Origin of the sequence: Bradyrhizobium daqingense, assembly GCF_021044685.1 — a bacterium.
Taxonomy (GTDB): Bacteria; Pseudomonadota; Alphaproteobacteria; order Rhizobiales; family Xanthobacteraceae; genus Bradyrhizobium; species Bradyrhizobium daqingense.
In genome coordinates this window covers 626,325-683,995 of the sequence record NZ_CP088014.1, presented here as the reverse complement: position 1 = coordinate 683,995, position 57,671 = coordinate 626,325, and the positions used below count along the sequence as shown (strand labels likewise).

Annotated in this window: 46 protein-coding genes and 2 pseudogenes (2 of these 48 cut by a window edge); 24 read left to right on the top strand and 24 right to left on the bottom strand. The window is 64.7% G+C overall.

Annotated elements, in window-relative coordinates; translation table 11 throughout:
- The 9 genes from LPJ38_RS03080 to LPJ38_RS03040 form a co-directional block, all read right to left on the bottom strand.
- Positions 1 to 768, bottom strand: the 5' portion of a protein-coding gene (locus tag LPJ38_RS03080; RefSeq protein ID WP_167520597.1) for a bifunctional diguanylate cyclase/phosphodiesterase. It extends 2,343 nt beyond the left edge of the window; only the first 768 of its 3,111 coding nucleotides appear in the window; the start codon lies at positions 766 to 768; the stop codon falls past the left edge of the window.
- Positions 769 to 943: 175 nt separating this feature from the next.
- Positions 944 to 2,029 (bottom strand): branched-chain amino acid ABC transporter permease, encoded by a 1,086-nt coding sequence (locus LPJ38_RS03075; RefSeq protein ID WP_208750580.1) that lies wholly within the window; start codon positions 2,027 to 2,029, stop codon positions 944 to 946.
- Positions 2,026 to 3,036, bottom strand: a complete 1,011-nt coding sequence (locus tag LPJ38_RS03070; protein ID WP_145638353.1) for a branched-chain amino acid ABC transporter permease — start codon at positions 3,034 to 3,036, stop codon at positions 2,026 to 2,028. The genes LPJ38_RS03075 and LPJ38_RS03070 overlap by 4 nt, the downstream gene beginning before the upstream one ends.
- The gene (locus LPJ38_RS03065) at positions 3,033 to 3,755 is read right to left on the bottom strand and encodes a branched-chain amino acid ABC transporter ATP-binding protein (RefSeq protein ID WP_145638356.1); all 723 of its coding nucleotides are present in this window, start codon (positions 3,753 to 3,755) and stop codon (positions 3,033 to 3,035) included. The genes LPJ38_RS03070 and LPJ38_RS03065 overlap by 4 nt, the downstream gene beginning before the upstream one ends.
- Positions 3,752 to 4,516 carry an ABC transporter ATP-binding protein gene (locus LPJ38_RS03060; RefSeq protein WP_145638359.1) on the bottom strand — a complete coding sequence of 255 codons (765 nt, stop codon included), beginning with the start codon at positions 4,514 to 4,516 and terminating at the stop codon, positions 3,752 to 3,754. The genes LPJ38_RS03065 and LPJ38_RS03060 overlap by 4 nt, the downstream gene beginning before the upstream one ends.
- Positions 4,517 to 4,685: 169 nt before the next feature.
- Positions 4,686 to 5,870, bottom strand: coding sequence for a substrate-binding domain-containing protein (locus LPJ38_RS03055; RefSeq protein WP_145638362.1), 1,185 nt, complete (start codon positions 5,868 to 5,870; stop codon positions 4,686 to 4,688).
- A 332-nt stretch (positions 5,871 to 6,202) separates the two neighbouring features.
- Positions 6,203 to 7,639 (bottom strand): sigma-54 interaction domain-containing protein, encoded by a 1,437-nt coding sequence (locus tag LPJ38_RS03050; RefSeq protein WP_145638364.1) that lies wholly within the window; start codon positions 7,637 to 7,639, stop codon positions 6,203 to 6,205.
- A 253-nt stretch (positions 7,640 to 7,892) separates the two neighbouring features.
- Positions 7,893 to 9,629: a putative bifunctional diguanylate cyclase/phosphodiesterase gene (locus tag LPJ38_RS03045; protein WP_167520622.1), complete on the bottom strand. Its 1,737-nt coding sequence runs from the start codon at positions 9,627 to 9,629 to the stop codon at positions 7,893 to 7,895.
- Positions 9,630 to 9,901: 272 nt separating this feature from the next.
- Positions 9,902 to 10,867: a sensor histidine kinase gene (locus LPJ38_RS03040; RefSeq protein WP_145638368.1), complete on the bottom strand. Its 966-nt coding sequence runs from the start codon at positions 10,865 to 10,867 to the stop codon at positions 9,902 to 9,904.
- 180 nt (positions 10,868 to 11,047) lie between these two features.
- On the opposite strand from LPJ38_RS03040, the gene LPJ38_RS03035 reads away from it, so the two are divergent.
- Complete coding sequence (locus LPJ38_RS03035; protein WP_145638369.1) at positions 11,048 to 11,887, top strand: SDR family NAD(P)-dependent oxidoreductase; 840 nt, start codon at positions 11,048 to 11,050, stop codon at positions 11,885 to 11,887.
- 173 nt (positions 11,888 to 12,060) lie between these two features.
- On the opposite strand, the gene LPJ38_RS03030 is transcribed toward LPJ38_RS03035, so the two are convergent.
- Both LPJ38_RS03030 and LPJ38_RS03025 read right to left on the bottom strand, forming a co-directional pair.
- Complete coding sequence (locus tag LPJ38_RS03030; protein WP_145638371.1) at positions 12,061 to 13,437, bottom strand: cytochrome P450; 1,377 nt, start codon at positions 13,435 to 13,437, stop codon at positions 12,061 to 12,063.
- 148 nt (positions 13,438 to 13,585) lie between these two features.
- Entirely contained in the window at positions 13,586 to 14,821 is a 1,236-nt protein-coding gene (locus LPJ38_RS03025) for an LLM class flavin-dependent oxidoreductase (RefSeq protein ID WP_145638373.1), read from the bottom strand.
- 652 nt (positions 14,822 to 15,473) lie between these two features.
- On the opposite strand from LPJ38_RS03025, the gene LPJ38_RS03020 reads away from it, so the two are divergent.
- Positions 15,474 to 16,643 (top strand): extracellular catalytic domain type 1 short-chain-length polyhydroxyalkanoate depolymerase, encoded by a 1,170-nt coding sequence (locus LPJ38_RS03020; protein WP_145638375.1) that lies wholly within the window; start codon positions 15,474 to 15,476, stop codon positions 16,641 to 16,643.
- A 224-nt stretch (positions 16,644 to 16,867) separates the two neighbouring features.
- Here LPJ38_RS03020 and LPJ38_RS03015 read toward each other — a convergent pair whose 3' ends face one another.
- Positions 16,868 to 17,536, bottom strand: a complete 669-nt coding sequence (locus LPJ38_RS03015; protein ID WP_145638377.1) for an MBL fold metallo-hydrolase — start codon at positions 17,534 to 17,536, stop codon at positions 16,868 to 16,870.
- Positions 17,537 to 17,697: 161 nt separating this feature from the next.
- On the opposite strand from LPJ38_RS03015, the gene LPJ38_RS03010 reads away from it, so the two are divergent.
- Positions 17,698 to 19,299: an alpha-amylase family glycosyl hydrolase gene (locus LPJ38_RS03010; protein WP_145638379.1), complete on the top strand. Its 1,602-nt coding sequence runs from the start codon at positions 17,698 to 17,700 to the stop codon at positions 19,297 to 19,299.
- Between the two features lie 168 nt (positions 19,300 to 19,467).
- On the opposite strand, the gene LPJ38_RS03005 is transcribed toward LPJ38_RS03010, so the two are convergent.
- Positions 19,468 to 21,165, bottom strand: coding sequence for an alpha-amylase family protein (locus LPJ38_RS03005; RefSeq protein ID WP_145638381.1), 1,698 nt, complete (start codon positions 21,163 to 21,165; stop codon positions 19,468 to 19,470).
- 286 nt (positions 21,166 to 21,451) lie between these two features.
- On the opposite strand from LPJ38_RS03005, the gene LPJ38_RS03000 reads away from it, so the two are divergent.
- Positions 21,452 to 21,943, top strand: coding sequence for an MmcB family DNA repair protein (locus LPJ38_RS03000; protein ID WP_145638383.1), 492 nt, complete (start codon positions 21,452 to 21,454; stop codon positions 21,941 to 21,943).
- Positions 21,944 to 22,139: 196 nt separating this feature from the next.
- Here LPJ38_RS03000 and LPJ38_RS02995 read toward each other — a convergent pair whose 3' ends face one another.
- Both LPJ38_RS02995 and LPJ38_RS02990 read right to left on the bottom strand, forming a co-directional pair.
- Entirely contained in the window at positions 22,140 to 22,694 is a 555-nt protein-coding gene (locus LPJ38_RS02995; protein WP_167520598.1) for an ActR/PrrA/RegA family redox response regulator transcription factor, read from the bottom strand.
- A gap of 103 nt (positions 22,695 to 22,797) precedes the next feature.
- On the bottom strand, positions 22,798 to 24,120 hold the full coding sequence (locus tag LPJ38_RS02990; RefSeq protein WP_145638674.1) for an ActS/PrrB/RegB family redox-sensitive histidine kinase: 1,323 nt from the start codon (positions 24,118 to 24,120) through the stop codon (positions 22,798 to 22,800).
- A gap of 106 nt (positions 24,121 to 24,226) precedes the next feature.
- Here LPJ38_RS02990 and LPJ38_RS02985 point away from each other — a divergent pair, with 106 nt between their 5' ends.
- The 4 genes from LPJ38_RS02985 to LPJ38_RS02970 all read left to right on the top strand — a co-directional run bounded on the left by LPJ38_RS02985 (position 24,227) and on the right by LPJ38_RS02970 (position 28,645).
- Positions 24,227 to 25,030 (top strand): ABC transporter ATP-binding protein, encoded by an 804-nt coding sequence (locus tag LPJ38_RS02985; protein WP_145638388.1) that lies wholly within the window; start codon positions 24,227 to 24,229, stop codon positions 25,028 to 25,030.
- 289 nt (positions 25,031 to 25,319) lie between these two features.
- Positions 25,320 to 26,138, top strand: a complete 819-nt coding sequence (locus LPJ38_RS02980; RefSeq protein ID WP_145638390.1) for an ABC transporter permease — start codon at positions 25,320 to 25,322, stop codon at positions 26,136 to 26,138.
- A 121-nt stretch (positions 26,139 to 26,259) separates the two neighbouring features.
- On the top strand, positions 26,260 to 27,588 hold the full coding sequence (locus tag LPJ38_RS02975; RefSeq protein WP_145638392.1) for a polyhydroxyalkanoate depolymerase: 1,329 nt from the start codon (positions 26,260 to 26,262) through the stop codon (positions 27,586 to 27,588).
- Between the two features lie 217 nt (positions 27,589 to 27,805).
- The gene (locus LPJ38_RS02970) at positions 27,806 to 28,645 is read left to right on the top strand and encodes a M48 family metallopeptidase (protein WP_145638394.1); all 840 of its coding nucleotides are present in this window, start codon (positions 27,806 to 27,808) and stop codon (positions 28,643 to 28,645) included.
- A 181-nt stretch (positions 28,646 to 28,826) separates the two neighbouring features.
- Here LPJ38_RS02970 and LPJ38_RS02965 read toward each other — a convergent pair whose 3' ends face one another.
- Together LPJ38_RS02965 and LPJ38_RS02960 are read right to left on the bottom strand one after the other, a co-directional pair.
- Entirely contained in the window at positions 28,827 to 29,492 is a 666-nt protein-coding gene (locus tag LPJ38_RS02965) for a hypothetical protein (protein ID WP_145638395.1), read from the bottom strand.
- 406 nt (positions 29,493 to 29,898) lie between these two features.
- Complete coding sequence (locus LPJ38_RS02960; protein WP_145638397.1) at positions 29,899 to 32,109, bottom strand: transglycosylase domain-containing protein; 2,211 nt, start codon at positions 32,107 to 32,109, stop codon at positions 29,899 to 29,901.
- 167 nt (positions 32,110 to 32,276) lie between these two features.
- Between LPJ38_RS02960 and LPJ38_RS02955 the strand changes: the two genes are divergently transcribed.
- Complete coding sequence (locus LPJ38_RS02955) at positions 32,277 to 32,702, top strand: DUF1330 domain-containing protein (protein WP_145638399.1); 426 nt, start codon at positions 32,277 to 32,279, stop codon at positions 32,700 to 32,702.
- Positions 32,703 to 32,880: 178 nt separating this feature from the next.
- Here LPJ38_RS02955 and LPJ38_RS02950 read toward each other — a convergent pair whose 3' ends face one another.
- Together LPJ38_RS02950 and LPJ38_RS02945 are read right to left on the bottom strand one after the other, a co-directional pair.
- Positions 32,881 to 34,104: an ABC transporter substrate-binding protein gene (locus LPJ38_RS02950; protein ID WP_145638401.1), complete on the bottom strand. Its 1,224-nt coding sequence runs from the start codon at positions 34,102 to 34,104 to the stop codon at positions 32,881 to 32,883.
- A gap of 142 nt (positions 34,105 to 34,246) precedes the next feature.
- Positions 34,247 to 34,603: a DUF1304 domain-containing protein gene (locus LPJ38_RS02945; RefSeq protein ID WP_208750584.1), complete on the bottom strand. Its 357-nt coding sequence runs from the start codon at positions 34,601 to 34,603 to the stop codon at positions 34,247 to 34,249.
- A gap of 98 nt (positions 34,604 to 34,701) precedes the next feature.
- Here LPJ38_RS02945 and LPJ38_RS02940 point away from each other — a divergent pair.
- A pseudogene (locus LPJ38_RS02940) lies at positions 34,702 to 35,231 on the top strand (methylated-DNA--[protein]-cysteine S-methyltransferase).
- Between the two features lie 146 nt (positions 35,232 to 35,377).
- Here the strand turns inward: LPJ38_RS02940 and LPJ38_RS02935 are convergent.
- The gene (locus LPJ38_RS02935) at positions 35,378 to 38,167 is read right to left on the bottom strand and encodes a [protein-PII] uridylyltransferase (protein ID WP_145638403.1); all 2,790 of its coding nucleotides are present in this window, start codon (positions 38,165 to 38,167) and stop codon (positions 35,378 to 35,380) included.
- Positions 38,168 to 38,355: 188 nt separating this feature from the next.
- Here LPJ38_RS02935 and LPJ38_RS02930 point away from each other — a divergent pair, with 188 nt between their 5' ends.
- The 5 genes from LPJ38_RS02930 (at position 38,356) to LPJ38_RS02910 (ending at position 42,715) form a co-directional block, all read left to right on the top strand.
- Entirely contained in the window at positions 38,356 to 39,327 is a 972-nt protein-coding gene (locus LPJ38_RS02930; protein WP_167520600.1) for an aliphatic sulfonate ABC transporter substrate-binding protein, read from the top strand.
- Positions 39,328 to 39,540: 213 nt separating this feature from the next.
- Positions 39,541 to 40,386, top strand: a complete 846-nt coding sequence (locus LPJ38_RS02925; protein WP_145638407.1) for an ABC transporter permease — start codon at positions 39,541 to 39,543, stop codon at positions 40,384 to 40,386.
- A gap of 3 nt (positions 40,387 to 40,389) precedes the next feature.
- Positions 40,390 to 41,175, top strand: coding sequence for an ABC transporter ATP-binding protein (locus tag LPJ38_RS02920; RefSeq protein WP_145638409.1), 786 nt, complete (start codon positions 40,390 to 40,392; stop codon positions 41,173 to 41,175).
- 54 nt (positions 41,176 to 41,229) lie between these two features.
- Positions 41,230 to 41,739, top strand: a complete 510-nt coding sequence (locus LPJ38_RS02915) for an OsmC family protein (RefSeq protein ID WP_145638411.1) — start codon at positions 41,230 to 41,232, stop codon at positions 41,737 to 41,739.
- A gap of 178 nt (positions 41,740 to 41,917) precedes the next feature.
- Positions 41,918 to 42,715, top strand: coding sequence for a hypothetical protein (locus LPJ38_RS02910; RefSeq protein WP_145638413.1), 798 nt, complete (start codon positions 41,918 to 41,920; stop codon positions 42,713 to 42,715).
- A 132-nt stretch (positions 42,716 to 42,847) separates the two neighbouring features.
- On the opposite strand, the gene mutS is transcribed toward LPJ38_RS02910, so the two are convergent.
- A complete protein-coding gene (mutS, locus tag LPJ38_RS02905; RefSeq protein WP_145638415.1) occupies positions 42,848 to 45,586 on the bottom strand; it encodes a DNA mismatch repair protein MutS in 2,739 nt (912 codons plus the stop codon).
- Between the two features lie 341 nt (positions 45,587 to 45,927).
- Between mutS and pcaF the strand changes: the two genes are divergently transcribed.
- From pcaF to LPJ38_RS02875, 6 genes and pseudogenes are all read left to right on the top strand, one after another.
- Positions 45,928 to 47,136, top strand: coding sequence for a 3-oxoadipyl-CoA thiolase (gene pcaF, locus LPJ38_RS02900; protein WP_145638417.1), 1,209 nt, complete (start codon positions 45,928 to 45,930; stop codon positions 47,134 to 47,136).
- 119 nt (positions 47,137 to 47,255) lie between these two features.
- Positions 47,256 to 48,149, top strand: a complete 894-nt coding sequence (locus tag LPJ38_RS02895) for a dioxygenase family protein (protein WP_145638678.1) — start codon at positions 47,256 to 47,258, stop codon at positions 48,147 to 48,149.
- 127 nt (positions 48,150 to 48,276) lie between these two features.
- Positions 48,277 to 48,978, top strand: a complete 702-nt coding sequence (gene pcaH / locus LPJ38_RS02890) for a protocatechuate 3,4-dioxygenase subunit beta (protein WP_060737385.1) — start codon at positions 48,277 to 48,279, stop codon at positions 48,976 to 48,978.
- Between the two features lies 1 nt (position 48,979).
- Positions 48,980 to 49,594 (top strand): protocatechuate 3,4-dioxygenase subunit alpha, encoded by a 615-nt coding sequence (pcaG, locus tag LPJ38_RS02885; RefSeq protein WP_404438395.1) that lies wholly within the window; start codon positions 48,980 to 48,982, stop codon positions 49,592 to 49,594.
- A gap of 254 nt (positions 49,595 to 49,848) precedes the next feature.
- Positions 49,849 to 51,536, top strand: a pseudogene (locus tag LPJ38_RS02880) (methyl-accepting chemotaxis protein).
- 46 nt (positions 51,537 to 51,582) lie between these two features.
- On the top strand, positions 51,583 to 52,671 hold the full coding sequence (locus tag LPJ38_RS02875) for a phosphotransferase (RefSeq protein ID WP_145638419.1): 1,089 nt from the start codon (positions 51,583 to 51,585) through the stop codon (positions 52,669 to 52,671).
- 138 nt (positions 52,672 to 52,809) lie between these two features.
- On the opposite strand, the gene LPJ38_RS02870 is transcribed toward LPJ38_RS02875, so the two are convergent.
- Genes LPJ38_RS02870 through LPJ38_RS02860 form a run of 3 tightly spaced genes read right to left on the bottom strand, consistent with a single transcriptional unit; the run spans position 52,810 to position 56,009 of the window.
- Positions 52,810 to 54,366 (bottom strand): MDR family MFS transporter, encoded by a 1,557-nt coding sequence (locus tag LPJ38_RS02870; protein WP_145638421.1) that lies wholly within the window; start codon positions 54,364 to 54,366, stop codon positions 52,810 to 52,812.
- Between the two features lie 4 nt (positions 54,367 to 54,370).
- A complete protein-coding gene (locus LPJ38_RS02865; protein ID WP_145638423.1) occupies positions 54,371 to 55,534 on the bottom strand; it encodes an HlyD family secretion protein in 1,164 nt (387 codons plus the stop codon).
- Positions 55,527 to 56,009 carry a MarR family winged helix-turn-helix transcriptional regulator gene (locus LPJ38_RS02860; RefSeq protein ID WP_145638425.1) on the bottom strand — a complete coding sequence of 161 codons (483 nt, stop codon included), beginning with the start codon at positions 56,007 to 56,009 and terminating at the stop codon, positions 55,527 to 55,529. The genes LPJ38_RS02865 and LPJ38_RS02860 overlap by 8 nt, the downstream gene beginning before the upstream one ends.
- A 157-nt stretch (positions 56,010 to 56,166) precedes the next feature.
- Here LPJ38_RS02860 and LPJ38_RS02855 point away from each other — a divergent pair, with 157 nt between their 5' ends.
- The 3 genes in view from LPJ38_RS02855 to ispG are tightly spaced (at most 35 nt apart) and all read left to right on the top strand, a layout consistent with a single transcriptional unit that may run on beyond the window.
- Entirely contained in the window at positions 56,167 to 56,661 is a 495-nt protein-coding gene (locus LPJ38_RS02855; RefSeq protein WP_008540524.1) for a Fur family transcriptional regulator, read from the top strand.
- A gap of 35 nt (positions 56,662 to 56,696) precedes the next feature.
- Positions 56,697 to 57,650 (top strand): DMT family transporter, encoded by a 954-nt coding sequence (locus LPJ38_RS02850; protein WP_145638682.1) that lies wholly within the window; start codon positions 56,697 to 56,699, stop codon positions 57,648 to 57,650.
- 12 nt (positions 57,651 to 57,662) lie between these two features.
- Positions 57,663 to 57,671: the beginning of a flavodoxin-dependent (E)-4-hydroxy-3-methylbut-2-enyl-diphosphate synthase gene (gene ispG / locus LPJ38_RS02845; RefSeq protein ID WP_145638427.1), read on the top strand. 1,275 nt of this gene lie beyond the right edge of the window; only the first 9 of its 1,284 coding nucleotides appear in the window; it begins with the start codon at positions 57,663 to 57,665; its stop codon lies off the right edge, out of view.

Below are 57,671 nucleotides of genomic sequence, written 5' to 3'. Positions count from 1 at the left end.
CGCATCCTTGAAGCTCCGTCCGATCATCTCTTCGACGTGCGGATAGCGCGCCAGCAACTTGCCCTCGCGATCGAACAGCGAGATCGCCGTGCCTTCCGCGAGCGCGACGGATGCGAAATACTGCTGGTAGCTGTCCGGATCGATCCGCCGGACCATCGCACCGAGAAAGGTGCCGTCGGGACCGTTCAGACGCCGCGCGACCACCGTGGTCCATTTGCCGATGATGAAGCTGCGGACCGATTCCAGGATGACCGGCTCGGACGTCAGATTGGTTTTGAACGACTGGAAATAGGCGCGCGAGGAGACGTTGATCTTGGGCAGCGGCTGGGCGCGCGACCAGTTGATCAGCTCGCCCTCGGCATCGTAGATCGCGATGTCGCCGAGATAGGACACCGAGCTGATCTTGCTGCGCAGCATCTGGTTCGTCGCAGGTGTGGACATGCGCTCGCGGAACATCGCGGGCGAGGCGACGTCGGGCAGGTTCATCTGCCCGATCACATCGGCGGCGACGACATCGGAATCCTGGAATTGCTGATCGAAGTGCCGCGCGATCAGCTGCACGGTGTTTTCGAGCTCGCGCTCGCGGTTCACCAGGGTCCGCTCGCGAAACTCGCCGACGGCCATGGCCGTCACGGCAAAGATGCCCGCGACCAGCAGCACGCCGCACAAGGTCAGCCACAGGACCGGACCACGCCGCATCGCTGCCCTCCAGCCGTTGTTCACGGCTATGGACATTCCGGCTGCGATCCCTGCAAAGACCTGGCGCATTCCCCCTCCCTGGAGGAACAGGAATACACCGCACAAATGGCGCAAACCTTAGGAAAGCCAGTTACCTAAGCATTAATCCGGTTGCGCAATCGCGCGCGCATGCAGCCGGGCGCGAGTCGCGTCACGGTTGGTGTCATGTCCATCGCAAACGCTGCGCTGCATCATGAATCGTTGGTTAATGCGCGGCGCCCGCGCTCTTGTCGCCGCCGGCCTTGCGCAGCCGTCCGACCACGCCGGTGGGGAAGAAATAGACGCTGGCGATGAACAGCAGCCCGAGCCACAGCAGCCAGCGGTCGGGATGCAGCAGCCCCGGCAGCAGCGGCAGCCCGGCGTCCGACGCCGCCGTGGAAGCCACGCCCATCAGCGACTGCAGATAATTCTGGGCGAGGATGAAGATAGTGGCGCCGATGATCGCGCCGTAGATGGTGCCCATGCCGCCGATCACCACCATCAGCAGGATGTCCAGCATGATCGAGAAGCTGAGCGAGGTATCGGGCCCGGCATAGCGTAGCCAAAGCGCGTTCAGGATGCCGGCGCTCGCGGCGACCAATGCGGCGAGGCAGTTGGCGAAGGTCAGGTGGAACACGGTGCGGAAGCCGAGCGCCTCGGCGCGAAAGCGATTCTCGCGGACCGCCTGCAGCACGCGCCCGAACGGCGAGTTCACCACCCGTAGCAGAGCCAGGATCATCAGCGCCGAGATGGCGAGCACCAGGTAGAAGGTCAGGATGCGGCCGTTGATCTCGAAGCCGAACAGATTCTTGGAGATCAGCACGGTCCCGGGCCGCAGCAGCTCGGGCAGCTGGAAGCTGCGTCCGTCCTCGCCGCCGGTCAGCCAGGACAGTTGCGAGGCCAGCACCTGGAAGGCCGAGGCGACCGCGAGCGTGATCATGGCAAAGAAGATCGCTGCGACCCGCAACGAGAACAGCCCGATGGCGAGCGCCAGCAGCGCTGCGAGCGGCAGGCCGATGACGATGCCGGTGGCGACCGCGGCCCAGTTCGGGCCCATCCCGTACAGCGCGATCGCGATGGCGTAGCTGCCGATGCCGTAGAACATGGTGTGGGCGAACGACACCGAGCCGGTGTAGCCGAGCAGCAAATCGTAGGACGCGACCAAGGCGGCGAAGACGCAGATCTTGGCCGCGACGTTCAGCGCCTTGGCGCCCGGAAACAGGAACGGGGTTGCCGCCAGCGCCAGGATGATGAGGACGAGAACGAGCGTCAGGACGCGGCTGCGCGGCGGATCGCCTGAGAGGATCATCATCGGCTGGTCACCGCATAGAGGCCGCGCGGCCGCCACATCAGAATGGCGACCATCAGCAGGATGTTGGAGACGAGGGCGAGCTTCGGCACCAGGAAGCCGCCGTAATTGGCCACCATCGCCACCAGGATGGCGCCGATGAAGCAGCCGCCGATCGATCCGAGGCCGCCGATGATGACGACGATGAAGATCAGCACGGTGAGCTCGTCGCTCATGGACGCGTGCACCTGCTCGCGATAGAGCGCCCACATCACGCCGCCGAGGCCGGCCAGCGCCGATCCTGTCATGAACACGCCGAGGAACAGGCGGCGGATGCGATAGCCGAGCGCCTCCACCATCTCGCGATTCTCGACCCCGGCGCGGATCAGGAGACCGATCTTGCTGCGATTGAGCACGAGCTGGATGGCGATGAAGATGCCGAGGCCGATCAGCATCGCCAGTACCCGGTACTTGGCAATGGCGACGTCGCCGAGGATGAAGGAGCCGCGCAGCGAGGTCGGCAACGGCATCGGGATGATCTGCGGTCCCCACAGCGCATAAAGCGTCTGCTCCGCGACGATCAGGCCGCCGGTCGTCATCAGGATCTGCTTCAAATGCTGGCCATAGACGGGAAGGATCAGAACCCGCTCGACGACGAGGCCGAGCGCGCCCGAGACCGCCATCGACAGCAGCGCCGCCGGCGCCAGCACCGCGAGGTTCATCCAGAGCGAATCGGCCTGAATGGAGGCCGCGAATGGTGCCAGCACCAGGGTCGCGATGTAGGCGCCGACGGCGATGAAGGCGCCGTGGCCGAAATTGAGCACGTCCATCAGGCCGAACACGAGTGTCAGGCCGGACGCCATGATGAAGATCATCATGCCCATGGCGAGGCTCGCCACGGTCAGCGTCAGCCAGGACGAGGTCGAGCCGATCAGCGGAAGCATGAGGAGGGCGAGCGCCACCGGCAGCAGGATCGGCGCGAGGTCGCGCTTCGGCTTCGGCAGCGGATCATTCGCGGCAAGGTCAGTCACTGATGCGTCTCCAGGCTCAGGCCGAGCAGCCGCTCCTGCAGCGGCACGTCGGCGGCGAGCGCCGCCATCTCGCCGCGGTGGACGATGGTGCCGTTGTCCATGACCAGCACGCTGTCGCCGAGCTCGCGGGCGGCGAAGAAGTTCTGCTCGACCATGAGGATGGTCGCACCCTTGCGCTTGATCTCCTTCAGGCATTCGATCAGCGCCATCACGATCGCGGGCGCGAGACCCTTGGTCGGCTCGTCGATCAGGAGCAGCTTGCGCGGCTCGATGATGGCGCGTGCGATCGACAGCATCTGTTTCTGTCCGCCGGAGAGGCTTCCCGCGCGCGACAGCCAGAACCGGCGCAGCGCCGGAAAGAAGCCGAAGATCCAGTCGAGCTGGGTATCGTCGAGCGGCCCGTCGCGCGCCGCCAGCACCAGATTCTCCTTCACCGTGAGATCGGAGAACACCGCCATGCTCTCGGGCACATAGCCGACGCCGAGCCGGGCGATGTCGGGCGTGGCGCGGCTCTCGATGCGCATGCCGGCAAGGCTGATCTCACCGTGCGAGGCCTGCCACAGGCCCATGATGGTGCGCAGCGTCGTGGTCTTGCCGGCGCCGTTGCGGCCGAGCAGCATCGTGACCTGGCCCTGCGGCACCGCGAGGTCGATGCCCTGGAGGATGTGATAGCGGCCGATATGGGTGTGCACGCCGGAGAGTCTGAGGAGATCGGTCATGCTGCACTCTTTGGTGTGACGCCGAGATACGCCTCCTGCACGATCGGCGAGGCGATCACCTCGGCAGGCGGTCCGTCCGCAACCAGCTGCCCGTTATGCAGCACAATGATGCGGTCGGCGAGCGAGCGCACCACGTCCATCTTGTGCTCGACCAGCAGGATGATCTTGCGGCTGTCCTGCTTGAGCTGAGCGATCAGGTTCAGGACGACGGGCACCTCGTCGATGCTCATGCCCGCGGTCGGCTCGTCGAACATGAAGACTTTCGGCTCCAGCGCGATCATCAGCGCCACCTCGAGCTTGCGCTGGTCGCCATGCGACAGCACGGTCGCGGCGACGCCGCGGCGGTTGCCGAGCGCGACCTGGTTGAGGATGGCGTCGGCGCGCGCGATCAGGTCGCGGCGGACCATCCAGGGGCGCAGCATGTCGTAATGCGTGCCGCTCGCGGCCTGCACCGCGAGGCGGACATTCTCCTCCACGGTCAGGTTCGGGAAGAGATTGGTGAGCTGGAACGCGCGTCCGAGTCCCGCACGGGTCCGCATCGGCGCTGAATGCTCAGTGATGTCGGTGCCGTCGAACAGGATGCTGCCGCTCGATGCACGGAGCTGGCCCGAGATCAGATTGAAATAGGTGGTCTTGCCGGCGCCGTTCGGCCCGACGATGGCCGTGAGCTCGCCCGGCCGGAACGTGCAGGTGACGTTGTTGACCGCGACATGGCCGCCGAAGCGGATGGTGAGATCGCGGGTTTCGAGGGTCAGCGGCATGGGAGTCCGGCGAAGGATGGAATGAGAATATATCCGCGGTCGCGCTGCGCTCCCTCCCCCGCTTGCGGGGTAGGGCACGGGAGAGGGTGTCTCCACAATGGGATAATCCCCAAGAGGAGAGAGCCCTCTCCCGGCCTCTCCCGCAAGCGGGAGAGGTGAAGTAAGGAGCCTACCGCTTGTTGCGGACGGGAACGTCCATGTCCTCGATCTTCAGCTCGCGCACCGGGTCGAGCACGGCCCAGGCGACGTTCGGGTCGACCTTGACCTTGAAATGATACATGCTCTGCAGCGCCTGATGGTCCTCTTTGCGGAACACCATCTTGCCCTTGGGCGTGTCGAACTCCAGGCCCTCCATCGCCGCGATCAGCTTCTCGCTGTCGGTCGATTTCGCCTTGGTGACGGCGGCGACGACCGACATCGCGGCGGCGAAACCGCCCGCGGTGAAGAAGTCCGGCGGCGCGTTGAAGCGCTTCTGGTGCTCGGCGACCAGCCAGTCGTTCACCGGGTTCTTCGGGATCTCGTAGAAATAATAGGTCGCGCCTTCCATGCCGGGCAGGCCCTTATAGGCCGCGAGCGCCGGCAGGATGTTGCCGCCGGTCGACAGCTCGATGCCATAGCGCTTCGGATCCATGTCCTGGAGCTTGGCCAGCGGATTGCCGGCGCCGGCCCAGATCACCCAGATCACCTTGCGGCCGGGCTTGTCCTTCAGCGCGTCGAACAGGCGCTGGCCGACCGCGGTGAAGTCGGTGGTCGAGGTCGGGGCATACTCTTCCGCCGCGAGCGTCGCGCCGGTCTTGGCGAGCGCCTCCTTGAAGGCGGCGACGCCGTCGCGGCCGAATGCATAGTCCTGCGCCAGCGTCGCGACGGTGACGCCCTGCTTGCCGATCGCGACCGCGTTGGAGATCGCGTCCTGCGAGGAGTTGCGCGCGGTGCGGAAGATGTAGCGATTCCACTTCTCGCCGGTAATTTGATCCGCGACCGCCGGCTCGACGATCAGGATCTTCTTGTTTTCCTCGGCGACGGGGAGGATGGCGAGCGCCGCGGCCGACGACGTCGTGCCGATCGCGATGTCGGCCTTGTCGTCCTGATAGGCTTCCGCCAGCGCGGCCTTGGCCAGATCCGGCTTGCCCTGATCGTCCTTGGTGATGACCACGATCTTGCGGCCGTCGAGCGTCATGGTTCCCTTGGTCGCGTATTCGAAGCCCATTTTCAGGCCGGTCTCGGTCTGCTTGGCATAGGCCTCGAGCGGGCCGGTCTTGCCGTAGATCAGCGCGACCTTGAGGTCGTCGGCAAGTGCGGAGGTGCCCGCGGCGAGCGCGAGGATGGTTGTTGTTAGGATGAATGATCGACGCACGATGGTCCCTCCCTTAAATGAACTGCCTTGCTCAAAGCGATTTGCACAAGTGTGCAGACATTGCAATTCCACCTTCCGGCGGTGCTTGCATGAGGCTGTATGTGACAGTCTGTTGACGTGTACGTGCCGGATCGTCGCGAGCCGCGTTAACGATCCCGGCCTCGCATCAGCCCATGCCGTTTCCTCTCGGCGGCCCAGAGCAAGCTCCGCGCCAGAGGCGAGTTTTCCGCGGGAGTGGCCGAAAATGCGGCAATTACCGGTGACGGCCTCAGGCGAAGGCGGTCAGCGGGGTGTCAGGAGTCCGAGACTCCAGACATGCGCCGTCTCCAAACTCAGACGGAGGTCGACCCTGCGGCGAGGCCGAACTTGGCGAGCTTCTTGTAAAAGGTCGCGCGCGAGATCCGCAGCATGCGGGCGGCCTCCGTGATCTGTCCGTTGCTGGCGGCAAGCGCCTGTTCGAGCGTGTGCTTCTCGAACTCGGCCTCGGCTTCGGCATAGGGCACGACCGTTCCGGCCGCGCGCTCGGGTGCTGCCGGCCTGATCTCGGCGCCGACGGGAAGGATGCGAACAAAATCGTCGCCGGTCAGCCGCCCGGAATCGCTGAGGATCAGCGCCCGCTCCAGGATGTTGCGGAGCTCGCGGACGTTGCCCGGCCAGTCGTAGCGCGCAAGGGCGGCGAGCGCGCTCGGCGTGATCCTGGTGCTGGCATAGTCGCCGGAGGCACCGATGTCCTCGAGCAGCCGGGCGCAGATGTCGGGGAGGTCATCGAGGCACTGGCGCAGCGGCGGCAGGTCGATCGCGAGCACGTTGAGGCGATAGTAGAGATCGGGGCGGAACGTGCCCTCGCTGACCCGCTTGCGCAAATCCACATTGGTGGCGGCGACGACGCGCACGTCTACCCTGGAGATCTTGTCCGAGCCAAGCGGCTCGATCTCGCGCTCCTGGAGCACGCGCAGCAGCTTGGCCTGCAACTGCAGCGGCATCTCCCCGATCTCGTCGAGGAACAGCGTGCCGCCGTCGGCGATACGGAACTTGCCCTCACGCCCTCTGCGGTCGGCCCCGGTATAGGCGCCCGGCGCGGTACCGAAGAACTCCGACTCGATCAGGGTGTCTGGTATCGCGGCGACATTGACGCTGACGAACGGCTTCTCGGCGCGGGACGAGGCGTTGTGGATCGCCTGCGCCAGCATCTCCTTGCCCGTTCCGGTTTCGCCGGTCAGCAGCACCGTGACGCTCTGCCGCGCGGCGCGGCTGGCCAGCTCCTTGGCCTGCGCGATTCCCGGCGTGGTGCCGACGAAATCGGCGAAGGTGAAGCGCGCGGCGCGGGCGTTGGACAATTGCCGCCGCGCCAGCCGTAAATCGTTCTCGAGCTGCGCGACGCGGGCGAGCAGCGGCTTCAGGCTTTCGAGATGGTCGTAGAGCACGAAGCCGATCGCGCCGATCACCTTGCCGTCCTCGTCCTCGATCGGCATGCGGGTGACGACCAACTGCTCGCCGCCGAGCTCCATGATGTCGAGCAGGATCGGCTCGCCGGTCTCCGCCACCTTCCGCATCAGGCTGTTAGGGATGACCTCCTCGATCGGGCGGCCGATCGCCTCATGGGTCTGCTTGAGGCCGAGCGCCGTGAGATACTTTTCGTTGACGTAGACGACCCGCCCGCCGCGATCGATCGCAATCGCGCCCTCGCAGAGCTTCTCCAGCCGCTCGAACAGCGTCTCCATCGCGCGGGCACGGAGATAAGCGGGATCGCTGATGGAGGAGGCGGGCATGACGTACCTCGCAGGAAGTCCGGCTGCTTCTTAGCAAAAGGGCAGCGATTTCAAAGAGGGAAATGGTCATTGAGCCAGCTCGGCAATTGCTGTCGTCCCCGGGGCGCGAAGCGAACCCGGGACCCATACCCACAGGAAGAAGTTTGGCGAAGACTAGGAGCGGGAGCCTCGCGTCACTGCTCCCTGGGGTTATGGGTCCAGGGCTCGCGCCTCGCGCGCCGCGGGACGACACTGAGATTGTTGCGCCGCCGCCCTACCGCCGATACGCGCTTGCGCGCGAATAGCCCTGGCGGTTCTGCTGCGTGGGGCGGCTTGCGATGCTCGAGCGCGCCTCGCTGGAGGCGGGCGTAGCGAGCTTCAGCTCCTCCAGGAAGACCGGCCGCGAGAAGTAATAGCCCTGCGCGTAGCGGATCTTGGTCGCGGCCTGGAGATAGGCAAGCTCCTCGTAGGACTCAAGGCCCTCGGCAATCACGGTCATGCCGAGCGCTTCGCTCAAGGATTCGATCGCGCGCAAAATGCCCTGGCTGCGCGGGCGCTTATGGATGTCGGTGATGAAGGAGCGGTCGATCTTGATCTCGTCAGCGGTGATGTCGGCGAGCGCCGAGAGCGAGGAATAGCCGGTGCCGAAATCGTCGATCGAGATGCCGACGCCGAGCTTGCGGAACAGCGGCAGGATCTCGTCCCGGAAATGATTCTTGGCGACGAAGGCGTCTTCGGTCACCTCGATCATGAATCGCTTGGGAAAGCCGGTCGCGTTCAGCGCCTGCGCAAAGCTGCGCATGAATTCGGGGTTGCCGACCTGCTTGGCGGCGACGTTGATGCTGATGGTCGCTTCCGCGCCGAAGGTCTCGTTGATCAGGTCGATCGACTTGACGATCTCGGCGAGCACGAGATGGGTCAGCTCGTCGATCAGCCCGAGCTCGCTGGCGAGGTTGATGAACGAGCCGGGCGCCTGGATCACGCCTTCGTCGTCGCGCAGTCGCACCAGGGCCTCGATGCCCTTCACGGCCTGCGTGCGGATGTCGACCTTGGACTGGAACGCGCAGCAGAAGCGCTTTTCCAGTATGGCGAGCCGCAGCGACTGCTCGACCTTCATGCGCGCCAGCGCCTCGCGCTCCATGCTGGCGTCGAAGAAGGCGGCCGACCCCTTGCCGTCGTTCTTGATGCGGTACATCGCGATGTCGGCGTTCTGGCGCAGGGTCTCGAAGCTGCGGCCGTGGTCGGGGTAGAGGCTGATGCCGACGGAGGTGGAGACGAACAATTCCGAATGGTCGATGAAGAACGGCGCGGTCAGCCGCTCCAGTGTCGACTGCATGAATTCGGCGACTTCCTCCTGGCTCTGGATCGGGGCGAGCAGCAGCAGGAATTCGTCGCCCGAGATGCGCGAGAGCATGTCGGAATCGCGCAAGTCGCGTCCGAGCCGCTTCGATAGCTCGACCAGCAGCGCATCGCCGACGGCATGGCCGTAATAGTCGTTGATGTGCTTGAAATTGTCGATGTCGAGAAAGGCCAGCGCGAAGCGCTCGCCGCCGCGATCGCGGGCGAGCAGGCCGTTGGCGCGATGCTCGATCACGCGGCGGGAGGGTAGCCCGGTCAGCTCGTCGAAATAGGCCGAGCGAAACAGCTGGTCCTCGAAGTTCTTCTGCTCGGTGATGTCGGATGACGCCGAGATCAGCAGCTCGCGGCCAGCGAGGCGGATCGGGCGATGGGTCGTGAGCAGCACCTGGCGCGATGCGCCGTCGTGAAGCGCTTCCTCGATGACGACGGCCTGGCCGGCGCTCAGCGCCCGTCGGCAGGCTTCGCGGCGCGGCGCCAGATCGGGAGAGGGGCGGCTGCCGTCGATGCCGAGCTGGGCGGCCGCGGCATCGTTGACCAGCAGAAGCTCGCCATGCGCGTCCTGCACGGTCAGGCCGGCCGGCAGCATTCTAACGATTTCCTTGAGAAATCCGAGTTCGCCTTCGCTCGCGCCGGAATGGTTGTTGTCGTTCATAGAAGACATGAATTTTCTTGTTTCAGCGCGCGTTTGCAATGCACGCGATCTTGCTCGGTTCCCTCTTAAGTTTGGTTAAGGGCTCCGAAGAAATACGGGGGTGTTTTGGCTGAAATTAGCGGCGATGCGACGCGGGCCGCCGATCGTCATTAACAGGGCGTCAATGCGCCCAGTGAAACTACGCGCGGTTCTCTTTCGCTTGTGTCGTCGTCATGGTCGGGACAAGCCCGGGCATGACGACAACTTGCGAGCGTCCGTAAGTGATCGCGCCGCTAACCGTTCGGAGGGATGCGGCATTGCATGATGCAATGCAGGCCGGTGGCCAGATAAGAGACCTCGGTCTTGCCGTCGAAGGCCAAGAGCGCCGACTTCAGCAATTTCGTACCGAAGCCCGGAGCCGAGACCTCGCCGATGCTCGGTCCCTCGGTTTCGTCCCAGGTGATGGTGAGGCGATCGCCGGTGATGGTCCAGGACACCTGCAACAATCCGCGCGGCGAAGAGAACGCGCCATACTTGCCCGCGTTGGTGGCGAGCTCGTGAAACATCAGCGACAGCGTCACCGCGAGCTTCGGCGGCAGGAACAGTCGCTCGCCGTTGAGCGTGAAGCGGACATGGCCATAAGGCCCGAGCTCCGAGATCAGGAGATCGCGGATGTCGCAGCCCGCCTTGTCGATCCGCGAGATCAGATCGTCGGTTGCGGCCAGCGACCGCAGCCTCGGATCGATCCGGGCCCAGACCTGCGGCTGGTCGTGCAGCACCTGATGCAGCACGGCGTGCACCGTCGACAGCTTGTTCTTCAGCCGGTGCTGGAGCTCGTCGACCAGCAGCTTGCGATAGTCTTCCTCCTCGATCAGGCGCTTTGAAATCCGGCGCTGCTCGATCAGCAGCGCGCGATAATGCTCGACGCCCCAGATGGTGAGCGCGCAAACCACCCAATATAGCGTCAGCAGGGCAAACCGTGCGCGATCGGCGAAGGCATCGCCGAAATTGACGATCACGCCGAGCACGCCGCCGACCAGCGCCGTCGCGATACCGATCCTGAAGCCGCCGAAGGCGGCGGCAAAGAACACGGCGGGAAAGTAGGGGGTGAAATAGACGTCGGGCCGCACATGGGCGAGACCCCAGCGCGTCAGTGTCGCGACCAGCAGGCACGCGACCGCGAAGGCGATGCTCAGGCCGAGCGATGGCGGCGCCACACCCTGCCAGCCCTTGCGGAACTCGTCGATCAGCTTCCCCATGCCCAGCCCGGTCGCGATGCCTGTTCGAAAGTCGAGCGATGGGCGTGAATGTTACGCATGCCGGAAGCGCAAGCAACGCTTGCCTTGCCGCGGGCCGGCGGGAATAGTGTCCGTCGCGGCGCCCTCATCTATCAGTGTCCGCCATCTGAAAATCAAATCATTCGAAAACGGGAACATTCCATGGGCAGGCTGGACGGCAAGGTTGCGGTCATCACCGGCGCGACGAGCGGGATTGGGTTGCGTACCGCGGAAGTCTTCGTTGCCGAAGGTGCCAAAATTGTGATCGCGGGTCGCCGCGTCCCGGAAGGCGAGGCGCTGGCAAAGCAGCTCGGAGCCAACTGCATCTTCCGCCAGACCGACGTCACGATCGAAGCACAGATGCAGGCGCTGATCGCGCTTACCGTGGACAAGTTCGGCAGGATCGATTGCCTCTTCAACAATGCCGGCGGCCCGGCGCAGACCGGCGGGATCGAAGGCTTAGAGGTCGAGCGGTTCGACGCGGCAATGGCGACGCTGGTGCGCAGCGTGATGCTCGGCATGAAGCACGCCGCGCCTCACATGAAGAAGCAGGGTTCTGGCAGCATCATCAACAATGGCAGCATTGCCGGCCGTCTCGCCGGGTTCTCGTCCTCGATGGTTTACAGCGCGGCCAAGGCGGCGGTGATCCATCTCACCAAATGCGTGGCGATGGAGCTCGGCGAATCCAATGTGCGCGTCAACGCGATCTCGCCCGGCGCGATCGCGACCGGCATCTTCGGCAAGGCGCTGGGGCTGTCGACCGACGCTGCCGAGAAGACGCCGGCGGTGATGCGCGAAGTCTACAAGACCGCGCAGCCGATCCCGCGCGCCGGTCTTCCCGACGACATCGCGCAGGCCGCGGTCTTCCTGGCCAGCGACGAATCGAGCTTCATCAACGGTCACGACCTCGTCGTCGACGGCGCCATGACCGGTGGCCGCAACTGGAGCCAGCAGCAGCAGGGCTATGTGGCCCTGCGCAAGGCGTTCGATCAGGGGGCGTAGCGGGCAGGTCTCGTGCCCCGGACGCGGTGCGGCGCCATAAGCGCGTTTACGCGCGTCTTCGACACGCTATGGTGCCGCTCCGCAGAGCCGGGGCCCATCCATTCGCGGCTGACGCTGTGGCTTTCCGGGTCCCGGCTCGCGCTACGCGCGTCCGGGACACGAGAGTTAAACGCTTAAACCGCCTTCACCATCACCCGCAGCCCGTCCTTCGGCTTCGGGATCGGCCACATCTGCCAGTCCGGCTTGTAGCTTGGCGCGAGCGATACCTCGATGTTCTGCAGGAAATGCCGCGCAAAGCATTTCGCCTGCATATAGGCGAAGTGCAGGCCGAGACACATATGCGCGCCGCCGCCGAACGGCACGAAGGCGAAACGGTGACGGTTGCGCTGGGCGTCCTCGGTGAAGCGCAGGGGATCGAAGCGATCCGGCTCCGGCCAGATCTCCTTCATGTGATGCGTATAGAGCGGATTGACGCCGACCGCGGTGCCGGCGGGAATCGCAAAACCCTTGAAGCTGAAATCGCGCATCGCGCGGCGCGGCATCGAGGGCACCGGCGGCTTGAGCCGCAGCGCCTCCTTGAACGCCATCTCGGTCAGCGGCATCTTTTCGAGATCATCGAAGCTGCTCGGCGCATCCGGGGCAAGCCCGAGCGCGAGCACCTCCGCCCGCAGCCTGTCCTGCCAGTCCGGATTGGCGGCGAGCTCGCCGATGAAGGACGTCAGCGACGAGGTCAGCGTGTCGTGCGCCGCCATCATCAGGAAGCTCATATGGTCGATGATGTCCTGCTCCGAGAGCAGCGCGCCGTCCTCGTGGGTGGCACGGCAGAGCTGCGAAAACAGATCGTCGCCGCCGCGATTGCCGCGCCGGAGCGGAATCTGCTCGCGGAAATAGGCGACGATTCGCTTGCGGCCCTTCACCCCGCGCGCCATCTGGGTGCCGGGCAGGGGGCGGCGGACCGGCGCGACGGCGGCGGCGACCATGTCGACGAAGGCGCGGTTGATCTCGTCGACCTCCGGCCCGATATCGGCACCGAGGAACGAGGCCGCAGCGAGATCGAGCGTGAGCTGCTTCATCGCCGGATAGAGCAGCATCTCGCCCGGCCTGGTCTTCCATTGCGCAACGCGCGCGGAAATGCCGCGATCGAGATCGGACAGGTAGGATTTCATCGGCCCGGATTTGAACGCGACCGACAGCGCCTTGCGATGCAGCCGGTGCTCGTCGAAATCGAGCAGCATCAGCCCGCGCGGAAACAACAGGCCGAGCACCTTGTTCCAGCCATGCGTCGAGGAGAACAGTTTCTGCTGGTCGAACAGCACGAGCTCATTGGCTTCGGGACCGAGCAGCACGATGTTGGTCTCGCCGAAAATGTGGGTGCGGTAGACCAGACCGTATTTGGCGCCGTTCCTTTCGATATGGCCCTTGGGGTCGGCCAGCACCTGAAACGTCTTGCCGATGATCGGCCAGCCCTCGTCGCCGGGGATGTGGGTCAGCTCGTTGCGTTTGGGCGCGGTGAACTGAAGCGCAGAGGCGGCCACGTTCTGCATCGACATGACGATTGCTCCGGTTGGAGGACGAAGCCAGCATAGCACATCCGCCTACGCCGATGCGGTGAACGTATCGTGCATAGAACCACGGGTCGTCCCGTGCCTGGTGCGCAATTGCCCACCAGGCCGGGACGACGAGATAGAGCTTTGCAGCCTACCGCTTCGCCGCTTCCTTCTGCAGATCCGGCGCATTGACGGCGGGAATGGCGACGCGGCCGGGGCCGGTGACCTTCAGCGCCTCGGCGGCCCTCTCGTTCTCCATGATCTTGGCCATTACCGCCTGGCCCGCGCGCTCGAAGATCGCGCGATTCTCGATCACGAATTTTTGCGACTTGCGCAAGCCGTCGATATAGCCGTTGATCTCCGGCACGACGTAGCGCGCCACCATGTCCCAGCTGCGGCGGGTGTTCTCCGGGTTGGCCCAGTCGTGCACGAAGCCGATGATGGCGCCGACGCCGCCGGACACCTGCATCACGTTCTTGATGGTTTGGACGAGATCGTCGGGTGTACCGATCGTGGACGCAGCGCCTTCGACGAAGGCGGTCTTGTCCACGGCCTCGTCGGGCGAGGAGAACGCGGTGAGGCCCGGCCGCTGCAGCGTGCCGACATTATATTCGTTGTGCCAGCGCATCAGCCCGGCGCCGGCCTCGCGGCGCGCCTGCTCGCGGGTCTCAGCGATGTGGAAGGTCAGCAGCACGCGCCAGTCGGCGCGGCTCACCGTGGTGCCGTGCTTCTTCGCTGCGTCCTCGGCGAACTGCCATTGCTGTTGCAGCGACATCAGACCCTGCGTCGTCATCGAGCCCAGCGAGATGATGCCGATGCCGTATTTGCCGGCCAGCGTCATGCCGGAGGGCGAGATCTGCGAGGCCACCACGAACGGCATCTCCTCCTGCAACGGCAGGATCTGCAGCGCGGCGTCGTTCATGGTGAACCAGTCGCTCTTGGCGGTGACGCGCTCGCCGTTGAACAGGCGGCGGATCACGCCGATGGCTTCGTCCTGGCGGTCGCGCTGCGTCATCGGGTCGATGCCGAGCGTGTGCGCGTCGGAGGCGAGCGCGCCCGGGCCGGAGCCGAAGATGGCGCGGCCGCCGGTCATGTGGTCGAGCTGCACCATGCGCTGGGCGACGTTGAAGGGATGGTGATAGGGCAGCGACACCACGCCGGTGCCGAGCTTGATCCGCTTGGTGCGCTCGCCCGCAGCAGCGAGGAACATCTCGGGCGATGCGATCATCTCCCAGCCGGAGGAATGATGCTCGCCGCACCAGAACTCGTCGTAGCCGAGCGCGTCGAGCTGCTCGACCAGGTCGAGGTCGCGCCGGAACTGGAGCATCGGATGCTCCCCGATCGGGTGATGCGGGGCAAGAAAGGCTCCGAACTTCAGGCGCGCCATGGCGGTTTCTCCGGCTCGATTTTCTGTTTGTTGAGGCGGTGAGGCTACGTGCCCGATGGCGCGAACGCAATCGCGCGATGTCCCGTGTTGCGGAATGCAGGCATGCGGCGTGGCGAGGCGAGGTGCTTCCGCCTTTTCCCTGCTTGCGGCGAGAGGGCGGGGTGAGGAGGAGCCTCAGCGGAGGCGGATGTCGTTCAGTGTCCCGATGGTGCCACGCCGTCATTGCGAGCGCAGCGAAGCAATCCAGGATATCTCCGAGGAGAGACTCTGGATTGCTTCGTCGCAAGGGCTCCTCGCAATGACGTGTCGAGAGGCGTCGCTCAAGTGACATCCGACTCGCGGAGAGGCGAAGAGATCTGCGTTTGAATGAAGAGGCGCACGCGCTGGCGGGAAATGCGGCCGGAATGGCCGCAATCAGCGCGCGCAGCCTTTCCGGTCTCGCTCGCGCTGTTTGTGACATTAATCATGATCCGCGCCGCATTTTCCGGCGCTGCGTCTCCTGCAAGAAGTTGAGGCATTGCAGTTAATCCGTGCGGATTCGCGGGAAATCCCGCGAATTTCATCGGATTGACAGCGCACGGTCTTTTTATTTTGCGCTGCAGCAACTATCTGGTTTGGCTGGACGTTGAACGTCGCCCACCAGGAATTTGCCGTGTCGCTAGCCCGAAATGTCGATCTGTTGAGACGTCTGCCCAAGCTGGACGGTCTGCGCTTTGCCGAGTTCGGCCGCAGCGCGGATTCCTCCAGCCCGCTCCAGGAGGTCACGGATTTCGGTGACAATCCCGGCACCTTGCGCATGTTCGCCTTCGTGCCGGCGCAGCTTCAGAAGCCGCGTGCGCTGGTCGTCGTGCTGCATGGTTGCGGCCAGACCGCGGCCGGTTACGATCTCGGCGCGGGATGGTCGACGCTGGCGCAGCACTACGGCTTCGCGCTGGTGATGCCCGAGCAGCAGCGCAGCAACAACGGCAACACCTGCTTCAACTGGTTCAATCCCGAAGACACGGCGCGGGACTCCGGCGAGGCACGCTCGATCCGCGAGATGATCGCGCACATGGTTCAGGCGCATCGCATCGATGCGAGGCGCATCTTCATCACCGGCCTGTCCGCCGGCGGCGGCATGACGTCGGTGATGCTCGCGACCTATCCGGAGGTGTTTGCGGCCGGCGCGGTGATTGCCGGGCTTCCCTACGGCATCGCCTCGAATCTGCGCGAAGCGCTGGACGGCATGTTCCATTCGCCAACGCGTCCCGCGCGCGAGCTCGGTGATCTCGTGCGCAACGCTTCCGATCATCGCGGCCCCTGGCCGAAGATCTCGGTGTGGCACGGCAGCGCCGACCGCACCGTCAATCCCGGCAATGCCAACGAGATCGTCAAGCAATGGCTCGATCTGCATGGTCTGCCCGAGGTGCCGATGGCAGAGACCAATGTCGACGGCTATCCGCGCCAGGCCTGGTGGAACAAGGACGGCGAGACGCTGGTCGAATCCTATGCCATCACCGACATGGCGCACGGCACGCCGCTTGGCCTTGCCGACAACGACCAGCGTTACGGCATGGAAGGCGCATTCCTGATCGAGGCCGGCATCTCCTCGTCCTACCACATCGCAAAGTTCTTCGGCCTCACCGGCTGGATTCCGGACGCGGCGAAGAAGGCGGAGGCCAAGCCCGCAAAGCCGGCGCTGACGCCCGCGCCGCATCTCGCCCGCTCGATCCGCAACGCCGTCGCCGAACAGCCCGCTGACACCAAGCGCGAGGCCACCCGCAGCTTCGATCTCAGCCAGATCATCACGCGCGCACTGACCGCCGCGGGGTTGATGAAGTAGGGCGGACTCGTAGGATTATTTTACGGTCGTCCCGGACACGCCCCAAGCGCGCGCAGATCCGGGACCCATACTCCCAGCACGCAGTGAGACGCGAAGGCGCAACTCCGAGTCCCTGTAACCACATCTCCCTGTGGTTATGGGTTCCGGATCTGCACGCGCCTAAGGGCGCGCTTGTCCGGGACGACGACGGAATTTGTGGTGGGCGGTCCGGGACGACGACGGAGCTACATTTCCCCCGTGATGAACGGATTGGTCATCCGCTCCTGGCCGATGCTGGAGCCGGCGCCGTGGCCGCAGATGAAGCCGACATCGTCGCCGAGCGGCAGCAGCTTGGTCTTGATCGAGTTGATCAGCGTGGCGTGACTGCCGCCGGGCAGATCGGTGCGGCCGACCGAGCCGGCAAACAGCACGTCGCCGACATGGGCAAAGCGCAGATCCTTGTTGAAGAACACCACGCTGCCTGGCGAATGGCCGGGGCAGTGCAGGATGTCGAAATGCAGGTCGCCGATCGAGACGCGCTCACCCTCGTCGAGCCAGCGATCCGGCGTAAAATTGCGCCCGCCGGTCATGCCGAAGCGCGCGCCGCTCTCGACGACGTTGTCGAGCAGGAATTTGTCCGCCTGATGCGGGCCCTCGATCGGCACTCCCAGCGCATCGCGCAAATCGGCGGCGCCGCCGACATGGTCGATATGGCCGTGGGTCAGCCAGATCTTCTCCACGGTGACGCCGGTCTGCTTGATCGCGTCCAGGATCTTCGGCACGTCGCCGCCGGGGTCGATCACCACGGCCTTCTTGGTCGGCTCGTCCCAGATGATGGTGCAGTTCTGCTCGAACAGCGTCACCGGCACGATGATCGCGCCGGCCTTCGCATTGGTGTCATTTTGCTCGGTCATGGCGCCACAATGCCGATTTTTGCCATGCCGCCAAGCAAAAGATTCGGGCCGCCTCCCGGGAACTACCGTCACACGGCCGTCCCAATTGGCCTGCCAATTTGAACCGGGGCGTCGCTGTCGCGTTCTCCCGCGCGAGGGCGCAGATTGGGTGGTCTTTCGGCATGGCTCACGGCAGCGAGAATTGGTGGCGCAACGGCATCTTCTACCAGATCTATCCGCGCTCGTTTCAGGACTCGAACGGCGACGGCGTCGGCGATCTCGCCGGCATCCTCCAGCGGCTGCCTTATGTCAAATCGCTCGGCGTCGACGCGATCTGGCTGTCGCCGATCTTCCCTTCGCCCATGGCCGATTTCGGCTACGACATCTCCGACTATACCGGTATCGAGCCGCTGTTCGGCACCATGGCGGATTTCGATGCGCTGATCGCGGCGGTCCACGACAATGGGCTGAAGCTGATCCTCGACCTCGTGCCCAATCACACCTCCGACCAGCATCCCTGGTTCGTCGAGAGCCGCGCCTCGCGCGACAATCCCAAGCGCGAGTGGTACATCTGGCGCGATCGGGCGCCTGACGGCGGCGTACCCAACAACTGGCTGTCCGAGTTCGGCGGCAGCGCATGGCAATTCGACGAGACCACGGGCCAATATTACTACCACGCCTTCCTCGCCCAGCAGCCGGACCTCAACTGGCGCAATCCCGACGTCCGCACGGCGATCCTCGACGTGATGCGGTTCTGGCTGGAGAAGGGCGTCGACGGCTTTCGCGTCGACGTGATCTGGCATCTGATCAAGGACGCCGAATTCCGCGACAACCCGCCGAACCCGCATTACGTCGAGGGCCGGCCGCCGAACGAGAAGATCCTCACGCGATATTCCACCGACCAGCCCGAGGTGCACGACGTCATTGCCGAGATGCGGCGCGTAACCGATGGCTTCGGTGCGCGCGTCCTGATCGGCGAGATCTATCTGCCGCTGCATCGGCTGATGGCCTATTACGGCAACGATCTCACCGGCGCGCAGATGCCGTTCAACTTCGCGCTGCTCTCGACCTTCTGGAGCGCGCGCTCGATCGAGAAGATCATCGAGGATTACGAGAAGGCGCTGCCGCGCGGCGCCTGGCCGAACTGGGTGCTCGGCAATCACGATCGCCCGCGGGTCGCAAGCCGCGTCGGTCCCGAGCAGGCCCGCGTCGCCGCCATGCTGCTGCTGACCCTGCGCGGCACGCCGACGCTCTATTACGGCGACGAGATCGGCATGCATCAGGTGACGATCGCGCCGGAGGACGTGCGCGATCCCTTCGAGAAGAACGTACCGGGCATCGGTGTCGGCCGCGACGGCTGCCGCACGCCGATGCAGTGGGATGCGTCCGACTTCGCGGGCTTCTCGACGGTGTGGCCCTGGCTGCCGCTTCCGGAGCATTATGTGCGCGACAACGTCGTCAATCTCGAAGCCGACAGCCGCTCGATCCTCGCGCTTTACAGGCGCCTGATCGACTTGCGGAAGGCTTCGCCGCCGTTGGTCGCCGGCGACTATCACCCGATCTCGGCACAGGGCGATCTCCTGATCTATCGCCGCGAAAGCGGCGGCAGGGCGATGATCGTGGCGCTCAATCTCGGTCCCGATCCGATCGCGGTGACCACCAGCGCCATCCGCTTCGGCAGCGAGATTCTGCTGTCGACGTTTCTGGATCGCGAGGGGGAGAAGGTCGAAGGCGTGCTGGATCTGCGCGGGAACGAAGGGGTGATCGTGGGGTCGCCTGGGTAGCCCTCGCCACGACATCGGCGAAGCCGAAGACCGACGCTCTCTCCGCGTCATGGCGAGGAGCCCTTGCGACGAAGCAATCCAGAGCCCCCCGCGGAAGGATTCTGGATTGCTTCGCTGCGCTCGCAATGACGATCTTTGAGGCAGCCCAGCACACGACGGCATTTCGGATCACCCCGGATGCTTGTTGCCCTCGGTGCTCTTGTCGATGTCGCTCCGCTTCAACAGATAATCCAGCCCGCCGACGCGATACCAGCGATACCCATATGGCTCCAGCACGACATGATGCTGCCCGCGCTTGTCGGCGTGGCTGTGGTCTTCCGCCAGCAGATTGATCAGGTGCGCGCCGGCGTCACTGGGCAGCCCCGCCGAGAACGCGATCTCGCGCGGCTTGTCGTCGAGATTGTGAACGAATAGCACCGAATTGTTGCGCCAGTCATAGCGCATGATGAACACGGCGGGATCGCGCAGGGGGATGATGGCGAAATCGCCCCAGCCGACCTCGGGCACTTCCTTGCGCATGCGCACGATGCGCTCGGTCCAGTTCAGCATCGAATTGGGATCGCGCCGCTGCTTGGCGACGTTGACATGGTCGAACCCGTAAGGTCCCTTGTCGATGACGGGGCAGGCCGGCTTGTCGCTCTTGGTGAAGCCGCCATGCGGCTCGGTCGACCATTGCATCGGCGTGCGCGCGCAGTTGCGCTCCCGCTGCGCCAGGTCATCGCCCATCGCGATCTCGTCGCCATAGCGGATCACGGGCGTCCCCGGCAACGTGCACATCAGGCTATAGGCGAGCTCGAGCCGCCGGCGATCGCCGCCCAGCATCGGCGCGAGGCGCCGGCGGATGCCGCGGTCGTAGAGCTGCATGTCCTTGTCGGGGCCGAATTTCTTGAACACGGTCTGGCGCTGCGCCTTGGTCAGGCGCCCGAGATCGAGCTCGTCGTGATTGCGCAGGAACAGGCCCCATTGCGCCGTCGCCGGCCGCGGCTTGGTCGCCTTCAGCGCCTTCGCCAGCGGGCGTGAATCGCCTGAGGCCAGCGCATAGAACAGGTGCTGGTTGACATGGAAGTTGAACATCATGTGCATGCGGTCGGCATCGCGGCCGAAATATTCCATGTCCGTCTTCGGCAACACATTGGCTTCGGCGAGGATGATGGCATCGCCCTGTCGCCATTGCAGGAATTCGCGGAACGCGCGCAGCATGTCGTATTGCTCGACCGGCTTCTTCACCTTGGCGCCCTTGGTCGCGATCACGAACGGCACCGCATCCATGCGGAAGCCGGAGACGCCCAGCTGGATCCAGAAGCCCATGATCTTCAGGATCTCGGCCTGCACATGCGGGTTCGAGGTGTTGAGGTCGGGCTGGAAATCGTAGAAGCGGTGGAAGTAATACGCGCCGGCTTCCTTGTCGCGCGTCCAGGTCGTTTTCTGCACGCCGGGAAACACCATGCCCTTGTCGGCGCCTGCCGGCTTCTTGTCCGACCAGACATACCAGTCGCGATAGGGCGAGTTCTTGTCGCGCCGCGCCTCCTTGAACCAGTGATGCTGGTCCGAGGTGTGGTTGACGACGAGGTCGATGATGACGCGGATGCCGCGCTGCTTGCAGCCATGGGTGAATTCGACGAAGTCGCCGAGCGTGCCGTAGCGGGGATCGACGCTGTAGTAATCGGCGATGTCGTAGCCGTCGTCGCGGCCCGGCGAGGTCTGGAACGGCATCAGCCAGATCGTTGTGATGCCGAGTCCGTGCAGATAATCGAGCCGCCGTAACAGCCCCTTGAAGTCGCCGATGCCGTCGCCATTGGCATCCATATAGGTGCCGACCGACAGGCAATAGATCACGCCGTTCTTGTACCAGAGATCGTCGATCATCCCGCAGCCTCGGTGGTTCCGCCGAGGTGCGGCGGCTGCGTGATAAGTGCGAGGGAGGAGGGAGGTTCCGTGTTCCACCACACACGCTGTCGTCCCGGGTCGCGACGTAGCCGCGAGTCCGGGACCCATAATCCCCGGCAGTTGTTTTGCGATGACTCGGAGCTGCCGTCTCGGCCCACAACTCCTCCCTGTGGCTATGGATTCCGGGCTCGCGCCAAGTGGCGCGCCCCGGAACGACAGGCGGAGAGAGTGTCCGCCTCTCAGGGAATCGGTTATCCTCGCTCGCATGAACAACACCGCCCGGAACATCGCGCTCGTGCCGCCGCCGGATCGCCGCCAGTCGGAGACGGCGCTGGCGATCGCGCGCGGCACGGCGCGGCTGCTCCGCTCGCTCGGCTTCTCCTGCATCAGTGAACTGCCGCTGCCATCGGGCCGGCGTGCCGATCTGGTCGCGCTGAACGAGCGCGGCGAGATCTGGATCGTCGAGATCAAGTCGTCGGTCGAGGATCTGCGCGCCGATCAGAAATGGCACGAATACCGCGCCCATTGCGACCGGCTGTTCTTCGCCTTCACGCAGGATCTGCCCTGCGAGATCTTTCCTGAAGACACCGGCCTGATCGTCGCCGATGCCTATGGCGCGCACATGCATTGCGAGGCGCCCGAGCACAAGCTCGCCGCTGCCACCCGCAAGCAGATGACGGTGCGGTTTGCGATGGCGGCGGGCTTGCGGCTCAACCGCCTGGTCGATCCGCAGGGTCACGCGGATTTTTGGGAGTAGGACAATCTCGTGTCCCGGACGCGCTGCAGCGTGCAACGCTGCTGCGCAGAGCCGGGACCCAGAAGGCGGCCATCCAAGCAGAGCCGGGGCACGAGTGCCGTAGGGTGGGCAAAGCGTAGTGTGCCCACGTCTTTGCAAAATGTGGAGAAGAACGGTGGGCACGGCGCTTTGCGCCTTTGCCCACCCTACGGCGCCGTTACCGCGGCGCGCGCTTGGCCAGGATACGCTGCAGGGTGCGGCGATGCATGTTCAGCCGGCGCGCGGTTTCCGAGACGTTGCGGTTGCACATCTCGTAGATGCGCTGGATGTGCTCCCAGCGGACGCGGTCGGCCGACATCGGATTCGCCGGCAGCTCGGATTTCTCCGCGCTGGTCGACAGCAGCGCCGCGACGACGTCGTCGGCGTCGGCCGGCTTCGACAGATAGTCGATCGCACCCATCTTCACCGCGGTTACGGCGGTGGCGATGTTGCCATAGCCGGTCAGCACGATGGCGCGCGCATCGGGGCGTTTCTTCTTCAGCGCCGAGACCACGTCGAGACCGTTGCCGTCGCCGAGCCTGAGGTCCACCACCGCGAAGGCCGGTGCGGACCTGCCGATCTGCGCAAGACCGTCCGAGACGGTGTCGCACGATGTCACTGCAAAGCCCCGTGTCTCCATCGCGCGCGACAGCCGCTCCAGAAACGGCTTGTCGTCTTCCACGATGAGAAGCGAGCGGTCGGTCTGTTCGTTCAGGTCGGCGATGGCGTTCAAGGTGTTGTCCTTTTTCCAGCGCATTGACATATGGCGTTGCGATCGGTCGATGCCAAGGCGGCAAATAGTCGATCGGCGCCGTTGTGCGACGCAAGGTCGCGCCTTATCCTATTGTTTCTTCGAGCGTCTCGATAGTCTCAAAACGCTGCCTGGGCCATGTGATCTGGACCACCGCGCCGTGTTCCGGAAAGGTCCGGTTGGTAAACGAGACCTTGGCGCCGGTGCGTTCGAGCAGTGTACGCGCGATGAACACGCCGAGCCCGAGGCCGCGCCGCTCGCTGCCACCATCATCCTGCGGGCGCCGCCGCGACAGATAGGGCTCGCCGATCCGGTTGAGGATATCAGGCGGGATGCCGGGTCCGTCGTCGGAGATCACAAGCTCGATATGATCCTTGTTCCACCATGCGTTCACCTCGACGGTGGTGCGGGCGAAATCGACCGCGTTCTCGACGATGTTGCCGATGCCGTAGAGGATGGCCGGATTGCGTGAGCCGACCGGCTCGGCCGCGACGGCCACGGCGATCCGCACCTTGATCTCGACGCCGAAATCGCGGTGCGGCGCCACCACCTCCTCGATCAGCTCCGACAGCTTCATGCGATCGAACGGCGCGCCGGTGGAGGAGAGCTGGGTGATCTTGCTCAGGATGTCGCGGCAGCGCTGGGTCTGCTCGCGCAAGGTCTTCAGGTCGGCGGCGATGCTGGCGTCCTTCACCGTCTTTTCCAGCTCGCGCGAGATCAGGAAGATGGTTGCGAGCGGCGTGCCGAGCTCATGCGCGGCCGCGGCGGCCAATCCGTCGAGCTGGGTCAGATGTTGCTCGCGCGTCAGCACCAGCTCGGTGGCAGCCAGCGCGTCCGCGAGCTTGCGCGCCTCCTCGGTCACCTGGAAGGAATAGAGGCTGGTGACGCCGATCGCGAGCGCGATCGAGAGCCAAACGCCGACGAGATAGACCGGCGGCAGCACCAGGGGATCGTCGGCATCCCACGGCAGCGGTGCATGGTAGAAGAACAGGATCGAGGCGCAGGCAACAGCCAATAGGCCAAGCCCGAAGGTGAAGCGGGCCGGCAGTGCCGTGGCCGAGATCAGCACCGGCGCGAGGAACAGGAACGAGAACGGGTTCTGCAGGCCGCCGGTGAAGAACAACAGGCCGGCCAGCTCGACGATGTTGAGCGCAAGCAGGCCCGCCGCCTGCATCGGCTCCAGCCGCTGCATTGGATTGGCCGCGGTCTGGAGCCCCAGATTGAGTGCCGCCGACAGGGCGATGATGCTGACACAGGGGACGATCTCGACGTTGAACTCCAGGCCCTGCGCCACGATGAAGATCGCCGCGAGCTGGCCGAGCACGGCAAGCCAGCGCAGCCGCAGGATCGTGTCCAGACGGATATGCCGCTGCGCGTGGTGAAAGTCGGAATCGGCAATTTCGGTCATATCGGCCAAGGGGCGGTGCCTTCTCATTCACAAACACTGGGCTTGCGGAACCACCCTGGATTACAAGCCTTGCGCTATCGGCTGCAATAGCAGAAGAACGGCCAGCATGACCGAGAATGACAAGGCTTCAAGTCGGCCGACTGTCGCGGATCGCAATCCTTCCGCGGCGATCGCGGTCGATCATCTCGTCAAGGTCTACAAGCAGACCCGCGCCGTCGACGATATCTCCTTTTCGCTTCCGCGCGGCAGCATCACCGGGCTGCTCGGCGGCAACGGCGCCGGCAAGACCACGACCATCGCGATGATCATGGGCCTGGTGCTGCCGACCTCCGGCCGCGTCGAGGTGCTCGGGCATCGTATGCCGGAGGAGAGCGCCTCCGTGCTGGGGCGGATGAATTTCGAGAGCCCCTATGTCGACATGCCGATGCGGCTGACGGTGCGGCAGAACCTCACCGTGTTCGGCAAACTCTATGCGGTGAAGAACCTCGCAGGCCGCATCGCGGAGCTCGCCGAGGATCTCGACCTCACCGATTTCATCGATCGCGCCAACGGCAAGCTCTCCGCCGGGCAGAAGACCCGCGTCGCGCTGGCGAAAGCGCTGATCAACCAGCCCGAACTGCTCTTGCTCGACGAGCCGACCGCCTCGCTCGATCCTGACACCGCCGACTGGGTGCGCGCGCATCTGGAGCGGTACCGCAAGCAGCACGACGCCACCATCCTCCTCGCCTCGCACAACATGCTTGAGGTCGAGCGGCTCTGCGACCGCGTCATCATCATGAAGCGCGGCCGCATCGAGGACGACGACACGCCAGAGGCCATCATGGCCCGCTACAATCGCACCACGCTGGAGGAAGTGTTTCTCGACGTCGCACGCGGCCGCGTGAACGGTGCGAAGGAGGCGGTGCGGTGAGGAAACCGTGGCTGCTCCTTTCGTCATTGCGAGCGCAGCGAAGCAATCCAGAATCGTTCCACGGAGGGATTCTGGATTGCTTCGTCGCATCAGCGCAAAATTGCTTTGCAATTTTGTCGCGAGCTCCTCGCAATGACGACGTGGTTAGACTGCGCAGCTACTGCCGTAGCCCGGGTGAGCCAACGGGTCGGCGCGAAGCGCCGCCCGATGACAGGCTCCGCGATACCCGGGACAGTTGCCGGCAAAGTCCCGGATGTCGCTTCGCTCATCCGAGCTACAGGGGACCGCGATGACCGACATCTCCCTCCGCCGCGGCATCTCCATCCATCGCATCGGTGCGATGATCCTGCGCTATTGGTACCTCCTGATGTCGTCCTGGCCGCGGCTGCTCGAGCTGCTGTACTGGCCGGCGTTGCAGGTCATCACCTGGGGCTTCCTGCAGGCCTACATCGCCGAGAACGCCAATTTCTTCGCGCGCGCCGGCGGCACGCTGATCGGCGCCGTCATCCTCTGGGACATCCTGTTCCGCGGGCAGCTCGGCTTTTCCATCTCGTTCCTGGAGGAGATGTGGGCGCGCAATATCGGCAATCTCATGATGAGCCCGCTCAAGCCGATCGAGTTTCTGCTGTCGCTGATGGTCATGAGCCTGATCCGGCTTGCGATCGGGATCATCCCGATGACCCTACTCGCGCTGTTCATGTTCCACTTCAATGTCTATGCCCTCGGCCTGCCGCTGATCGCGTTCTTCTGCAATCTGATCTTCACCAGCTGGTCGGTCGGCATCTTCGTCTCGGGCCTCGTGCTGCGAAACGGCTTAGGTGCCGAGAGCATCGTCTGGACCTTGATGTTCGCGATCCTGCCGCTCGCCTGCGTCTACTATCCCGTCAGCGTGCTGCCGGTCTGGCTGCAATACGTCGCGTGGGCGTTGCCGCCGACCTATGCGTTCGAGGGCATGCGTGCGCTGCTGATCGAGCAGACCTTCAGGACCGATCTGATGCTGGAGGCGTTGGTGATCAACGCGGCCCTCCTGGCTGCATCTTTTGCAGCATTCCTTGCCCTTTTGCGCAGCGCCAAGCGCCACGGCTCGCTGCTCTCGGGCGGGGAATAACGTCACTTTCCCGTGGATTCAGGCGGTTTTTGCCGTTCTGCTTACGTAGATGTACGGAACCATGCATTGACGCAATATTGCGCATTCGGCAGTATGTTGCGATGCGAAGAGGAATATAACGATGCCTATTGGTGAGTTTGGCGGCGCGCCGCCCCTGGCTGCAGAAGGCAGTCCGGTTCTGACGACGCCGATGTACTGGATGTACGAGATGGCTCAGGCCTCTCTCAATCCGGCACGTGCGGTTACGGACGCGACCAGGCTCCTGTTTCAGAATCCCCTCAATCCCTGGGCGCGCACCGAGGTCGGCAAGTCGGTCGCCGCGGCCTGCGAATTGTTCGAGCGCACCACGCGCCGCTACGGCAAGCCGGAATGGGGCCTCCACGACACCGAGGTCAACGGCATCCGCGTCCCCGTCGAGATCCGCTCGGTCTGGGAAAAGCCGTTCTGCCGGCTGCTCTATTTTGATCGCAAATTCGCTCGCCCCCTGCGCAGCCCGCAGCCGCGCGTGCTGATCGTGGCGCCGATGTCCGGCCATTATGCGACGCTGCTCCGGGGCACGGTGGAAGCATTCCTGCCCGCGCATGAGGTCTACATCACCGATTGGGCCGACGCCCGCATGGTGCCGCTCAGCGACGGCCGCTTCGATCTCGACGATTACATCGACTACGTCATCGAGATGCTGCACGTCCTCGGCGGCAACACCCACGTCATGGCGGTATGCCAGCCCTCGGTGCCCGTCGTTGCCGCGGTCTCGATCATGGAGGCGCGGCGCGATCCCTTCGTGCCGACCTCGATGACGCTGATGGGTGGCCCGATCGATACCCGCCGCAATCCGACCGCGGTGAACAATCTCGCCCAGGAGCGCGGTATTGACTGGTTCCGCAATCACGTCATCACCAAGGTGCCGTTCCCGCATCCGGGCATGATGCGCGACGTTTATCCGGGATTCCTGCAGCTCAACGGCTTCATCAGCATGAATCTCGACCGGCACATGGACGCCCACAAGCAGCTCTTTGCCAATCTGGTGAAGGGCGACGGCGACCTGGTCGACAAGCATCGTGAATTCTACGACGAATATCTCGCGGTGATGGACCTCTCCGCCGAGTATTACCTCCAGACCGTCGACACCGTGTTCGTGAAGCACTCGCTGCCGAAGGGCGAGATGACCCATCGCGGAACACGCGTCGATCCCTCCAAGGTCACGCGCGTCGCGTTGATGACGGTCGAAGGCGAGAACGACGACATCTCCGGTCTCGGTCAGACCGAAGCAACGCACGCATTGTGCAGCTCGATCCCCGATCATCGCCGCGTTCATTACGTCCAGAAGGGCGTCGGACATTACGGCGTGTTCAACGGCTCGCGTTTCAAGTCCGAAATCGTGCCTCGCATCCATGACTTCATGGTTTCGGCTGCAAATCCGGCTTCGTTGCAGGCGCTCGCGGCCGAATAATCGCGTTTTCGGCTTTCCCGTCGAAAATCCGGGGCGCTTTTCGAGGGCTCCGGGGGATCAAGTTCCCGCGAGATTCGCGGTATTCAGGTAGCTTTATAGGAGTGAGTCACGACTCACCTCTTGGGGGTGCCGCATGCATCCAACGGGGGCGAAAAAAGCCGGTTCCAACCCCAGTCTGTAGGGTCTCCCGGACGCCTGACCGCTGTATATTGGGCAAATGATTTGTTTTTGCGCCGAGCGCTTCCCTTGGCGGCGGTTATGGCAGAATCCGGGCGCTCTCCTGCCCCCCGGACTGACAGACATGGCCACCCGCGCACTCCTTTATCGTCGGCCCCACGAACCGAAGACCCTTGTCATCACCCATGGATCGCAGTTTTTTGCGATCCGCTTGCGTCGGCACAGACGCGCGCGCCGCTACACGCTCAGAATCCATCCGAGCGATCGCGAAGCCATCCTGACCATGCCGCCCCGCGGCACGCTCGCCGAAGCAAAGGACTTTGCGCAGCGTCACGGTGCGTGGATCGCCGCGCGCCTCGGCCGCTTGCCGAAGGCGGCGCCGTTCCAGCCGGGCACGGTGATACCGCTGCGCGGCACGCCCCATCGCATCGTTCATCGCGCAGGTACCCGCGGCACGGTCTGGACCGAGATGCGCGACAGCGGTGAACGCATTCTCTGCGTTGCCGGTGGGCTCGAGCATGTCGATCGCCGCGTCAGCGACTTCCTCAAGCGCGAAGCGCGCCGCGACCTGCAGCGCTCGGCGGAAAGCTACGCCGCCGAGCTCGGCGTTCGCGTCAAGCGTCTCTCGATCCGCGACCAGTCCAGCCGCTGGGGCTCCTGCACCTCAGCCGGCTCGCTGTCCTTCTCCTGGCGCCTGATCCTCGCGCCGCCCTTCGTGCTCGACTACCTCGCCGCGCACGAGGTCGCTCATCTCGTCGAGATGAACCACTCGCACCGATTCTGGCGCGTCTGCGGCAAGATCTGCCCCTCGATGGAACGCGCCAAGAAGTGGCTCGACACGTACGGCAATGATCTGCACCGGTACGGGGTCGAGGATTAGGCCTCGCTCTCGCCTCTTCCGAGGCTGTCTTCGCCCGCGAAAGCGGGCGATCCAGTATTCCAGAGACAGTTATTGTTCATCTGAATGGCCGCGGCGTACTGGATTCCCCGCCTTCGCGGGGAATGACAGCTGAGAATGAGGCGGCGTCCTCATGCCGCGATGCGTATCCTCGTTCCAACGCTCACGCACTGAGATCCGCACTCGTCCCCGGCTGTTTGCGTGACGCCAGATATGACGATTGGCGCTGCGCGATGGCGTTCTGGCTCTCCGCCAGCATGGCCTGGAAGGCCGCGTCGAGCTGTTCGCGGCTGTAAGTCGTGGACGTGCTTTCGCGCGGCGTCCACTGCGATTGCGTGATGGCGGTGGGCGCCTTCTCGACGGTGCCGCCGAGGAGCCGAGCGTAATTGTCGGCTCGCCACTGTGCCAGGTCGGGTCCAACCAGGCCAGGAGGATCCTCGAGCTTGCCGATCTTTCCGGCCGCCGCGTTGGTCATCGCCGAGGAGCCGCCGTTGTAAACCGTAGCAACCACCTCGCCGTCGACCTTCACCTGCGCGTAGGTGTTTTGAGGCGCGTCGTCCGAGACGACCGGCTGAGTTGTGGCCGCGTCGTGAGTCCTCAGCCAGTTCATTGCCATCAGATCGCGCAGGACCGGATGATCCGCCACGGATATCGGCTTCGCTGTTTGCAGCGGCTTCACTTGGGAGACGTCAACCCGGAAGTTGCTGACCGCCGCGTCCATCGTCCCTGTCGCCTCTGAAACCACCGGGTTGAGACCCGACGATGCGTTTGAAGCGGACGATGCGGGACGCAGATGAGGCAACGCCGCGCTGGATAGACTTGAAATCATGGGACGCTCCCCTGGCACTTGCTCAACTTGAGAGCAAATCTCGGGCCGCTGATGCGAGCTTGAAGAGACTGATGTTTTTGCTCTCAAGGAGCTGCTGCACCGGTCAAACCTGCCGCGATAGGCAGGACCTGCCGAAGCTTCGGCGCGATAACGGATGCCAGCCCAGCACACACTGTCATCGCCCGCGAAGGCGGGCGATCCAGTATTCCAGAGACAGTGGTTCTTAGCCGAGAAGCCGCGGCGTACTGGATTCCCACCTTCGCGGGGAATGACGGCGGCCTGGCAGCGCGAGCTTCAACCCCGCAGTGCTGTCTCCGCAAGCTGTTGATTTTGCTAGCGCCGGCTACTGTGCATGGGGTTGTTTTCGCAGCTTTTGTTATGAGGCCCCAATAACCTCGCCCCGAAGCTATCGGTTTCCGCCAAACAGCCGGTCCATCAGCCAGCCGTCGAGCCCTGCGGCAGCCTCAGGCCGGACATTGGCGCGCGTCGGTGGCGGCGGGCGATAGCCGCCATTGTTAGACGGAGCCGGTGCGATCGCCGTGGGCGGTGACACCTGCGAGGCCGCCTGCGCGAGGTTCGACAGGCCCCAGCCACCTGATGTGCTCGGCAACGCCGCCACCGGCACGCCTTCGTGCGCCGTCTTCATGAAGCGCGTCCAGACTTCCACAGGCAGGCCACCACCGGTGGCCTTCTTGGTCGGCGAGTTGTCGTCATTGCCGAGCCAGACGCCGGTGACGAGGTTGGCGGTGTAGCCGATGAACCAGGCGTCGCGATAATCCTGGCTGGTGCCGGTCTTGCCGGCCGCTGGCCAGCCCGGAATCTCCGCCTTCTTGGCGGTGCCTGAAATCAGCGTCTCCCGCATCATCGCATTCATCATGCCGACATAGCGGGGATCGACGACCTGATTGCGCTCCTCCGGCTGGCGCATGTAGAGCAGCTTGCCGCTGAGCGTCCTGATCCGCGTGACGACATGCGGCGCCACCGCGAGGCCACCATTGGCGAACGGCGCATAGGCGCCGACCAGTTCGACCACGGAGACTTCGGAGGTGCCGAGCGCAATCGAGGCGTTGGGCTCGAGCTTGGAGGAAATGCCGAGCCGGTGTGCGGTCCGCACCACGTTCTTCGGCCCGACCTCGAGGCCGAGGCGGATCGCGACGGTATTGAGCGACATCGCCAGCGCCTGTGTCAGGGTCACCGAGCCGAAATATTCGTGGGTGTAGTTCTCGGGCCGCCAGCCCTTGACCTCGATCGGCGCGTCCTGGCGCATCGTGTCGGGCGTCAGGCCCTGCTCGAGCGCGGTGAGATACACGAATGGCTTGAACGAGGACCCCGGCTGGCGCTTTGCGGTGACCGCGCGATTGTACTGGCTCTCCGAATAGTTCCGCCCGCCGACCATGGCGCGCACGGCGCCGTCGGGCGTCATGGCGACCAGCGCGCCCTGGCTGACGTTGAACTTCACGCTCTTGGCCGCGAGCTCGTCGATGATGGCGGCTTCCGCCAAGCTCTGCAGCTTGGGATCGATGGTGGTCTCGACCTTGATGCTTTCGTCGATCTGGCCGACCAGGTCGTCCAGCACCTCGCCGATCCAATCGGCGACATAGTTGATCGTGCCGGCGCCGACCGGCTTGACGTTGTAGGAGGGATGGCCGATCGAAGCCTTGGCCTGCTCATCCGTGATGAATTTGGCATCCGCCATGGCGGCGAGCACGAGCTGCGCGCGCGCCTCTGCGCCTTCCGGATTGCGGTTCGGTGCAAGGCGCGACGGCGACTTGACGAGGCCGGCGAGCATCGCCGCTTCCGCGACCGTCACGTTCTTCGCCGACTTGCCGAAATAACGCTGCGCCGCAGCTTCGACGCCATAGGCGCCGGAGCCGAAATAGACGCGATTGAGGTAGAGCTCCAAAATCTCGTTCTTGGAATGCTTGCGCTCCAGCCAGATCGCGAGCTCCACCTCCTGCAGCTTGCGCTGCATGGTGCGCTCCTGGGTCAGGAACAGGTTTTTGGCGAGCTGCTGCGTCAGAGTCGAGCCGCCCTGCGACACGCCGCGATGGAGCACGTTGGTGACGAGGGCGCGTAGGATGCCGACCGGGTCGATGCCGTAATGCGAATAGAAGCGGCGGTCCTCGATGGCGATGAACGCCTTGGGCAGATATGGCGGCAAGTCCTTCAGGGCGACATTGGCGCCGGCCATCTCGCCGCGCTGCGCCAGCATGCTGCCGTCGATGCCGACGATCTGGATCGTCGGCGGGCGCTTGGGAATTTCCAGCGACTGGATCGGCGGCAGATGGGCGCCGACATAGATCACGACGCCGATCACGGCGATCACGCCCCACAGGCTCAGCACCGCGCCCCAATAGACCAGGCGGCCGAGGCCGAAGCCGCCGGCCGTCTTCGCGCGGCGTTTCGCACCGCTGCGGCTGGCCTGCGCCTTGCGCTCGCGCGGCGGCTCGTCGCCGGCATCCTCGCTCTTGCGCTTGGCGGATGATTTCGCTGTTTTCTTCGGCTTGTCTTCGCCGCCGGGGACGCGGTCCGCTGCGGTCAGACGCAGATCGGAAAGCGCCGCGGGCAAGCCGAACAGCGGCTCTTTCCGCCCACCCATTTTCTTTCCCCACGCCATACGCAAAACGTCCGGTCAGCCCGCCCCGCCGCACGCTAGCGGTCGCTGTTTAAGGCCGGGTTACCCCGGCGTTAACGCGCGATTAGGAGGTGAGGCATTCGGCCGCCGCAGTTCCGCATCCGCGGCGGCGAAGCTAGGATCGCGGCCACAAGAACGAGGGAACGCCCATGGGCCATATCGATCCGACCAAGGAGATCTTCGCGCAGTTCCGGGAGAAGGACCGCCCCGGACCGATCCACATGCTCAATCTGGTGCGCCTGCGCAACGAGGCGGCCTACCCCGATGGCCGCAAGGCGAGCGGCGCGGAAGCCTATGCGGCGTATGGCCGCGAAAGCGGCCCGGTGTTCGAGCGCCTCGGCGGCCGCATCGTCTGGCAAGGCCGATTCGAGCTGATGCTGATCGGCCCGCAGGACGAGCGCTGGGACCATTGCTTCATCGCCGAATATCCCAGCGTTGCCGCCTTCGTCGAGATGATCCGCGATCCCGTCTATCGCGAGGCGGTGAAGCACCGCCAGGCCGCGGTGGAGGATTCGCGGCTGATCCGGCATGCCGTATTGCCGGTCGGCAAGAATTTTGGCGAGATACCGTCCTGAACGTCATGAGGCGAATCTCCGTCCATCGTCATGGCCGGGCATAGCCGTCCGAAGGACGGCGTCGCTTCCGCTCGCCTATGACCCGGCCATCCACGCCTTCCTTTGCTTGCTCCAAAACGTAGATGCCCGGGACAAGCCCGGGCATGACGTCGTCGAGGCAGATGCGTTCTGGCCTGGTCTAACCCGACGGGCCCGAGTCCTCGATGATCGGTCCGAACAGCTCCCAGCGTTCGCCGTTGAACTTCATCATCTGCATCTGCTTGTTGACGCGGTAGTCGTTCGGCCCGGTGTTGATCTTGATGCCGGGCAGGGCGAAGCTCGGAGTGAAGTCCTTGATGTTGGCGACCTGCCTCATGATGTTCTCACGCGTCAGGTCGTCGCCGCATTGCTTCAGCACCTGGACCAGCAGCTCGGCCACCGAATAGGCATAGGTGTTGACCGTGTTGAGCTTGTCGCCTTCCGGGAAATACTTGTCCATGAAGGCGAAGAAGGCCTTCACGCCGGGATCGTCCTTCCACTGCGGATCGCTGGGCTCCTTGCCATATTGCGTCGAGATGATGCCCTTGGAGATCTCGAGGCCGGCCGGCTTCAGCGTTGCCGAGATCGGGCTCGCATTGATGTCGAGGATGTGCACCGGCGTCCAGCCGAGGTCGGCGAGCTTCTTGATCGCCTGTGCCGCAAACTTCGGCGTCGAGGCATCGAAGAACACGTCGACACCCATCGACTTCAGCTTCACGACCTGCGAATCCACCGTGGGGTCGGTAACCTCGTAGGAGACTTCGCCGACGATCATGTTGGCCTTGTCGCCGAGGCCGCTCTTGAGGCCCGCGAGATAGTCGCGGCCCATGTCGTCGTTCTGGTAGAGCACGCCGATCTTGGCGTTGGGGTGATTGGCGAGAATGTATTTTGCGTAGATTCGTCCCTCGGACACGTAGTTGGGATTGTAGGCGATGGTCCAGGGATAGTTCTGGGGATCGTTGAAGCGCGCCGCGCCAGTCGAGGCCAACAGCTGCGGCACCTTCTTGCCGTTGAGATATTTCTGCACGGCGGCGTTGGCCGCGGTTCCGATCAGCTGGAAGGTGAACAGCACCTCATCGCCTTCGACCAGCTTGCGCACCTGCTCGACCGTCTTCGGCGGCGAATAGGCATCGTCATACTGGATCAGATTGATCTTGCGGCCGTTGATGCCGCCCTGATCGTTGATCATCCTGAAATAGGCGGCCTGGGTCTTGCCGATGTTGGCATAGACGGAATAGGCGCCGGAGAACGGCACGGTCTGGCCGATCTTGATCTCGGTGTCGGTCGCCCCGGTGTCGTATTTCTTCTGGGCGAGGGCTTGGCTGGCCGAAAACGTGACGGCGAGCGCTGCCGTGGCAGCTAGGAAGGCTCTACGATTATTCATATTGGGATGTTCCTCCTGACGGAATTTCCGGCCGATGGTCTTTTCCCGTCGATTGCAACGGTCGCCATCGCTGCTGAAGATTGTGGAGGAAGGTACAGCTCCGCGCAAGGAGCGCGACGCTGCGCCGTAGCGTCAAACCGTCTTAGGTCAGGAACAATGCCGCCAACGCGATCGCTGCCGGCAGCGCCTGCACCATCAGGATGCGCGAGCTGACGGTCGCGGCGCCATAAGCGCCAGCCACGATCACGCAAAGCAGGAAGAACACCTTGATCTGGAATGCGAAGGCCGGATTGCCGTGGACCAGGCCCCAGATCAGGCCGGCGGCGAGGAAGCCGTTATAAAGGCCTTGATTGGCGGCCAGCACTTTCGTGATCTCGGCCTTCTCGGGCGTGTTGCGAAACACCTTCAGGCCCAGCGGCTTGTCCCAGAGAAACATCTCCAGGATCAGGAAAAAGCCATGCAGCGCGGCGACCAGCGCCACCAGAAGATTGGCGATCAGATTCAAGTTGAGCTCCGCCAAAGCGTCAGCTTTCGGGTGGACGTTAGCACGGTCGGCGTGGCAAACGCGATGGCATGTTTCGATGCAATGGTGCCGTCATGCCCGCGCGATCAGCGAAATCCTCCGTCAGCTTCGGACTCGATCGTCTGTCGACGCCAATCGGGATCGCGCTGCTGATCACCGATGCCGAGGGCCACCTGCGCGCGCTCGATTGGGACGATTACGAGCATCGCATGCGTGAGCTGCTGCGCCTGCATCACGGAGCGGTGGAGCTGCGCGATCGGCCGGCACCGACGGGGATGCGGACTGCGCTGTCGCGCTATTTCGACGGCGAACTCAGTCAGCTCGCGGGCATCGCATGGCGTATCGCCGGCACGCCGTTCCAGCAGAAGGTCTGGACCGCGCTCGCGCAGATCCCGCCGGCACCACGATGAGCTACGGCGCGCTCGCCGCAAGGATCGACATGCCCAAAGCGATTCGCGCCGTCGGCCATGCCAACGGCTCCAATCCGATCAGCGTGGTGCTGCCCTGCCATCGTCTGATCGGCGCGGATGGCTCGCTGGTGAAATACGGCGGCGGCTTGGAGCGCAAGCGATGGCTGCTGCGGCATGAGGGCGTGGAGATTTAGATCTCTCCCCAGCGTCATTCCGGGGCGCGCGAAGCGCGAGCCCGGAATCCATATCCACCAGTCGTGGTTATGGATTCCGGGCCTGGCCCTTCGGGCCATCCCGGAATGACGAGAGGAGATAGTTCTTGCGGGACCTTCCGCCCGCCTCACGCCGCCGGCTGCACCGCCTTGTCGCCGGCCATCACATGGGTCAGCGCGCTCTTGATCGCGGCCTGGCGCGTCGGGGCGTTGATCTGTGCGCCCAGGAGATCGGTGACGTAGAACACGTCGCGGGCGCGCTCGCCGAAGGTCGCGACATGGGCCGAGGCGATGTTGAGGTTGAGCTTCGAGATCGCCGTGGTCAGCTCGTAGAGCAGGCCGGGTCGGTCGAGCCCGGAGACCTCGATCACGGTGTAGCGGTCGGACCATTGGTTGTTGATGGTCACTTCCGGCTCGATCACGAAGGGCTTCGCCTTGCTACGGACCGTGCGCCGCGCCACCACTTCGGGCAGGCGCAGTTTGCCCTCCAGCACGTCCTCGATCATCTCGCCGATGCGCGTGGCGCGCCGTCCCTCATCCTCGTCGCGGTCGTATTCCCGGGAGATCGAGATGGTGTCGAGCGCGCGGCCGTCGGTCGTGGTGTAGATCTGGGCGTCGACGATGTTGGCGCCGGCCGAGGCGCAGGCGCCGGCGATGATCGACAGCAGCCAGGGATGGTCGGCGGCGAAGATCGTCAGCTCGGTGACGCCGCGCACCTCGTCGAATCCGACATTGATCGCGAGCTTGTGGCCGGCCTGTTCGCTGGAGCGGACGAAGCGGGCGTGGCGGATCTTGCGCGGCAGCTCGACCTTGAGCCAATAGGCCGGATAGTGCCGGCCGATATAGGCGTCGAGCTCGTCCTCCGGCCATTCGGCAAAAGCCATGCGGAATTCGGCGTAGGCGGCCGCGAGGCGCTTGCCGCGATCGACCTCCGAGAAGCCGCCGGTCAGCACCGGCTCGGTCTCATAATAAAGAGAGCGCAAGAGCTGCGCCTTCCAGCCGTTCCACACGCCGGGGCCGACGCCGCGGATGTCGGCGGTGGTGAGGATCGTCAGCAGCTTCATCTGCTCGACCGACTGCACCACGGCGGCGAAATTCTCGATGGTCTTGCGATCGGAGAGGTCGCGCGACTGCGCGACCGTGGACATCGTCAGATGCTCCTCGATCAGCCAGGCCACGAGCTCGGTATCGGCCGGGCTGAAGCCGAGCCGCGGGCACAGCCGGCGCGCGACCTTGGCACCGGCGATCGAGTGATCCTCGGGCCGGCCCTTGGCGACGTCGTGCAGCAGCGTTGCGATGTAGATCACCGCGCGGTGCTCGGGCCGCGTCTTGCGCATCAGGTCGCTGGCGAGCGCGAACTCCTCGATGCCGCCGCGCTCGATGTCCTGGAGGAAGCCGATGCAGCGGATCAGGTGCTCGTCGACGGTATAGTGATGATACATGTTGAACTGCATCATCGAGACGATCTTGCCGAAGGCGCGGATGAAATGGCCGAGCACGCCGGTCTCGTTCATCCGCCGCAGCACGGTCTCGGCGCCGTTCGAGGTCAGGATCTCCATGAACAGCCGGTTGGCCTCGGGATTCTCGCGCAGCTGCGCGTTGATCAGGCCGAGCGAGCGCGTCACGTCGCGCATCGCATCCGGATGGAAGGCGAGATTGTTCTTCTGCGCCAGGCGGAAGATGCGGATCAAATTGACCGGATCGTGCTTGAAGACGTCGGGCGCGGCGACGTTGATGCGGTTGTTGTCGACGATGAAGTCGTCGCTGTCGGGGACGCGCCGCTTCACGGTGCTGGGCCGCAGCCGCGCCATCATCCGGCTCAGCACCGGCGCGGGCTTGGCCTGCTGGTCCTCGAGCTTGGCGCAGAGGATGGCGGTGAGGTTGCCGACTTCCTTGGCGACCAGGAAGTAGTGCTTCATGAAGCGCTCGACGTCCTGCATGCCGGGATGCGAGGTGTAGCCGAGCCGGATCGCGATCTCGCGCTGGAGGTCGAAGGAGAGGCGCTCCTCGGCGCGGCCGGAATAGAAGTGCAGATTGCAGCGCACCGACCAGAGGAAGTCGGCGCAGCGGCGGAAGCTGCGATATTCCTGGGCGTCGAACACGCCGCGCTCGACCAGCTCGTCGGTGTCGCGGACGCGATAGACGTACTTCGCGATCCAGAACAGCGTATGCAGGTCGCGCAGGGCACCCTTGCCGTCCTTGACGTTGGGCTCGACCAGATAGCGCGACTGGCCGCCGCGGCGGTGCCGCTCCTCGCGCTCGGCGAGCTTTGCGGTGACGAATTCGGACGCGGTGCCCTGCACCACCTCCTTATCGAAGCGCTCGACCAATTCGTCATAGAGCGGCTTGTCGCCGGTGAGGAAGCGCGTCTCCAGGATTGCGGTGCGGATCGTCATGTCGCCGCGCGCCTGGCGGATCGATTCATCGACCGAGCGCGTGGCGTGGCCGACCTTCAGCCCCATGTCCCAGAGGCAATAAAGGATGGCCTCGGCGACCTGCTCGCCCCAGGCGGTCTGCTTGTAGGGCAGGATGAACAAGAGATCGATGTCGGACTCGGGAGCCATCAGGCCGCGGCCATAGCCGCCGGTCGCCACCACCGCCATGCGCTCGGCGCCGCTCGGGATCGGCGAACGGTAGAGGTGGCGGGTCGCAGCCGAATACAGGATGCGGATGATCTCGTCCTGCACGTGGCACAGCCGCTCGGCGCAGCGGCGGCCGTGACGGTCCTTCAACAGGATCGCCTGTGCCGCGGCGCGCGCCGCGATCAGCTCGGCCTTAAGCAGTTGCGCCACGGCAGTGCGGAACGCGTCCTCGCGGCCCTCGTGCTTTTCAGCGAGGGCGTCGACCGCGGCGGTGATCCGCGCGGTGTCGAAGCGGTCATCCGTCTGTGGCTTCTGCTCGGTCGCGACGCTGTCCATGTCTCACCGGATATAAGAGGCGACCGGCGCTGTCACCCGCCATTCTCTGGCAATAGTCGTTCCATGCTGGAAAAGTCCGGCTTCGGGCAAATCTGTTCTCAGCCATCCCGCTTTCGAGGGTCGGATTTTCTCGTTGATTTCCATATATAACTCATTGGAAAACAATAAAGTTTTTCAGGAGGCTGGGCATGACCAGGATTACACGACGCATTCTGCTGGCGGGAGCTGTGGCTCTTGCCGTGACCCCTGCGGCGCGGGCCGCCGATCCACTCAAGGAAATCCGCATCGATTGGGCCACCTACAATCCGGTGTCGATGGTGCTGAAGCAGAAGGGGCTGCTGGAGAAGGAGTTCGCCAAGGACGGCATCACCGTCACTTGGGTGCAGTCGGCGGGCTCCAACAAGGCGCTCGAATTCCTCAACGCCGGCTCGATCGATTTCGGCTCGACCGCCGGCTCGGCGGCGCTGGTCGCCCGCATCAACGGCAACCCGATCAAGTCGATCTACGTCTATTCGCGCCCTGAATGGACCGCGCTGGTCACGGGCAAGGACTCCAAGATCGCTGGTATTGCCGACCTCAAGGGCAAGCGCGTCGCGGTCACGCGCGGCACCGATCCGCACATCTTCCTGGTGCGCGCGCTGCTCAGCGCCGGCCTCACCGAGAAGGACATCACGCCGGTGTTGCTGCAGCACGCCGACGGCAAGACCGCGCTGATCCGCGGCGACGTCGATGCCTGGGCCGGCCTCGATCCAATGATGGCGCAGGCCGAGGTCGAGGAGGGTGCCAAGCTGTTCTACCGCAAGGCCGACGCCAACACCTGGGGCATCCTCAATGTGCGCGAGCAGTTTCTGAAGGACCATCCGGAGGTCGCCCGCCGCGTCCTCGCGGTCTATGAGGAAGCGCGAAAATATTCGCTGGCGAATTACGACGAGCTGAAGAAGACCTTCATCGCGGTCACGAAACTGCCCGAGGCGGTCGTCGACAAGCAGCTCAAGGAGCGCACCGAGCTGACCCACAGCCGCATCGGCGTGCCCCAGCGCGAATCCATCCTCGCGGCCGGCCTCGCGCTCCAGCAGGCGGGCGTCGTCGACGCCAAGGTCGACGTCAAGGCAACGCTCGACGCCCTGATCGACGACCAGGTCCCGCTGCCGACGAATTAGTGCAGGGAAGAGGCAGGCGCTCCACATTCCGCCGTCGTCCCGGCGAAGGCCGGGATCCGTAACCCCAGGGAGGGGTTATGGCGCGAGGGCGGTCACTCCGAGTCCCCGTAACCACGTCTCCTTGTGGTTATGGGTCCCGGCCTTCGCGGGGACGACGGCGGAGAGTGTAGCAACACGGTTGCATTCCCGCGCCAGACGCGCTTCCTACCGGCCATGATCTCCGACGCGCCCGTCCTGCAACGAACGTCTGATACGGCCGAAAGCGCCGTCGCCCCCTCGCGCCTGTCGCGCTATGCGCGGCCGCTGCTGGGCGTGGTGCTGCCGCTGACGCTCGCGCTCGGCTGGGAGCTCGTGGTGTGGCTGGGCTGGTCCAACGGCCGGCTGGTGCCGCCGCCCTCGCGCGTGTTCGCCACCATCAGCGAGCTCGCCGGTTCCGGCGAGCTGGTCCGCCACATCGCCGCGACGCTGTGGCGCGTCGGGCTCGGTTTTGCGTTCGGCGTTGTCGCAGGCACGCTGCTGGGCGCCATCTCCGGCTATTGGTCGCTGGCGCGGCGGCTGCTCGATCCGACCGTGCAGGCGCTGCGCGCGATCCCATCGCTCGCCTGGGTGCCGCTATTCATCCTTTGGCTCGGCATCTTCGAGACCTCGAAGATCGCGCTGATCGCGGTTGGCGTGTTCTTCCCGGTCTATCTCGGCGTGATGGGTGCGATCCTCTCGGTCGATCGCAAGATCGTCGAGGTCGGCCGCACCTTCCGCCTCTCCGGCCCGGCGATGATCCGCCGCATCCTGCTGCCCGCGGTGCTGCCGGCCTATGTCGTGTCCTTGCGCGTCGGACTTGGCCTCGGCTGGATGTTCGTGGTGGCGGCCGAGCTGATCGGCGCCTCCGAAGGCCTCGGCTATCTCCTGCTCGACGGCCAGCAGCTCGGCAAGCCCGCGCAGATCCTGGCCGCGATCGTGATCTTCGCCATCCTCGGCAAGCTCACGGACTGGCTGATCGAAATTGCCGCGGCCCCCTTCCTGCGCTGGCAGGATGCCTTCGTCCGCACGAAGGGGAATTAAGCGATGTTGGCGCTCGACCGGGTCAGCAAGACCTATCCCAACGGCGTCGAGGCGCTGGCGCGCTTCTCCGCCGAGATCCGCCAGGGCGAGATCATCGCCATCATCGGCGGGTCGGGCTGCGGCAAGTCGACCTTGCTCCGCGCCATCGCCGGTCTCGATCGCGCCTCCTCCGGGACGGTGACGCTCGACAACGAAGCGATCAGTTCGCCGCACGCCAAGATCGGCATCATCTTTCAGGAGCCGCGGCTGTTGCCCTGGCTCAGCGTCGCCGACAATATCGGTTTCGGCCTTGCCGATCTGCCCGCGGCCGAGCGGCGCGAGAAGGTGGCGCGTGCGCTTGCGCGCGTCGGGCTCGCTGACAAGGCGCAGGCCTGGCCGCGCGAGCTCTCCGGCGGACAGGCGCAGCGCGTCGCGATCGCGCGCGCACTGGTGCCGCAGCCGGAGGTGCTGCTGCTCGACGAGCCATTCTCGGCGCTGGACGCCTTCACCCGCCGCGACCTGCAGGATCATCTGCTCGACCTCTGGGCCGACACGCGGCCGACGCTCATCCTCGTCACCCACGACGTCGATGAGGCCGTGGTGCTGGCCGATCGCGTGCTGGTGATGCGGCCGCGACCGGGCCGGCTGTTCGACCAGATCGAGGTCAATCTCGGCCGGCCACGCGACCGCAACTCGCCGCTGTTCGAGAACTTCAAGCGGAGTGTGCTGACGGCTCTCGACCGTTCGCTCGACCGCAGCGTGCCCGACCGGGACGCAACCCAGGGTCCCGGCGAGGCCATGTGGTGGTGACATCTTCTCGGTAAGCCGGTACATCGAAGGGCGATTTTCCGGGAGAGAACGACAATGGATGCCGCAGAACTGCGTCAGATGCAGGCCCCGATCAAGGAACGCTACAAGACCGACCCGAAGGCCGCGCTGATCACGCTAAAGGCGAAGGGTTCGACCGACAGCGACGGCATCGCGTGCAAGGTCGAGACCGGCCGCGCCATCGCGATGGCGGGCCTGCATCCCGCAACCGGCGGCTCCGGCCTCGAGCTCTGCTCCGGCGACATGTTGCTGGAGGCGCTGGTCGCCTGCGCCGGCGTCACGCTGAAGTCGGTGGCGACCGCGATCGAGGTGCCGCTGAAGACCGGCAACGTTTATGCCGAGGGCGATCTCGATTTCCGCGGCACGCTCGGCGTCGACAAGGAGACCCCGGTCGGCTTCGCCGAGATCCGCCTCCGCTTCGAGGTCGACACCGATGCACCGCAGGACAAGCTCGACCTGCTGCTGAAGCTCACCGAGCGTTATTGCGTGGTCTATCAGACCATCAAGAACGGCCCGAAGGTTTCGGTATCGATGCAGCGGATGTGACTCTCTGTACCCTCCCCTGGAGGGGGAGGGTCGATCGCGCGCAGCGCGAGCGGGGTGGGGTGATCTCTCCACTCGGGCACTGTGTCCGTCGAGAGACTGTCACCCCACCGCGGTTCATATTTCGCTGCGCTCAATATGAGCCGACCCTCCCCCTCCAGGGGAGGGTAAGAAGCCAACAATGTCCCCCGAACTCCACTTCATCATCTTCCTCCTGCTGCGCATGGCGATCGCTGCGGCCTTCGTGGTGTCGGCCTCTGTCATCACCGAGCGCTCCGGACCGGTGATCGGTGCGCTGGTCGCGACCTTGCCCGTGTCGGCCGGACCCTCCTATGTCTTCCTCGCGATCGACCATGACGCCGCCTTCGTCGCGCAAGGCGCGCTGGCGAGCCTTCCCATCAACGCGGCAACGATCTTCATGGGCCTCACCTATGTCGTGCTGGCGCAGCGGCAGAGCTTTGTCGTGAGTGTCGCGAGCGCGATCGGAGTCTGGATCGTGCTTGCGTCCATCGTCCGCCTGTTCGACTGGTCGCTTGCCGCCGGCCTCGCGGTCAACGTCGTCGCCTTCGGCATCTGCATTCCGCTGCTTGCAAAATATCGCCATGTGAAGATGCCGCTGGTGACGCGCCGCTGGTACGATATTCCGTTCCGCGCGGCGCTGGTGGCAACGCTGGTTGCGATCGTGGTGTCGACCTCGGGCTGGGTCGGTCCACGTGTCTCCGGCGTGATCGCGCTCTACCCGATCGTGTTCACCAGCATGATGGTGATCCTGCACCCGCGCATCGGCGGCCCCCCGACCGCCGCGGTGCTCGCCAATTCCGCCTGGGGCCTGCTGGGCTTTGGTATGGCGATTGCGGTGCTGCACGTCGCCGTCACGCACTTCGGCTCGGCGATCGGTCTCAGCCTTGCGCTCGGCACTTGCGTTGTCTGGAATCTGACGCTGTGGGCGATCGGACGAAGGAAGCGGCTGGCGCACTAGCCTCCGTCATTGCGAGGAGCCCGCGTCAAAATTGCGAAGCAATTTTGCGCTGGCGACGAAGCAATCCAGACTGCCGCCGCTGGAATATTCTGGATTGCTTCGCTTCGCTCGCAATGACGATCGAAGGCCCTTTCACGACTTCGGCAGCTTCGCCTTCAACGCATAGAGCGCATCGAGCGCCTCGCGCGGGGACATCTCGTCCGGTTGCAGCGCCTTCACGGCTTCCATCAGCAGCTCCGCCTCGCTCGGCGGTGCGGCTTCCGCGGCGGCGCGCGAAGGCACGGCGAACAGCGGCAGGTCGTCCACCAGCGCCCGCGCGGTCTGGCCGCGGTCCTGCGCTTCCAGCTTGGAGAGCACCGATTTGGCGCGCGTGATCACGGCCGGGGGCAGGCCCGCGAGCTTCGCCACCTGGATGCCGTAGGAGCGGTCGGCCGAGCCCGGCAGCACCTCGTGCAGGAACACGACATTGCCCTGCCATTCCTTCACGCGCACGGTGGCGTTGAACATGCGCGGCAGCTTTGCCGCGAGCGCAGTCAGCTCGTGATAATGCGTCGCGAACAGCGTCCGGCAGCGATTGCTTTCGTGCAGATGCTCGATCGCGGCCCAGGCGATGGAGAGGCCGTCGAAGGTTGCGGTGCCACGTCCGATCTCGTCGAGGATTACCAGCGCGCGCTCGCCGGCCTGATTGAGGATCGCGGCGGTCTCGACCATCTCCACCATGAAGGTGGAGCGGCCGCGGGCGAGATCGTCGGCGGCGCCGACGCGCGAGAACAGGCGATCGACGATGCCGATGCGCGCGCGCGTGGCCGGCACGAAGCTGCCGATCTGCGCCAGCAGCGCAATCAGCGCGTTCTGGCGCAGAAAGGTCGATTTGCCGGCCATGTTGGGACCGGTCAGCAGCCAGAGCTGACCGGATTTTTGTGCGGGCGCCGGCGAGAGATCGCAGGCATTGGCGATGAACGGCTCGCCATTGCGCTTGAGGGCCTGCTCGACCACGGGATGGCGGCCCGCCTCGATCGCAAAGCCCAGCGAGCCATCGACCTCGGGGCGGACATAATTCTCGTCGACCGCCAGCTTGGCGAGCGAGGTCGCAACGTCGAGCAGCGCAAAGCCGTGCGCGGCGGCGCGCAAGTCTTCGCTGATCTCGAGCGCCTTGGCGCAAAGCTTCTCGAAGATCTCGAGCTCAAGGTTGAGCGCGCGGTCGCCGGCATTGGCGATCTTGGCCTCGATCTCGCCGAGCTCGGCGGTCGTGAAGCGCACCTGGCCCGCCAGCGTCTGGCGGTGGATGAAGGTCGCGTTCAGCGGTGCCGACATCAGCTTGTCGCCGTGCTGCGCGGTGACCTCCACGAAGTAGCCGAGCACGTTGTTGTGGCGGATCTTCAGGCCCTTCACGCCGGTCTGGTCGGCGTAGCGGGCCTGCATCGAGGCCACGACCAGGCGCGAGGCGTCGCGCAAATTGCGCGCTTCGTCGAGCGCGGGCTCATAGCCCTGACGCACGAAGCCGCCATCACGCTTGATCAGCGGCAATTGCTCGTCGAGTGCGCTGGCGAATTCAGCCGCGAGCGCGCGCGACGGCTTTTGGAGCGCCGCCATCACCGCCGCGATCTCCTGCGGCGGCTGGTCCAGTTCGCCAAGCCGCGCCAGCGCCTGATCGGCGGCGATGATGCCATCGCGCAGACCTGCGAGGTCCCGCGGGCCGCCGCGGCCGACCGAGAGCCGGGCCAAGGCGCGCGACATATCGGGCGCGCCGCGCAGGATACTGCGGATGTCCTCGCGCGCCGCGGAATCGGCAACGAAGGCGCCGACGGCATCGAGCCGTCGCGCGATCGCCGGCGCATCCGTCAGCGGCGCCGCCAGCCGCTGCCCCAGCAGGCGCGAGCCCGCGGAGGTCACGGTGCAGTCGATGGCGTCGAGCAGCGAGCCGCGGCGTTCGCCGGCGAGCGTCCGCGTCAGCTCGAGATTGGCGCGGGTGGCGGGATCAATCGCCATGGTCGCACCCGAGGCTTCGCGCGCGGGCGGCGACAGCGGTGGATGCTTGCCGACCTGGGTGCGATCGACATAGGTGACGGCGGCGGCTGCAGCCGTGGCTTCGAGGCGGGTCAGCTGCGCCAGCCCGTCCATGGTCGCGACCGCGAAATAATCGCACAGCCGCTTCTCGGCGGTGGCGCCGTCGAACACGTCGCGGGTCAGCGGCGTCACCGCCGGCAGCTCGCGCAGGGTCTGTCCGAATTCGCTGTCGTTATAGAGTGCGTCGTTGACGATCGCCTCGTTCGGATTGATGCGCGCCAGCGTCGCGGCGAGCTCGCCGCCGGAAGCTTCCGTCACCATGAATTCGGCGGTCGAGATGTCGATCCAGGCGAGGCCGAAGCGGTCACCGCCCGTCGAGGAGCGCGCCCGCGCGATCGCCAGCAGGTAGTTGTTGGCACGCGCGTCCAGCAGCGTGTCCTCGGTCAGCGTGCCCGGTGTGACCAGCCGCACCACGCCGCGGCGTACCACGCTCTTGTTGCCGCGCGCCTTTGCTGCCGCGGGATCCTCGGTCTGCTCGCACACGGCGACCCGGTGGCCGGCCGAGATCAGGCGATGCAGATAGTCCTCGGAGCGCTCGACCGGCACGCCGCACATCGGAATGTCGGCGCCCTGATGCTTGCCGCGCTTGGTCAGGACGATGCCGAGCGTCCGCGAGGCGATCTCGGCGTCCTCGAAGAACAATTCGTAGAAGTCGCCCATCCGGTAGAACAGCAAGAGGCCCTGATGCGCCGCCTTGATCTCCAGATATTGTTCCATCATCGGCGTGACGCGCGCGATGGCTTCGGCCGGCGAGGCAGGCACTTCTTCGGGGGGTGGTGCTTGGATCGGCTGTTGCATTGTCATGGGCGGCGCAACCTACAAAATTTCGGCACCTGCTCCTATTGGTTTGGCCGGCATGAGCGGGTTTTCCACGCTGTCCGCGTGGCGGAAGCGGCTGCCACATTTTCCGCGTCATTCCGGGATGCGCCGCCAGGCGCAGGCCCGGAATCCATACCCTCCGGCTCGTGGTTATGGATTCCGGGCTCGCGACGTCGTCGCGCCCCGGAATGACGGCTGAGTTTCCTGACGGTCAGTCGAATACGCCACCCGCGAAACCGTCAATTGACCTGCCGCGGGCGCCCTCCTAAAACTCCGCCGACATTGAAAGAAATTGGGCCGGATCGCGGCATTCAGGGAGAACAACGATGCGTGACGTCTTTATCTGCGATGCCGTGCGGACCCCGATCGGCCGTTTCGGCGGCTCGCTCGCCAAGGTGCGCGCCGACGATCTCGCCGCTGCCCCGATCAAGGCGCTGATGGCCAAGCATCCCAAGCTCGACTGGGCGCAGGTGGATGAAGTGTTCTTCGGCTGCGCCAACCAGGCCGGCGAGGACAACCGCAACGTCGCGCGCATGGCGCTGCTGCTTGCGGGCTTGCCGGATTCGGTTCCCGGCCAGACCCTGAACCGGCTCTGCGCCTCCGGCCTCGATGCGGTCGGTGCGGCCGGGCGTGCCATCCGCTCCGGCGAGATCGAGCTCGCGATCGCCGGCGGTGTCGAGTCGATGACGCGCGCGCCCTTCGTGATGGGCAAGGCCCAAGAAGCCTTCTCGCGCTCCGCGGAGATATTCGACACCACGATCGGCTGGCGTTTCATCAATCCGCTGCTCAAGGCACAGTACGGCGTCGATGCGATGCCCGAGACCGGCGAGAACGTCGCCGAGGAATTCCAGGTCTCGCGCGCCGACCAGGATGCCTTCGCGATCCGCTCGCAGCAGCGCGCCGGCAAGGCGATCGCAGCGGGCTACTTCGCGGAAGAGATCACACCAATCACCATTCCCGGCGGCAAGGCCGGCCCCATCACGGTCGACAAGGACGAGCACCCGCGTCCCGAGACCACCCTGGAAGGTCTCGCCAAGCTGAAGCCGATCGTGCGCAATCCCGGCACGGTCACCGCCGGCAACGCCTCCGGCGTCAATGACGGCGCCGCGGCGATGATCCTGGCCTCGGAAGCAGCCGTGAAGAAGCACGGCCTGACGCCGCGCGCGCGCATCCTCGGTCTTGCTTCGGCCGGCGTGCCGCCGCGCATCATGGGCATCGGCCCGGTGCCCGCGACCCGAAAGCTGATGGAGCGGCTCGGCAAGAAGATCAGCGATTTCGACCTGATCGAGCTGAACGAGGCCTTCGCCTCGCAGGGCATCGCCTGCATGCGCCAGCTCGGCGTCGCCGATGACGCCGACTTCGTCAATCCGCATGGCGGCGCCATCGCGCTCGGCCACCCCCTCGGCATGAGTGGCGCGCGTCTCGCGCTCACCGCCGTGCACGGCATGGAAAAGCGCGGCGGCAAGCTGGCGCTCGCCACCATGTGCGTCGGCGTCGGCCAGGGCGTCGCGGTCGCGATCGAGAAGGTGAATTGACGGTCCACGAAGTGGACCGTCATCCCGGAGCCGCTCGTTAGAGCGGAATCCGGGATCTCGAGATTCCGGGTTCAGCCCTGTCGGGCTGCCCCGGAATGACGAGCGATCGGGAGGCGACCATGATCATCGCGCGCGAGCAGGACGTCACGGCCGCGGTCTTGGCCGTGATGGAGCGAACCTCCGATCCGCGAATGCGCCAGATCATGATCTCGCTGGTCAAGCATCTGCACGGCTTCGTTCGCGACGTCCGCCTGACCGAGAAGGAATTCCGCGACGCCACGGCCGTGATCGCCGAGCTCGGCAAGCTGACGACCGACACGCATAACGAAGTCGTGCTGATGGCGGGTTCGCTCGGCGTCTCGCCGCTGGTCTGCCTGCTGAACAATGGCGACAACGGTAATACCGAAACCGACCAATCGCTGCTCGGACCGTTCTGGCGCTTGAACTCGCCGCGTGTGGAGAACGGCGGATCGATCGTGCGGTCCGAGACCCCGGGTGCGCCGCTGTTCGTCAACGGCCGTGTCGTCGACAGTGAAGGCAATCCTGTCGCCGCCGCAGAGGTCGACGTCTGGCATGCTTCGCCCGTCGGACTCTATGAAAACCAGGACCCCGATCAGGCCGACATGAACCTGCGCGGCAAGCTAACGACCGACGCCGACGGGCGCTTCGCGTTCCGCTCGGTGATGATGGTCGGCTATCCCATTCCGATCGACGGCGTGGTTGGCCGCCTGTTGAAGGCGCAAGGCCGGCACCCGTATCGGCCTGCGCATCTGCATGCCCTGGTCTTCAAGCCAGGATTCAAGGTGCTGATCTCGCAGGTCTATGATCCCAACGATCCCCACATCGACAGCGACGTGCAGTTCGGGGTGACGCAGGCGCTGATCGGCAATTTCGTGCGCCATGAGACGCCGCATCCGAGCGTGACCGAGGTCACCGGGCCCTGGTATTCGATCGATCACACCTACCGGCTCGAAGCCGGCGAAGCGGTGTTGCCGCGTCCGCCGATCAAATAACGCGTCCCGTGTCGGATGCGGACCCTGAAAGGGGTGCCAAACCCGCTTCCCCAAATTAGTTATATCCTATAATGATTGGTGGAAGCGTTGACCGGCCGGATCGAACAAGGCCGGGGAGGAGTTCGCCATGACATTCATCTATCCCGTCGACAGCAACAAGGCGCATCCGCTGCCGCTGTCGCCCGAGTACAAGAGCTCGATCAAGCGTGCGCCGAACAAGCCCTTGATCCCGATGCGCCACACGCTGTCGGAGCTGACCGGCCCGGTCTACGGCCACGAGACCGTGCGCGAGGGCGACAGCGACCTCACCACCCAACATGCAGGCGAGCCGATCGGCGAGCGCATCATCGTGCACGGCCATGTACGCGACGAGGACGGCCGGGGCGTCGCCAATACGCTGGTCGAGATCTGGCAGGCCAATGCCTGCGGGCGCTACGTGCACGTTCGCGACCAGCATCCCGCACCGCTCGATCCGAACTTTACCGGTGCAGGCCGCACCGTCAGCGATGCCGCCGGCTACTACCGTTTCGTCAGCATCAAGCCCGGCGCCTATCCCTGGGGCAATCACCACAATGCCTGGCGTCCGGCGCATATCCATCTGTCGGTGTTCGGCCATTCCTTCGTCACGCGGCTCGTGACGCAGATGTATTTTCCGAACGACCCGCTGTTCCCGTTCGATCCGATCTTCAACTCGGTGCCGGACGAGAAGGCGCGGGCGCGGATGGTCTCCTCGTTCGATCTCGAGAACACCCAGCCCGAATGGGCGCTGTGCTACCGCTTCGACATCGTGCTGCGCGGCAAGAACGCCACCCCCATGGAGACCAAGTAACGTGCAGGACAACGTGCAGGAAATCGCAAAGGACAACGGCATCACCCCATCGCAGACGGTCGGTCCGTTCTTCAAATACGGCCTGACGCCGAACGGCGAATATGCCTGGAACGATGCGTTCACCAACTCGACCTTGACGCCCGACGTCTCCGGCAGCCGTATCCGCATCGAGGGCCGCGTGTTCGACGGCGACGGTGTCGCCGTGCCCGATTGCATGCTGGAGATTTGGCAGGCGGATGCGCAGGGACGTTTCGCTGACCCCCAGGACAAGCGTGCGCTGCCGAATGCGAGCTTCCGCGGCTTCGCCCGCTGCGGCACCGACAAGGACGGCAATTACGCGTTCGAGACCATCAAGCCCGGGGCCGTTCCCGATCCCGACGGCAAGCCGCAAGCGCCGCACATCCTGGTCGCGGTGTTTGCCCGCGGCATGCTGCGGCACCTCTACACCCGCATCTATTTCAGCGACGAGGCCGGGAACGCGGCCGATCCCGTGCTGGCGCTGGTGCCGGCCGACCGCCGCGCCACGCTGACCGCGGTGTGCGAGGCCGGCAAGCCGGTTTATCGACTCGATCTGCGGCTCCAGGGCGACAACGAAACGGTGTTCTTCGACGTGTGAGGCAATGCGCGCCCGGCGGCCTGGTCACCGGTCGCGCGTTTCTCATTTCGTGCATTGACGGCCGGCGCTGCGTTGCGTCAGGCATTCTCGCCACGTTTGTGCGTCAGCCTGGCTGACTCAAAATCGATGGCTTGACGCTCAATTCCCGTAGTTGTGCGGAGTTCGCGCGATACAATTCCGGCGCGAAGCAATTCCGTATTTACCGTATTCGTTTAGGGTCACTCCGGTTTCGACACGCACACCGGATTATTTTCATGAAATTTCGTCTGTCGTTGTCTTCAGCGATCATTGCGTTCGGGATCGTTCTCGCCATCGGCTTCACGGCCGTCGTCTCCACCAGCCTCTACACCCTGCGCGAGCTCAAGGTCGGAGGCCCGCTCTATTCGGACATCAAGCTCGGCAACGACTTGATCGCCGATATCCTGCCGCCGCCGGAATACATCATCGAGGCCTATCTCGAGGCCACCCTCGCCATGCGCGAGCCGGACCAGCTTGCCGCCCATGGCGAGCGCCTGGTCCAACTCCGCAAGGATTACGACGAGCGCAAGGCATTCTGGGTCTCCTCCAGCCTCGCGGCCGATCTGAAGACCGCGCTGGTGTCCAAATCCGATGCCGAGGTACAGAAATTCTGGAAGGCGTCCGACCAGCTCCTTCCGGCCTCAAGGCCAAGGATGCGGCCGCTGCCGAGCGCGCCTATGCGCAGCTCAAGGAGGCCTATACCGCGCATCGCGCCGTCATCGACAGCATTGTCGAGAACGCCAACAAGCAGAATGCCGCGATGGAGAAGCTGGCCGCGGACCGCGACAGCTCGATGCTCTACATCCTCCTTGGCGTCGCCGCCGCCGTCCTCGCCTTCATAGCCGCGGGGCTGCTCGGCGTCGCGCTCGGCGTGGTGCGTCCGATCGTGCGCATGACGGACACGATGCAGAAGCTCGCGACCGGCGACCTCGCCGCCGAGATTCCTTTCGCGCACCGCCGGGACGAGGTCGGTTCGATGGCGGGTGCGCTCGTGGTGTTCAAGCAGGCGGCGGTCGAGAATTCCCGCCTGCGCGAGGAGCAGTTGCGGCAGGAGCAGGAGGCTGCGCTGGCCAAGCGCGGCGCCCTGCATCAGATGGCCGAGACCGTTGAACGCGAGACCGGCCGCTCGGTCGATACCGCGAGCGCAGCGAGCCACGGCGTCGAGCGGGCCGCCACCAGCCTGTCCGAGATCGCAAGCTCGCTCTCGGCACAGTCGCAGGCGGTTGCTGCAGCCTCCACCCAGGCCCTCGGCAGCTCGCAGACCGTCTCGGCTGCGGCGGAAGAGCTGAGCGCCTCGATCCGCGAGATCGCGAGCCAGGTCGCGCGGACCAGCATGGTCACCAAATCTGCGGTTGCCGGCCGCGAGCAGGCGCGGTCGACCATCCAGGCATTGGCCGGTTCGGTCAGGAAGATCGCCGAGGTCTCCGACCTCATCGGCGGCATCGCCGGCCAGACCAACCTCCTGGCGCTCAACGCCACGATCGAAGCGGCGCGCGCCGGCGAGGCCGGCCGCGGCTTCGCCGTGGTCGCCGCCGAGGTGAAATCCCTGTCCGACCAGACCGCAAAGTCCACCGAGGAGATCACGCGGCTGATCGCCGAGATCCAGACCTCGACGCAGGCCGCGGTCGATGCCGTCGAGACCATGGGCGGACACATCGTCGAGATCGACGGCGTCGCGACCTCGGTCGCTACTGCGATGGAGCAACAGGATGCCGCGACAAGGGAGATCACGCGGTCGATCTCCGAATCGGCTTCCGCGGCGCAGGAGGTTTCGGTCAAGATCGGCAATGTCAGCCGCGACGCCGCCTCCGTGAACGAGCGCGCGGCGGAGGTCAGGCAGGCGATCGCCGGCATGTCGGCCAATCTCGAACAGCTGCGGTCGGTCGTGGTGAGGACGGTGCGGGACTCGACCGCGGCGGCTTGAGCGGGGCGATGCCTGCCGCTGGTGCCGGCGGTTGTGATCGTGCAGTATGGCGCGGCACGGGGGCATCGTGGTTATGGCATCTCCACAATTGCCGGCGGTCGTTGAGCCCGCCCGACTGACAGCTGCGTTGCGCAAAGGCGGCGTGCTGGACGCTGGCGCGGTGCGCGAGGTGAAGGTGCTGCATCAGCACCCGGCCATGGTGTCGCACGTCATCCGACTTGGGCTGCGTTATGTCGGGGAATCCGCCGGGGCCCCGCACTCCGTCATCCTCAAGATGCCGCATTCAGTCTATGCCAAGACGCTGGCCAATTCCGGTCGGCAGGAAGTGGCCTTCTATACTCACCTTGCGCCGAACATGCCGCCGCAGATCGTGCCGCGCTGCTACGATGGCCATTTTGACGAGGAGAACCAGGCCTGGCATCTCCTGCTCGAGGATCTCACCGACAGCCATGAGATCGCAGCCGACTGGCCATTACCGCCCTCGCGCGATCAGGCGATGGCGATCGTCTCGGCGCTCGCCCGGTGGCATGCATCCTGGTGGGACCACTCCGGTCTCGGCGAAACCGTCGGTACCTGGGCGAGTCCCGACGATAGCGCGAAGCTCATGGATACTTTCGCGAGTCATTATGATCGCTTCGCCGATCTGCTCGGTGACCGCCTCAGCGAGGAGCGGCGTATCCTATACCGGCGCTTTATCGAGAAGGCGGAGCTGCTGCTGCAACGCTACCATTCGCATCGCCACGTGACCATCGCGCACGGCGATGCCCATATTTGGAATTTCCTGCTGCCGCGCTCGGGCGTCACGGATACCGTTCGCATCTTCGACTTCGACCAATGGCGCATCAACGTGCCGACGAATGACCTCGCCTACATGATGGCCACACAGTGGTATCCGGAGCGCAGGCAGGCGCTCGAGCGGCCTTTGCTCAACCATTATCACCAGACGCTGATGCAGCACGGTGTTGCCGGCTACACCCGAGGCACACTCGACCAGGACTATCGCCGATCGGTGCTCTGGCACATCACCAAACCGGTCTGGCAGTGGAGCATCAACATCCCGCCGCTGATCTGGTGGAATAATCTGGAGCGGGTGTTTGCGGCGGTGGATGATCTCGGCTGCGAGGAGCTGTTGTAACGCTGTTGTGTCCCAGGCGCGCTGCAGCAGGTAACGCTGCGCCGCAGAACCGGGGACCCAGCGTGCCGCAAGTATGGGCCCCGGGTCAGCAGCGCATCACTTGCGTGCTGCGCTGCGTCCGGGGCGCGAGGTGTCTGCCTACTCCATCACCGCGTGCTCCGGCCCGGCCGCCTGCTTGCGCAGCGTGGCCTTGGTGGAGCCGATCAGCAAGGCGAGCGGGATGGTGCAGAGGATGAAGACCATCACCAGCTGATAGTCATGCGCGAAGGCGATGATCTGCGCCTGCACGCTGACCATCCTGTCGGCCATGGCTCGCCCGGTTTCAGTGGACAGATTGATCATGCCGCTGACGCCGGGCATCTGCAGCGCGTGGTTGAAGGGATTGATGTGCTCGGAGAGGATCGCATAGGACCGGCGCGTTCCCTGCGTCAGCTCGGCGATGACGACGGAAATGCCGACCGAGCTTGCGACGTTGCGCATCAAGGTCAGCATCGCGGTGCCGTCGGTGCGCAGCTCGTTCGACAACGTCAGGAACGCCACGGTCGAGAGCGGGACGAAGACGAGGCCGAAGCCGAAGCCCTGGATCACGCTGACGGTGACGATCTCCGGCACCTGCGTCAGGTCGGTCCAGCCGGTCATCTGGAACAGCGATCCCGCGGTCAATGTCAGGCCGGCGACGATCAGCGTGCGCGCCTCGAAATAGCGCATCATGCGGCCGACCAGCATCATGGCGAAGAAAGTGCCGATGCCGCGGGTCGCCAGCAAAAGGCCGGCGGTGATGATGGGATAGCCGATCACGTTCTGCATGTAGGGTGAGGCCAGCGCCATGGTCGAGAACAGCACAAGCCCCATCACGACCATGAACAGGCAGCCGGTGACGAAGTTGCGGTCCCGAAACAGGCCGAAGCGGATGAACGGCGTCGAGGTCGTGAAGGAGTGCGCGAGAAAGAAGTAAAAGGCCGCAGCAGAGACGATGAATTCCGCAATGATCTCGTTCGATTCGAGCCAGCCCAATTGCTCGCCGCGGTCGAGCGCGAGCTGCAGCGCGCCGATCGCGACCGCCAGTGCTGCGAAGCCGAACCAGTCGAATCTGAGGCTCATATCCTTCTTCGTCTCGTCCATGAAGACGATCAGTCCGAGCACGGTGATCGCGCCGAACGGCAGGTTGACGAAGAACACCCAGTGCCAGGAATAGGTCTCGGTCAGCCAGGCGCCAAGCGAGGGCCCCATGATCGGGCCCATCATCACGCCCATGCCCCAGATCGACATCGCCTTGGCGCGCTCCTGGAGGGAGTAATAGTCGAGCATGACCGACTGCGACAGCGGCACCAGGGCCGCGCCGAACACGCCCTGGAGCAGGCGGAACAGCACCATCTGGTTGATGTCCTGCGCGAGCCCGCACAGCACGGAGGCGAAGGTGAACCCGGCCGAGCAGATGATGAAGATGCGCTTGCGTCCGAAGCGGTTGGCGATCCAGCCCACCGGCGCGGTCATGATCGCGGCGGCGACGATGTAGGAGGTCAGCACCCAGTTGATCTGGTCCTGCGAGGCCGACAGCGTGCCCTGCATGTAGGGCAGGGCAACATTGGCGATGGTGGTGTCCAGCGCCTGCATGATGGTCGCGGTCATGGCGCAGATCGTCACCATGTTCCGGCGCAGGCCGGGGACCATCAGGCTGGCATCGGGGCCGGACACCGGATCAGTCCTTGTCCTGGTTCGCTGCCGCCGACAGGCCGAAGAGACCGGCGAGCGAGCGCTGGTGGCCGGTGTCGATGGTAGCATAGACGCTCATGCCGGCTTTCAGCTTCCGCACATATTCGTCGGTCTCGTCGAAATAGATGCGGACAGGCACGCGCTGCACCACTTTCACGAAATTGCCCATGGCGTTCTGCGGCGGCAGGATGGCGAACTGGGCTCCGGTACCAGGCGAGAGCGAGCCGATCTTGCCTTTGAAGACGTGGTTCGGGAACGCATCGACCTCAAGCGTCACCGGCTGTCCTTCGGTCACGTAGGTGAGGTCGCTCTCTTTCGGGTTGGCGTCGACCCAGGGATGGGCGATGTCGATGATGGAGAACACTGGCGTACCTGCGACGACATAGCGGCCGAGCTGGATCTGCTCGACCTGCGTCGCCACGCCATCCATCGGCGCGCGCAATACAGTGTGTTCGAGATTGCGCTGGGCGTCGTCCAGCTTGGCTTTCGCCTGCGCATAGGGCGGGAATTGCTCGAGCGGCAGGTCGGGGTTGCCGAGCAACTGCGTCTTGGCGTTGGAGAGCTGCTGCTTGATGTATTGCGCCTGCGCGCCGGCGGTGACCAGTGCATTCGACGCGTTGTCGAGATCGAGCTGGGAGCCGTAATTGTTCTTCACCAGGGCCTGCTTGCGCTCGACATCGCGCTGCTTCAAATCGATGCCCTGCTGGGCGAGATTGAGCATATCGCCGTAGATCTTGATGTTGGAAACGAGATTGTCGTAGGTCGTCCGGGCCTGCGCGAGTTGCGCCTTGGCTTCTTCGAAGGCATGACGGAACGGAACGGGGTCGATTTCGAACAGCTCGTCGCCCCGCTTGACCGTCTGGCCTTCTTTCACGATCACCTTCTGGATTTTGCCGGAGATGTCGGGCGTCACCAGTACCTTCTGTGCGCCGACATAGGCATTGTCGGTGCCGACATAGCGGCCGCCATGCAGATACAAAGCGAGGCCGCCGATCACGACGACAACAGGCAGGACGACGAGAAGCAGGAAGCGGCGATAGCGCCGCAGGCCCGCCACCAGGCGGCGGCGCGGATCCGTGCCGGCTTTCTTCGTCGGCTTGCCGCTCTCGGTCTTCTGCTCGGGCTGGAACTTGAGAACCTGATCAGCCATAGCGCTGCTCCTTACGTGCTTGTTCCGCGCCGCTGGTTTGGGTGGCGTTCCGCACGTTCTCCTTGATCGTTTCCAACTGGGTGAGGAGACGGTGGGCATCGGCCGGGCTGATGCCGTCGAGCGCGTTGGCGGTGATCTCGGACCTGAGCCCGCTCATCCGTCCCAGCAGTTGCCGGCCGGCCTTCTTCAGGTAGAGCCGCTTGACCCGGCGATCCGAGGCGTCGTTGCGGCGCTCGATCCAGTCGTTGTCGCAGAGCTTGTCGATCAGGCGCGTCAGCGTGATCGGCTGCATCTCCAGGAGCTCGGCGAGCTCCGACTGCTTCATGCCCTCGCTGCGCTCGACCTTGGCCAGTACCGCCCATTGCGCCCGGGTAATGCCGAAGCGCGACGCCTCCTTGTCGGCATAGACGCGCAGCAGCCGATAGAGCTCGGCAAGCGTGAACAGGAAGTTCTGGTCGACAGACCCGCGGGTCATGAGCTTGGTCTCCAATGAGCTTGGAATATAATAAGCAAGCTTATGATTTCTGCGCTGCGGATTCGCGGGAGCCTGCCCCGCAACGGAAGCATGGCTGTCAGCCATCCGCAGGGTCGCGCTTTGGGTTCCCCCGCCGAAATGCTAGAAGCGAGGCCGCATGACCCTGGCAAAGCCTGCTTTTCCCGCGCCTGACCACGATCACGGCCGCTGCACCGCGGATGCGCTGGCGCATGCCGAAGCGGTCTGTCGGCAGCGCGCGCAGAAGTTCACGCCGATCCGTCGTCAGGTGCTGGAGGCGCTGCTCTCCAGCCACCGTCCGCTCGGTGCCTACGAGGTGATCGACGAGCTCGCCAAGTCGATGGCGCGGCCGGCGCCGATCACGGTCTATCGTGCCCTCGATTTCCTGATGGCCAACGGCCTCGTGCACCGCATCGAAAGCCGCAACGCCTATCTCGCCTGCGCCGCCCACGACCACGACGCGACCTCGGCGGTGGCGTTCCTGATCTGCGAGCGTTGTGGCCTCGTCGGCGAGATTCCCTCGGCATCCTTCGCCAAGGACCTCAATGCCGCCGCACGCAGCTCAGGCTTCGCCCCCAAATTGTCTGTGGTGGAGATCACGGGCGTCTGCACCCATTGTCAGAAAGCTGCCTGAAGCAACAACGGCGCAAAGCCGGTCATCGGAAAGAGATGTCCTCACCACAAGCCATTCCGTCCGCCGGCCGCCCTCTCAGTGCCGGCGCCATTGCCCTGATGCTGATGCTGTGCCTGACCTGGGGTTTCAACCAGATCGCGGTGAAGCTGGTGCTGCCGGACATTCCGCCGATGCTCCAGGCCACCATCCGCTCGATGGGCGCGCTGCCGGTGCTGTTCATCATCGGCACCCTGCGCGGCGTCAAATTCTTCGAACGTGACGGCACGTGGAAGGCAGGGCTCATCGCCGGGCTGATGTTCGGCATCGAATTCGTCCTGATCTTCCAGGGTCTGCGCTTCACCTCGGCCTCTCGTGCAGTGGTGTTCCTCTACACCGCGCCGTTCTTCGTCGCGCTCGGCTCCTACCAGGTGCTCGGCGAGCGGCTTGGCGGCACGCAATGGCTGGGGCTCGCGGTGAGCTTTGCCGGCGTCGCGCTCGCCATCGGCGTGCCGCAACCGGATGTCGATGCCAAGGTGCTGCTCGGCGACCTCATGATCGTCGGCGGCGCCGGGCTATGGGCGGCGACTACTTTGGTTGCCAAGGGCACGCGGCTGCGCTTCGCCGCGCCGGAGAAGGCGCTGGGCTATCAGGTCGCGACCTCAGTCCCGATTTTGGGACTGGCAGCCTGGCTGTTCGGCGAATCCATCACACACACGCCCGCACCCCTCTCCATCGCCCTCATGGCCTTCCAGGCGATCTGGGTGGTGGGAACCACGTTCACGCTTTGGTTCGCGCTAGTGAAGGCGTATTCGGCCAGCAAATTGTCGGCTTTTACCTTCATCACCCCTTTGTTTGGCGTGGTCGGTAGCTATTTCATCATGCACGACACCCTGAGCCTGACATTCGGGGCCGCCGCGGTCCTTGTCATTGCTGGGCTTTTTCTGGTTAACCGTCCCAGCCAAACGGCTGCGGCGCCGCGTGATGCATTGCTGAACGTCACCAAAACCTGATATTTGGACCCCATGAACAAG

Coding starts and splice junctions, on each gene's coding strand:
- pcaH (WP_060737385.1), top strand. CDS start 48,277: ATGACATTCATCTATCCCGTCGACAGCAACAAGGCGCATCCGCTGCCG.
- LPJ38_RS03000 (WP_145638383.1), top strand. CDS start 21,452: ATGAACAACACCGCCCGGAACATCGCGCTCGTGCCGCCGCCGGATCGC.
- LPJ38_RS02920 (WP_145638409.1), top strand. CDS start 40,390: ATGTTGGCGCTCGACCGGGTCAGCAAGACCTATCCCAACGGCGTCGAG.
- LPJ38_RS03065 (WP_145638356.1), bottom strand. CDS start 3,755: ATGACCGATCTCCTCAGACTCTCCGGCGTGCACACCCATATCGGCCGC.
- LPJ38_RS02850 (WP_145638682.1), top strand. CDS start 56,697: ATGTCCTCACCACAAGCCATTCCGTCCGCCGGCCGCCCTCTCAGTGCC.
- LPJ38_RS03025 (WP_145638373.1), bottom strand. CDS start 14,821: ATGGCGCGCCTGAAGTTCGGAGCCTTTCTTGCCCCGCATCACCCGATC.
- LPJ38_RS03075 (WP_208750580.1), bottom strand. CDS start 2,029: ATGATGATCCTCTCAGGCGATCCGCCGCGCAGCCGCGTCCTGACGCTC.
- LPJ38_RS02980 (WP_145638390.1), top strand. CDS start 25,320: ATGACCGACATCTCCCTCCGCCGCGGCATCTCCATCCATCGCATCGGT.
- pcaF (WP_145638417.1), top strand. CDS start 45,928: ATGCGTGACGTCTTTATCTGCGATGCCGTGCGGACCCCGATCGGCCGT.
- LPJ38_RS02930 (WP_167520600.1), top strand. CDS start 38,356: ATGACCAGGATTACACGACGCATTCTGCTGGCGGGAGCTGTGGCTCTT.
- LPJ38_RS02990 (WP_145638674.1), bottom strand. CDS start 24,120: ATGACCGAAATTGCCGATTCCGACTTTCACCACGCGCAGCGGCATATC.
- LPJ38_RS03005 (WP_145638381.1), bottom strand. CDS start 21,165: ATGATCGACGATCTCTGGTACAAGAACGGCGTGATCTATTGCCTGTCG.
- mutS (WP_145638415.1), bottom strand. CDS start 45,586: ATGACAATGCAACAGCCGATCCAAGCACCACCCCCCGAAGAAGTGCCT.
- LPJ38_RS02965 (WP_145638395.1), bottom strand. CDS start 29,492: ATGATTTCAAGTCTATCCAGCGCGGCGTTGCCTCATCTGCGTCCCGCA.
- LPJ38_RS03035 (WP_145638369.1), top strand. CDS start 11,048: ATGGGCAGGCTGGACGGCAAGGTTGCGGTCATCACCGGCGCGACGAGC.
- LPJ38_RS03015 (WP_145638377.1), bottom strand. CDS start 17,536: ATGACCGAGCAAAATGACACCAATGCGAAGGCCGGCGCGATCATCGTG.
- LPJ38_RS02975 (WP_145638392.1), top strand. CDS start 26,260: ATGCCTATTGGTGAGTTTGGCGGCGCGCCGCCCCTGGCTGCAGAAGGC.
- LPJ38_RS02985 (WP_145638388.1), top strand. CDS start 24,227: ATGACCGAGAATGACAAGGCTTCAAGTCGGCCGACTGTCGCGGATCGC.
- LPJ38_RS02860 (WP_145638425.1), bottom strand. CDS start 56,009: ATGACCCGCGGGTCTGTCGACCAGAACTTCCTGTTCACGCTTGCCGAG.
- LPJ38_RS02865 (WP_145638423.1), bottom strand. CDS start 55,534: ATGGCTGATCAGGTTCTCAAGTTCCAGCCCGAGCAGAAGACCGAGAGC.
- LPJ38_RS02960 (WP_145638397.1), bottom strand. CDS start 32,109: ATGGCGTGGGGAAAGAAAATGGGTGGGCGGAAAGAGCCGCTGTTCGGC.
- LPJ38_RS02915 (WP_145638411.1), top strand. CDS start 41,230: ATGGATGCCGCAGAACTGCGTCAGATGCAGGCCCCGATCAAGGAACGC.
- LPJ38_RS03045 (WP_167520622.1), bottom strand. CDS start 9,629: ATGAACGACAACAACCATTCCGGCGCGAGCGAAGGCGAACTCGGATTT.
- LPJ38_RS02955 (WP_145638399.1), top strand. CDS start 32,277: ATGGGCCATATCGATCCGACCAAGGAGATCTTCGCGCAGTTCCGGGAG.
- LPJ38_RS02910 (WP_145638413.1), top strand. CDS start 41,918: ATGTCCCCCGAACTCCACTTCATCATCTTCCTCCTGCTGCGCATGGCG.
- LPJ38_RS03040 (WP_145638368.1), bottom strand. CDS start 10,867: ATGGGGAAGCTGATCGACGAGTTCCGCAAGGGCTGGCAGGGTGTGGCG.
- LPJ38_RS02925 (WP_145638407.1), top strand. CDS start 39,541: ATGATCTCCGACGCGCCCGTCCTGCAACGAACGTCTGATACGGCCGAA.
- LPJ38_RS03060 (WP_145638359.1), bottom strand. CDS start 4,516: ATGCCGCTGACCCTCGAAACCCGCGATCTCACCATCCGCTTCGGCGGC.
- LPJ38_RS02875 (WP_145638419.1), top strand. CDS start 51,583: ATGGCGCGGCACGGGGGCATCGTGGTTATGGCATCTCCACAATTGCCG.
- LPJ38_RS02935 (WP_145638403.1), bottom strand. CDS start 38,167: ATGGACAGCGTCGCGACCGAGCAGAAGCCACAGACGGATGACCGCTTC.
- LPJ38_RS03030 (WP_145638371.1), bottom strand. CDS start 13,437: ATGTCGATGCAGAACGTGGCCGCCTCTGCGCTTCAGTTCACCGCGCCC.
- LPJ38_RS02950 (WP_145638401.1), bottom strand. CDS start 34,104: ATGAATAATCGTAGAGCCTTCCTAGCTGCCACGGCAGCGCTCGCCGTC.
- LPJ38_RS03050 (WP_145638364.1), bottom strand. CDS start 7,639: ATGCCCGCCTCCTCCATCAGCGATCCCGCTTATCTCCGTGCCCGCGCG.
- LPJ38_RS03010 (WP_145638379.1), top strand. CDS start 17,698: ATGGCTCACGGCAGCGAGAATTGGTGGCGCAACGGCATCTTCTACCAG.
- LPJ38_RS02970 (WP_145638394.1), top strand. CDS start 27,806: ATGATTTGTTTTTGCGCCGAGCGCTTCCCTTGGCGGCGGTTATGGCAG.
- LPJ38_RS02895 (WP_145638678.1), top strand. CDS start 47,256: ATGATCATCGCGCGCGAGCAGGACGTCACGGCCGCGGTCTTGGCCGTG.
- LPJ38_RS02855 (WP_008540524.1), top strand. CDS start 56,167: ATGACCCTGGCAAAGCCTGCTTTTCCCGCGCCTGACCACGATCACGGC.